The organism is Pseudomonas sp. B329, from assembly GCF_023127835.1.
Lineage (GTDB): Bacteria > Pseudomonadota > Gammaproteobacteria > Pseudomonadales > Pseudomonadaceae > Aquipseudomonas > Aquipseudomonas synxantha_A.
In genome coordinates, this window is sequence record NZ_SPKP01000063.1 from 1 (window position 1) to 57671 (window position 57671).

Genomic DNA, 57671 nt, shown 5'->3' on the forward strand with positions numbered 1-57671 from the left:
ATTCCGGCCAGCGTGGTTTGACGGGGCGCCTAAGATCAAAAGCAGATCAAGAGCGGCTCGCTTCGCATCGTGGTTACCGTAGGGGGGCTGAGAACTGAAGTTGTGTAGATACCTATGCCACGATGAGGGAGTGTCAGTAAATACATTCAGGACTGACCCACCGCTATCGGGAGCAAGCCCCCTCCCACAGTTTGACCCAGATCAACTTCAGGCCTTCGCCGGGCCGTTGCCGATTTGCCACACAAACGGTGGCTCTGTCCCGTTGATCACCCAGTCGCCCACGATCCGCGCCTTGTAGATCACCGGATTGTGCGAAGACACCGTCCGTGCGTTGCGCCAATGCCGGTCCAGCGCCTTGCCTTGGCGCACATCCGAGGCCCCTAAGGCGTTGAACAATTGGCTGGTGGCACGCTGGATCAAATCCGAAACCACCACTTGCGCCGTCGCCGACTCAATCTCAGCCGCCACATTGGCTTCGCGTTCGGCCACGTCATTGCCGCCAAAGCGCGCCAGATAAGCCTGTTGCGCCGGCACTGCGGCCTTCAACGCGCTGGCCTGGGCGGCGTATACCAACGCGGCGACTTCGCCCACCACCTGTTGCACCTGCGCATCCTGGCTGACGTGCGTTGCATTGCCATGGCTGTAGATGCGCTGGCGGTTGCGCACCTGGTGGCCCACGTCGATGAGCGCAGCGCGACCGATACCGGCCAGTGTCGCCAGCAACACCAGTTGGTAGAACGCAGTCTGGTATTTGAAGCGGGTGGCAAAGTCGATCAGGTTTTCAGTTTCCACCACCGCGTCGGTAAACCGCGAGGTGCCGCTGCCGGTGGTGCGCTGGCCAAAGCCGTCCCAGTCATCGCTCTGCACTACGCCTGGCTGATGGGTGCGGGTGGCGGCGATCACGGCGCCGCCGGTGTCGCTGCGTTGAGCGTAAACATCGATCCAGTCCGAGAACAGGCTGCCGGTGCTGTAGAACTTTTCGCCGTTGAGTTTCCAGCGGTCGCCGTCAGGGCTAACCTGGGTCACCACCTCACCGATGGCCACCGTGCCGATTTCGGTCCAGGCGCAGCCGACGATATCGCCATCGACAAAACGCTTGAACCACAGATCACGGCTTGCGCCGGGTGGCGCATTCAGGCGGTCTTCGGCAAATGCGAAGTGCCCGCGCAGGGCCTGGGGCACGTTGGAGTCGGCCGCTGCCAGTTCGATCAACAGTTCAAACAACTGCGGCAGTGACGCGCCATCACCGCCGTATTCCACCGGCACCCGCACCGCGCCAAAACCAGCGTCCTTGAGCCATTGAATCGGTTCGTGGGGCAGTGTGCGGCTGTGCTCGCGCTCAACCGCACCCTCGGCGATGCGCTGGAAGATCGGCCGAAAACGTGCGGCCAGCGCAGGGTAATCGGCGCCGGTAGACAGCGGGTTGATGACCTGATGTTCAGTCATGGGTAGGGCTCCTGGCAGTGATCGAATGTGCTGGAGATTGCACAGTCCGTGCCGGGACTTTGCTCCCCTGTTTGCGGTGCGAGAGGGTGATTGGGTGTTGCTCCTGCAACAGCAGATCGACAAACCGCTGCGATCGGTGACATTGCCGGCAGGCTGATCAGATATCCGTTTTTTTAACGCAGCGCCCATGGCGCGGGCATTTGCGGGTGACTGGCACGCTTGCTGCGTAAGCTACATGACATCCATTTGTGCGAGGTACCGTCCGATGAGTCAGCAAGCCGTGAAATTTGCCTATTGGGTGCCCAACGTCAGCGGTGGGCTGGTGGTCAGCAAGATCGAACAGCGCACTCACTGGGGCATCGACTACAACCGCAAACTGGCGCAGTTGGCCGAAGCCGCAGGCTTTGAATACGGCCTGACCCAGATTCGCTTCACCGCCGGTTATGGCGCCGAAAACCAGCATGAGTCCGTGGCGTTCAGCCATGCTTTGCTGGCGGCGACCACCACGCTCAAAGTGATCGCGGCGATCCTGCCAGGTCCCTGGCAACCGGCGTTGGCGGCCAAGCAATTGGCGACCATCGACCAGCTCACCAATGGCCGTATTGCGGTGAATATCGTCAGTGGCTGGTTCAAGGGCGAGTTCCAGGCCATTGGCGAACCCTGGCTGGAGCACGATGAGCGCTACCGTCGTTCAGAAGAATTCATCCGCGCCCTCAAAGGCATCTGGACCCAGGACGATTTCACCTTCAAGGGCGATTTCTATCGTTTCAACAACTACACCCTCAAGCCCAAGCCATTGGGCCAGCCAGAGGTTTTCCAGGGGGGTAGTTCACGGGCGGCACGGGACATGGCGGCGCGGGTCTCGGACTGGTACTTCACTAACGGCAACACCCCCGAAGGCATCAAGGCCCAGGTCGATGATATCCGCGCCAAGGCCGCTGCCAATCACCATTCGGTTAAGGTCGGCGTGAACGCCTTTGTGATCGCCCGCGACACCGAAGAAGAAGCCCGGGCCGTGCTGGCGGAAATCATCGACCAGGCCGACCCGGAAGCGGTCAACGCCTTTGGTGATGCCGCCAAGCAGGCGGGCAAGGCTTCGCCGGAAGGCGAGGGCAACTGGGCCAAGTCCAGCTTCGAAGACCTGGTGCAGTACAACGATGGCTTCAAGACCAACCTGATTGGCACCCCGCGGCAGATCGCCGAACGCATTGTCGCGCTCAAGGCCGTGGGCGTGGACCTGGTGCTCGCGGGCTTTCTGCATTTTCAGGAAGAGGTGGAGTACTTCGGCAAACGTGTTTTGCCGCTGGTGCGTGAGCTGGAAGCCACGGCCGATGCAGGCGCGAGCGGTTTTTCCAGGCACAAGGCAGCTGTGTGATCTTCGTAGTAGTCGTCGACCCAGGCAAAGCGCCGATAGCCATTGCGCTCATACAGGGAGAGTGCGCCGGGGTTGTCGGTGCGCACTTGCAGACGCAGGTACGCGCAATCGTTGGCCAGGGCGCAGGCTTCGATGTGCTCCAGTAACTGATGGCCCAGACCGATGCCTCGAGCGTGCTCGGCAATGGCGATGGAATACAAGCGCGCCAGCCGGGCGCCACGACGAAACAGCACCAGCCCATAGCCGAGCAGTTCACCGTGCTGTTGCACAAGCCACAACTGGCCATTGGCCCGGCTGATCATCCAGCGCAGACTGCGCGAAGACAGCCGATCACTGCTGAAACACTGCTGCTCCAACGCCACTAATGCAGGCACATCGTCGAGGGTTGCAACGCGAAAGAAAAGAGCCATAAGACCACCGTAAAAGTTGCGTAACGAAACGGGACTTCCCTAAAAGATCGTGCTTAATAGAAAAGGTCGAGTTCTCTAAAGCGGATCAATTATTATGTCGGCGGTACAAGGTCATTGGCGTCAAGTATCCGAGCAAACAGTTGCGGCGACAATAACGTCCAACGGTTATTTTTCCGCGCCACCCCGAAGTTCGAGCCAAGTGGTGATTATTGTCGAGCGCAAGGAAGATTGGGCCTCCTATTTTCCCAGCGAGGATATCGTCACCGCCCAGGAGTACCTGGAGCAGACCCGGGAAAACGAAACAGGCAAGCGCGTACAGGTAATCAACCTGTGCCGCAGCTACAAGTACCTGGGGCACGGCTACTACTGCTCGTTGCTGGCCGAGGCGCGTGGGCACAAGGTGATTCCATCGGTGCGCACCATCAGCGAACTGACCAGGAAAGCCCTGTATGGCCTGTCTCTGGATGATCTGGACAAAAGCCTGGAAAAGGCCCTGAGTCATCATCTCTACAGCAATACCGAAGGCTTTACCCTGACACTGTATTTCGGTCGGACCACGATAGAACCTTTGCAGGAGTTAGCGCGCCAGTTGTTTGAAACCTTTCCCTGTCCGATCTTGTTAGTTGAGTTCCGTCAACATAACGGCTGGCATATCGAAGGCGTTAAGTCTGGCGTATTGCACAAGTTACGCGACGATCAGGAAGACCAATTCGCCCACGCCCTCGACAACTTCAGTCGCAAGGTGTGGCGTCAGCCGCGCTCACGTCGGTTGGCCCGTTATGACCTGGCAATTCTTCACGATCCTCAGGAGCAACTGCCTCCGTCCAACCCCCGCGCCCTGGAAAATTTCATACGGGTCGGCAAGGGCCTGGGCATCGATGTGGAGTTGATCGAGCGCAAGGATTACGCGCGCCTGGCCGAGTACGACGCCTTGCTCATCCGTGAGACTACCAGCGTCGATAACCATACCTACCGTTTCGCCAAGAAAGCCGAAAGCGAGGGGCTGGTGGTGATGGATGACCCCGCATCGATCCTGCGCTGCACCAACAAGGTCTACCTCACCGACCTGCTGAACAGCCATCAACTGGGCATGCCGGCCACCGAGATTCTTTACAAGGAGCGGCCGGAAGATTTCGAGCGCGTCGGCGAGCGCCTGGGTTTCCCACTGGTGTTGAAGATCCCCGATGGCTGTTTCTCCCGAGGGGTGATAAAGGTCGAAAGCCAGGCGGCGTTGCTCAAGGCCACGGCCGAGCTGTTCGAGCATTCGGTACTGCTGCTGGCCCAAGAGTTCTTCTACACCGAATACGACTGGCGCATCGGCGTGCTCAACCGTAAACCGATTTTCGCCTGCCAGTACTTCATGTCCAAGGGGCATTGGCAGATCTACAACCACAAGGCCATTGGCCAGGCCGTCAACGGTGAGTGTCGCACCCTGGCGGTCCACGAAGCGCCAAAAGCCGTGGTGGAACTGGCAGTGAAGACTGCCAACCTGATCGGCGACGGCCTCTACGGCGTGGACCTCAAGCAGTCCGGCGACAAAGTGGTGGTGATTGAGGTCAACGACAACCCCAACCTGGATGCGGGCATCGAAGATGCCTACCTGCAGGACGATCTGTATGGCTTGGTGCTGGAGGAGTTTGTGCGCCGCCTGGAGCTTAAACGCCAGGGTCAGGTGTGGTAACAATCAAGCAGACCGCTGAAACTCGCGGTTGCCAGGGCAAGAAGGCGAGCAACCTTTACCTGCCGTCGGACGGTTGATTCGATGCCAGTTAAACCGACATCCGGTTATGTTCAGGTTGTCCGCCGGAGTCTATAAATACCGTTCCCAGATGGGAATATAACGACGTTCATGATTCAGGCTCGCAACGTTGGGCCTGAAGCAGTTCCGTTGATGGAGCAGTTCAGCGTCACATTTGTGAGTGCACGTCTCTTTAATGGATTTAAGGAGACACGACATGACTGACTTAATAACTTTTGCCCTGCCTGAAGCTGTAACTGATAGCAAGGCCGATCGCCAATTGGGCCGAGCGCTCATAGATGCTTGGCGCAAAGACGGTATTTTTCAGATCAGCATCCATGACGAACAGGACCAGAAGGTCAAGCGCGCCATGGCAGCCAGCAAGGCTTTTTTCAAACTGCCCCGGGAAGAGAAGTCGCGCTTAGTCAGCAGTCTTACCTATGCAGGGTATGTTGCTTCTGGCGAAGAGGTCACGGCTGGCGAGCAGGATCAATCGGAAATTTTCACCATTTGCAAAGATCTGCCACTGGAGGATCAGCGCGTCGTAGACGGCTGGCCGTGCCACGGTCCCGTGCCATGGCCCAATGACGAATACCGCGACAGCATGAAAGCCTTCCTGGAGGAATTGGGTGACACGGGCGAAAAGTTGTTGAAGCTGGTGGCACTCGGACTGGGATTGGAAATAAATGCTTTGACGCAGCTTAGCCAGGATGGCTGGCACCATATGCGTGTTCTGCGTTTCCCTGCCGAGTCGGCGCAAACCTGCCGAGGTATTGGGGCCCATACCGACTACGGCATGCTGGTGATCGCTACTCAGGATGAGGTGGGAGGTTTGTATATTCGGCCTCCGGTCGACGGCGAACATCGCAAGCGCAACTGGTTGCCTGACGAAAGCACTGCAGGTTTATTCGAAAACGACGAGCCCTGGACGTTCGTGAAACCGGTACCGCGCGTGTTCACAGTGTTTCCGGGTGATATTTTGCAATTCATGACCGATGGACTTCTGCTCTCGACGCCTCACAAGGTCAAGCTAAACTCACGTGAGCGTTTTGCCATGGCCTACTTTCACGAGCCGAGTTTCAGCGTTTCAGCCAAGCCATTATTCAGTCAGAGCTGTACTGAACGTATTCATTACGGCACACATTTCACCAACATGTTTATGCGTTGCTATCCGCAACGGATAACGACCCAGTGCATTCTCAAGGAGAATCGCTTGAGCCACCTGGAAGGTATTAGTCTGGCCCACGCGCACCCTTGAGTTCGTTACTCTCCCGAGCGGGTAGGCCGCTCGGGAGACTTTTCAATGGCCGATCAGCGCCCATTGCTCAAGGTAGTGATTCCACCGGTTCTGCATCAGTTTGTTTTTGCAACGTGAGCACCTCAAACCCGTCCGCCGTCACTGCCACAGTATGTTCCCACTGCGCCGACAGACTGTTGTCCTTGGTCACCACCGTCCAGCCATCCTTGAGACTGCGCGTCTTGGCGCCGCCCTGGTTGAGCATGGGCTCCACGGTAAACACCATACCTTCGCGCAGAACGAGGCCGGTGCCAGGGCGGCCGAAGTGCAGGATCTGTGGCTCTTCATGCATTTGTTTGCCGATGCCATGGCCGCAGTATTCACGCACCACGCTGTAGCCGTTGGCCTGGGCGTGACTCTGAATCGCATGACCGATATCACCCAGGCGAGCGCCGGGCTTGACCTGGCGGATGCCGGCCCACATCGCCTCGAAGGTCATTTCTACCAGGCGTTTGGCCTTGGGCGCCACGTTACCGATCATGTACATCTTGCTGGAGTCGGCAATGAAACCGCCTTTTTCCAGGGTGATGTCGATGTTGATGATGTCGCCGTCCTTGAGGAACTGCGTGGCGCTGGGCATGCCATGGCACACCACTTCGTTGATCGAGGTGTTGATGCAAAAGGGGTAGTCGTACTGACCCAGGCTGGCGGGGCGGGCCTTGAGTTCGTGGCGGATGAAGGCTTCGACGGCGCTGTCCAGCTCAAGAGTGGAGAGGCCGGCGGCGACATAACCGTCGAGCATGTCGAACACCTGGGCCAGCAGGCGCCCCGACTCTCGCATCACGGCCAGTTGGGCGGCAGTCTTGATCATCAGCTGCGTCCCCGGATCAGGTCGGGCTTGTCCAGCAACAACTTGTTGATCAGCTCGTTGTAGGGCAGGTGCGGGTTGAGCTCGGCGAGCAGGCCGATCTTGATCCAGAACTCGGCCTGGGCGTTGATGGAGCGGTCCATGGCGGCGCTGGCCAGGCGCAGCTGTTCGTGCAGTTGGTCGGTGATTTTGACGATGCCCATGAGGTTCACTGTGTAGGTTTGATATACAAAGCGTATACGTTTCGTATGCTTTGCGTAAACCCCTGGTTCAAATGAGGCGCGCGATAGTTGCGACATGTTGCCGAAAAGAGCGTCGACACAGGTTGCTGTTTGAACTGACATGCAGGGTTAAACGTTTAATCGCAGTGGTTCGACGATTATTTAAAGGCTGCAATCGGCTTCATATTAATCGGCAGGTCGCTTATGAAGAAAAGTTACAACAATGCTGAGATTTGCCGAGTAGGCTGGGTGAGTACAGGCGTCTGCCAGGGTTGGCAAGACGGGGCAGGCTAGCGCCTGCCAGCCCATAAAAACTGATTGGCAGTCTCAAAAAAGGAGAGGTTGGCCATGCTTTCGGAACTGGAACTTCGCAGCATTATTGAAGGAGGTTTTCTGCCTAAACGGTGCGAATGCACCAAAGCCGAGGATGCTTCGTTGACGATCAAGGTGTATGACGACCGCGACCGTGACCGGGTGGACTTGGAAGTCAAAGGTATAAACGCCGACAAACTCGACAGCAGTCGAGCCATTTGCAACCTGATCGCCGGTTTGCGTGAAGACCTCAAGCACACCCAGACCCACACCCTGCGTCGAGCAGGAGGGCGCGGTTATTTCTAGTTAAGCCTTGAATTCAAGTTGACCCAGGGCCTGGCATTCGCCAGGCCCATTGTTATGCGCGTCAGCCCAGCTGATGACGGTACGGCAGGTCGGGGCCGGTCTTGGTACAGGTCAACGCGGCAGCCCGAATCGCAAAGCCGAGCATGTTATCAATCTGCACGCGCGTGAGCTGTTGCAGGCCAGTCACTGAGTCAAGCTGATGCTCGGTCAGCCAGGCAATCAACGCGGCCTGGAAGGTGTCGCCGGCGCCCACAGTGTCAGCCATCACCACCTTGACTGCCGGCGCCGACCAGTTGCCGTGCTGACGGCTGAATACGCTGGCGCCATCGCCGCCGCGGGTGAGGAACACCAGTTGGCAGCGGTGTTGCAGCCAACCGTGCAGCACACTTTCGGGTGACTGGTCGGGGTAGAGCAGGTGCAGGTCTTCGTCGCTGACCTTGATCAGGTCGGCATGTGTGACCAGCTCGGCGACGCGATCACGCCATAGTTGGATGTCCGGCTGCGGGTTAAGGCGCACGTTAGGGTCCAGGCTGATCAGGCGCTTGCCGCTTTCGCGCTTGACCAGCGCCAGCAGGGTGTCGCCAATCGGTTGCACCACCAGTGAGAACGAGCCGATATGCAGCCCGCGCACCTCATCGCCGAGTACCGGCAAATGCGCGACTTCCAGCAACCGATCCGCACAGCCTTCGCCACGGAAGTTGTACTGCGGTGAGCCATTGGCGCCCACAGCGACCATCGACAACGTGGTCGGCGCGGCAAATTCCACCAGGAACTGCTCGCTGACCCCTTCATCTTTCAGCACCTGCAACAAGCGCCGGCCGAGGAAGTCGCTGGACAGGCCGCCGAACAACCCGGCTTCAATCCCCAGGCGGCGCAGGCCCACGGCCACATTGAATGGCGAGCCCCCGGCAATCGCCTTGTAATTGACTTTGGCGGCCTGCCCGCTGGCATCCTCCTCGCTGAAAAAATCAAACAGCGCCTCACCACACACCAGATACATAGTCGTTCGCTCTTAAAGGGATGCCACGTGCTGTTGATAACGCTCATACGCCTGTTGATAGGCGCTGACACTCTCGGTTGCCGGCAAGGTGAGGCTGGCCGGGTCGACGCTCACACATTTGTCGCACAGGCTGGCCAAGGGTTCGCCGCTCTGGCACCAGGCGGCCTGGATTGCCGCGCCCAGGGCGGCGGCTTCGCTCTGTTCGGTGCACACCACTTCGGTGTGCATGATATCGGCGACCATCTGCCGCCACACCGGGCTTTTCGAGCCGCCGCCGATCAGGCGGATGCTCTGGCTTTGCAGGCCGGTCTGGCGCAGCAGGTCAAGGCCATAACGCAGACCGAAGGTGGTGCCCTCAACCACGGCGCGGCACAGGTTGGCGCGGGTCAGGTTGGTCATGGTCAGGCCGTGCAGGCTGCCGGTGGCGTGGGGCAGGGCAGGCACGCGTTCGCCATTGAGAAACGGCAGCATGCTCACCCCGTCGGCGCCAATGGGGGCTTGTTTGACCAGGGCGTTGAACGCCTGCAAGTCGAGTTCGAACAGCTCGCGAATTACCCCGGTGGCGTTGGTCAGGTTCATGGTGCAGATCAGCGGCAGCCAGCCGCCACTGGACGAGCAAAAGGTCGCTACCGACGCCTGCGGGCTGACGTTGGGCTGGTCGGCAAACGCATACACGGTGCCTGATGAGCCCAGGCTCATGGTGATCACGCCGGGAGCGATATTGCCGGTGCCGATGGCGCCCATCATATTGTCGCCGCCGCCGCTGGACACCACGGCGTTGGGGTTGATCCCCAGGCGCTCGGCAATGGCCGGCAGGATCGTGCCCACCGCCTGGTCGGCTTCGATCAACTGCGGGAGCGCTGCCTCCAGGCGGCCGCTGGGGTCGATGTGCCTGAGCAGCGCCACATCCCAGGTGCGGCTGCGCACGTCAAAGTAACCGGTGCCCGAGGCGTCGCCGTACTCGGCGCAGACGCGACCGGTGAGCCAGTAGTTGAGGTAGTCGTGGGGCAGCAGGATATGGGCGATGCGGGCAAATACGTCCGGGTGCTGTTCACGGGTCCAGAGCAGTTTGGAGACGGTGTAGCCCGGCGCGATGGCTACGCCCAGGCGTTCCAGGGAGCCGCTTTCGCCGCCCAGATGTGCCAGCAGGCGCTCGTTCTCCGGCGCGGTTTCGGTGTCGCACCATAACTTGGCCGGGCGCAGCACTTCACCTTGTTCGTCCAGCAGCACCAGGCCGTGCTGCTGGCCGGAAACGCCGATGCCAAGGATGTCCTGGCCGTCCACCCCGGCTTGTTGCAGAGCGCGGTGGGTGGCTTCGGTGAAGGCGTCCAGCCATTCCTGGGTGTGTTGCTCGCGCCGGCCGTTGGCGCCGCTGATCAAGGTATGCGCGGCGGCGCCCAGGCCCAGCACCTTGCCGCTGGAGGCGTCGAGGACGATGGCCTTGGTGCCTTGAGTGCCGCAGTCGATTCCGAGGAACAGGTTTTGCTGGGTCATGATGGAGTGCTCAGCAGTATTATTTTTAGATTGGTAACCCGGTCAAGTGTGGGAGGGGGCTTGCTCCCGATGAGGGAGTGTCAGTCAAATACCTTTCTCTGACCTACCGCTATCGGGAGCAAGCCCCCTCCCACAGTTTTAATCCGGTTTGTTCAGGAGTTGTTGCAGGGTTTGGGTGACGCCTTTGTCGCGCAGGCTTGCATAGCACCGCTCAAACGCTGCCACAAACTCAGCGGACTTGGGAATAGCCGTGCCAAAAATCTCCTCTACCCCCAGCAACCGCTGGCTGATCAGTGTGTCATCACTCACCAGCCCCTGGCAGAACTCGGCCCTCGGATCGGGGATCTTGTAGCTCACGCCATTCTCATCCACCCCTTTCAAATACAAGGCCCAGGCCGCCACTACCAGCGCTGCACGCTCAGTCTCGCGGCCATCGGCAATCAAGCGATTGATGGTCGGCACGGTGAACTTGGGAAACTTCGACGAACCATCGGAACACACCCGTTCCAACTGGTCGGCAATCGCCTGGTTGGAAAAGCGCTCCACCAGCGTCTGCTTGTACGCCGTCAGGTCGATGCCCGGCACCGGCGCCAGGTTCGGCGTAACGTCCAGGTCCATGAACGCACGCATATATGCCACGAACAGCGGGTCGTTCATGGTCTCGTGGACAAACCGATAACCCTTGAGAAAACCCAGGTAGGTGAGGGCCAGGTGGCTGCCGTTGAGCAAGCCGATCTTCATCTCTTCGTAAGGCGTGACGTCATCGGTGAACTGCACGCCGACCTTCTCCCAGGCCGGGCGACCGTTGACGAACTTGTCTTCCAGTACCCACTGCACAAACGGTTCGCACACCACCGGCCAGGCATCGTCGACGCCATGTTCATCATGCAGTTGCAGGCGGTGGGCGGTGCTGGTCATTGGCGTGATGCGGTCGACCATGGCGTTCGGGAAGCTCACGTTGGTTTTGATCCAGTCATGCAGCTCGGCGTTGTGTAGCGCGGCGAAGGCCAGCAGTGCCTTGCGCGTGACGGCGCCGTTGTGCGGCAGGTTATCGCAGGACATGACGGTAAATGCCGCAGTGCCGGCGGCGCGGCGTTGGGTGAGCGCTGCGCAGATAAAACCGAACACGGTTTTGGGTGTCTTGGGGTGCGCCAGGTCATGCTGGATCTGTGGCAGGTGGGCCATGAATTCGCCGTTGCTGTCATCAATGCAGTAGCCGCCCTCGGTGATGGTCAACGAGACGATGCGGATAGCCGGGTCAGCCAGTTTGTCGATCAACGCCTGGGCGCCGTCTTCGGCCAGCAGCATATCGCTGAGGGCGCCGATGACGCGTACTTCGGTGTCGTCGGTGTCACCTAGCTCATACAGGGTAAACAAGTAATCCTGGCCGGCCAGGTCGTCGCGAGCCTTGCGGTCCTCGGCACGCAGGCCCACGCCACAAATGCCCCAGTCCAGGCCCTCGCCGGTATTCATCAAGGCGTCGGTGTAATACGCCTGGTGTGCGCGGTGAAAGCCACCGACGCCGATATGGGCGATGCCCTGGCGGGTGTCGGCAAGCGCATAAGCCGGGATTTTCACTTGCGGCGCTAACTGCGTGAGATTGTGTTTATTCAGTTTCATCTAAAAATACTCGCGGAGTCAGGCGGCTGCGCGCAGTGGGCGGGCCACCGCTACGCCGTCAGTGTCGAACAGATGGCAGTGCGCCGGGTCCAGGTGCAGGTGCAACGTCTCGCCGTACTGGCTGGCCATGTCGCCGCGAATCCGCATGGTCAGCGGTTCGCCATTGGCGGTGATGACGTGGCAGAAGGTGTCGCTGCCCAGGCGCTCGCCAACGTCAGCGGTGACGGTCAGGGTGGTTTGCCCTGGCGCGGCGATTTCCAGATGCTCGGGACGAATGCCCAGGGTCACCGCGCTGCCGACGCTCAAGGTCGCGCCACTCAACGGCAGGCTGATCAGGGTGCCAGCGTCCAATTGCACGTCGCAGCCATGGCCTTCGACACGCGTGACCTTGCCCTTGAGAAAGCCCATCTTCGGCGTGCCGAGAAAGCCGGCCACAAACAGGTTGGCCGGTTGGTGATACAGCTCCAACGGCGAGCCGACCTGCTCGATACGGCCACTGTTGAGCACCACCACCTTGTCGGCCAGGGTCATGGCTTCGACCTGGTCGTGGGTCACGTAGATCATGGTGGCTTGCAGTTCTTTATGTAGGCGCGCCAGTTCCAGGCGCATCTGCACGCGCAGCGCCGCGTCGAGGTTGGACAGCGGCTCGTCGAACAGGAAGATCTTCGGGTTACGCACAATCGCCCGGCCAATCGCCACGCGCTGGCGCTGGCCGCCGGACAGTTGCTTGGGCTTGCGCTCCAGCAGCGGCCCCAGTTCCAGGATGCGCGCCGCTTCGCTGACCTTGCTCTCGACCAGCTTCTTGTCGACACCGGCCAGGTCCAGGGCAAACGACATGTTCTTGCGCACGCTCATGTGCGGGTACAGCGCGTAGGTCTGGAACACCATGGCCAGGTCGCGCTTGGCCGGGGTCACTTCGGTGATGTCGCGGCCGTCCAGTTCGATGGTGCCTTCCGTGACTTCTTCCAGGCCGGCGATCAGGCGTAGCAGGGTGGATTTGCCGCAGCCCGAGGGGCCGACGAACACCACGAATTCCTTGTCGTTCACTTCCAGATCGATGCCCTTGATGATCGAGAAACCTTCGAAGCCTTTTTGCAGATTCTTGATTTTCAGGTTGGCCATGATGGGCCTCCTTTTCGAATTATTATTTGACGGCGCCGAAGGACAAACCGCGCACCAGCTGTTTCTGGCTGATCCAGCCAAAGATCAGGATCGGCGCGCAGGCCAGGGTCGAGACGGCGGACAACTTGGCCCAGAACAAACCTTCGGGGCTGGAGTAGGAGGCGATCAGTGCGGTCAACGGCGCAGCGCTCGACGAGGTCAGGTTCAGCGACCAGAACGCCTCGTTCCAGCACAGGATCAGCGACAGCAACACCGTGGAGGCCAGGCCACCCTTGGCGATCGGCAACAGCACGCGGACCATTTCCTGCCACAGGGTGGCGCCGTCCAGGCGGGCGGCTTCGAGGATGTCCTTGGGGATGTCCTTGAAGTAGGTGTACACCATCCACACCACGATCGGCAGGTTGATCAGGGTGTAGATGATGATCAGCGCGATACGCGTGTCCAACAGGCCAAGGCTCTTGGCCAACAGATAGATCGGCATCAGCACGCCCACCGGTGGCAGCATCTTGGTCGACAGCATCCACAGCAGCGTGCCCTTGGTGCGCTGGGTTTCGTAGAACGCCATGGAGTAGGCGGCCGGCACCGAGATCAGTAGGCACAGGGCAGTGGCGCTGAACGAAATCACCACCGAGTTCCAGGCGTAGGCGAAGTAGTTGCTGCGTTCGTTGATGTGCAGGTAGTTCTCCAGCGTCGGCGTGAAGATGAACTGCGGCGGGGTGGCGAACGCATCGATTTCAGTCTTGAAGCTGGTCAGCACCATCCAGAAGATCGGGAAGAAAATCAGGATCGCGATGGCCCAGGCCAACGTACCGAGCAGCAGGCTTTGCAGGCGGCGGGATTGTTGAAGTGTCATGGCGCGGCCCTCAAGGCTTGTCAGTCAGGTTTTTGCCGATCATCCGCACCAGGATGATCGCCGCGATATTGGCGATGACCACGGCAATCAAGCCACCGGCCGAGGCCATGCCCACGTCGAACTGCACCAGCGCCTGGTTGTAGATCAGGTAGGCGAGGTTGGTCGAGGCGTAGCCCGGGCCACCGTTGGTGGTGGTGAAGATTTCGGCGAACACCGAGAGCAGGAAGATGGTTTCGATCATCACCACCACGGCAATCGGGCGGGCCAGGTGTGGCAGGGTCAGGTGCCAGAAGATCGCAATGGCACCGGCACCGTCCAGGCGTGCAGCTTCCTTTTGCTCCTGGTCCAGGGACTGCATGGCGGTCATCAGCAGCAGTATCGCGAAGGGCAGCCACTGCCACGACACAATGATGATGATCGACAACAGCGGGTAGTGCGCCAGCCAATCCACCGGCTCGGCGCCGAAGAACTTCCACACGGCGGCGAGGATCCCCGACACCGGGTGGAAAATCAGGTTCTTCCAGATCAGCGCGCCAACGGTGGGCATGATGAAGAATGGCGAAATCAACAGCACCCGCACGATGCCACGGCCCAGGAACTCACTGGCCTCCAGCAGCGCGCTGATCAACACGCCGAACACCACACTGATCAGCAACACGCTGCCCACCAGCAACAGGGTATTGGTGGCGCCGGGCAAGAACCCCGAATCGGTAATGAAGTAGCTGAAGTTCTCCAACCCCACGAATTGGTTTTCACCGGGGTAAAGCAGGTTGTAGCGGATCAGCGAAAAGTACAGGGTCATGCCCAGCGGCACGATCATCCACAGCAGCAACAAGGCCACCGAGGGGCTGACGAGGAACCAGCCGGGGTTGGCCAGGCGGTTTTTGGCGGGTGTATTCATTAGAATCAAGACCAGTCAGATACGAATCGGAGCGCGGTCAGTGTGGGAGGGGGCTTGCTCCCGATAGCGGTGTATCAGTCACACAATCATCAACTGGTAGATTGCTATCGGGAGCAAGCCCCCTCCCACATTTGACTGTGGTGAGGGCAGGGGTTACTTGGGGTAACCAGCCCGCTTCATTTCACGCTCGGTGGTGGTCTGCGCGGCGGTCAAGGCGGCATCCACCGTTTGCTGACCGGTCAACGCACCCGAGAAGAACTTGCCGACCTGGGTACCAATCGCCTGGAACTCAGGAATGGTCACCAACTGGATACCGATATACGGCACCGGCTTCTCGGTCGGCTTGGTCGGGTCGGCCACTTTCAGTGATTCCAGGGTCACCTTGGCGAACGGCGCGGCCTTCATGTACTCGTCGCTGTAGGTGGATTGGCGCGTACCTGGCGGCACATTGGCGATGCCATCGGTCTTGGCCACAAGCTGGCCGTATTCCTTGGACGTGGCCCAACTGGTGAACACCTTGGCGGCGTCCTTGGCCTTGGAACTGGTAGGGATCGCCAGGCTCCAGGAGTACAGCCACGAGGTGCCCTTGTCGGTCTTCTCGTGGGGCGCAAAAGTGAAACCGACATGCTCGGCGACCTTGCTCTGGCTCTTGTCGGTGACAAACGAACCGGCGACGCTGGCGTCTACCCAGATCGCGCATTTGCCGCTGTTGAACAGCGCCAGGTTCTCGTTGAAACCGTTGCTGGACGCACCCGGCGGGCCGGATTTCTTCATGTTGTCGACGTAGAAGTTCAGCGCGTCCTTCCACTCGGGGCCATTGAATTGCGGTTGCCACTTCTCATCGAACCAGCGCGCACCGAAGCCGTTGGCCAGGGTGGTGATCAGCGCCATGTTCTCACCCCAACCGGCTTTGCCGCGCAGGCACAGGCCGTATTGCTCTTTGGACTTATCAGTAAGTTTGGCCGCGTATTCGCCGATCTGGCTCCAGGTCGGGTGCTCGGGCATGGTCAGCCCGGCGTCCTTGAACAGGTCGGTGCGGTAATAGGTGATCGAGCTTTCGGCGTAGAACGGCAGGGCGTACAGCGAACCCTTGACGGACAAGCCATCACGTACCGAAGGGAACACATCATCAAGGTCGTAGGAGGCCGGCAGGTCCTTCATCGGCTCCAGCCAACCCTTGGCGCCCCACAGTGCGGCTTCGTACATGCCGATGGTCAGCACGTCGAACTGCCCGCCCTGGGTGGCGATGTCGGTGGTGAGGCGTTGGCGCAGCACGTTTTCTTCGAGCACCACCCAGTTCAACTTGATCTCCGGGTGCTCGGCCTCGAAGGTTTTCGAGAGCTTCTGCATACGGATCATGTCGCTGTTGTTGACGGTGGCAATGGTCAGGGTTTGCGCGCCAAGGCTGACGGCGCTGAGGGTCATGCATGCAGTCATGCAGGAACAGGCAAGCAGAGCTTTTGCTGTGAACTTCATCGCGCACTCCATTTCCGCGCCCAGGGGGCTACAGAAGGACGGTTATTGTTGTTGTGTCTTCCTACAGGTAGCCAGGAAGAGTGTGCGTCGATTACAGCCTTGAAATGGGGTTGTGACAAATCCTTGGGCGCACGCGCACTGATACTTTTTTGCACTCGATGATCGTCCCCGTGGTGCGTGGGGACGATCGATGCCGTATTTAACGCTCGATATCAGCCAGTACCCGCTCAGCCAGCAAGCGAGACACCTCGATCAACTGGGCAATACCCAGGGCACCTTCGCGCCGCGAGCCGTCGAGATCAAAGGCGAAATCGCAGGTGAGGGCGTGGGCAGAAGCGAGTGACTCGCTGAGGTTGACCAGTAGGTCATGCGTGGAGATGCCGTCTTTTACGGTGAACAGCACGCTGGGTGCTGGATCGATTGGGGGATTTGGGGTGGGTTTGATCATGGTGGAACTCCTGATTCAAGTGGAGCTACCACTGATCGCCGCGACGCGATCGGGTGGTAGCTGTACGCAGGTTCGCGGACCGGAATCAGGAAACCGGCATACCCGAAGGTATCCCGCGCACAGCCACCATAAGGGCGCACAGTAGACGATAAAAAGACGTCAACTGAAAGCGGAAATGGCACTTTGCGTCTGATTAAACCGGGCCGCGACGCCCGACCGCTGAGTGTGCAGCGGTGTACAGAGACTAGAGATTGAGTGTCCTAGGGACAACCTCAAAACCTTGTAAGACGTTTCTGCTTCCTGACGCCTGCCGAACGATCAACCTCAAGCCAAATTCTGCTCAGTCAACCGCTGCACCGCCAATCGCCGGTAGTGGGACGGCGTCATCCCCTTAAGCTGCTGAAACCGCCGGTTGAAGTTGGAAATATTATTGAACCCCGACTCAAAGCACACATCCGTCACCGCCTTGTCGCCATCGGCCAGCAACTCGCAGGACTTGCTGATGCGCAGTCGATTGACGAATTCAATAAAAGTCCGCCCGGTGGCCTGCTTGAATACTCGAGAAAAATACGTCGGTTTCATCCCCAGGTACTCTGCGACTTCTTCCAGCGGCAGCTCGCGGGCGTAGTGGGCAAAGATGTAGTCCACCGCACGGTTGGTGCGGTCGATGCTGTGTTCGTCGGCTTGCTGCGGGGTGGTCACGCCGGACAGCAGCTGGTAGTCCTCACAGGCGCTCAATACCTCCAGCAGGATAAAGAAATGCCCCAGGCGCGCCATGCCGTGGGCGTCTTCAATGTGCTGCATGAGGGTCATGGCGTGGGCAATGGTCTTTTTGCAGCGGAATTCGATGCCGTACTGCGCGCGTTCGAGCAGCGGCGCCAGGCGTTTGAGTTCGGTGAAGATGTGGCTGCCGTGTTCGAACAACTCGTCGGTGAAGTTCACCAGCATGTCGCGCTTGGGGACCACTTCGCCTTCTTCCACCTGGCTGATCCAGTTGTGGGGCAGGTTGGGGCCGGTGAGGAACAGGCTTTGCGGGTAGAAGTTGCCGATGTAGTCACCGATAAACACCTTGCCGGAGCTGGCGACGATCAGGTGCAGCTCGTATTCCTTGTGGAAGTGCCAGCGCACCAGCGGGCAGGGGAAGCCGTGCTGGCGATAGATGATGGACAGACCGTTGTGATCGTCCATCAGCTCGTAGGAGGGATCGGTGATGCGCGTTGCTCGGGTCATGCTGCCGTCGCTTTATTGTGGTCGCTGCGTAGGATAATGCCCCGTCGCGCACGACCTCGCCAGCAGCAGTGTTTACAGGTTGCGGTTTTTTGCCTCGATCCACTGGGACATGTACTGGGTACTCTTGTGCGCGTGATGGCGCAGCATACTGCCGGTGAAGTTGTCCCGGCGATGGGCGGCGAGGTTGCGGCGGCATTGCTCCAGGCAGTCCACCAAGGCTGGCCCGTGCAGAGTCTGGTCATAGCGCCGGGCCAGCAGTTGGCGCCCGTGTTCCTGGGCCTGGGTCCAGCGCTCGTGGTCCTGGTAGAGGGCCACAGCAGCGGCGGCCAGGGCCGGGGCGTCGTGTTCGATCACGCCGGGCCAGGGTTGATCATCGCCCATGGCCTCGGCGCCGATCGGGGTGGTGACATTGGGGGTGCCGCAGAGCATGGCGTCGATCAACTTGCCCTTGATGCCCGCGCCAAAGCGCAACGGTGCCAGGCAGATGCGTGCGGCGGTCATGACTTGCAGCGCGTCTTCGGCCCAGTTCATCACATGAAAACCCTGTGCCGGGTTGTGCAGGGCGGTGGCCTTGGGTGGGGTGTAGGCGCCATAGATATGCAGCTGCGCGCCCGGCAACTGTTGGCGAATCAGCGGCCACAGGCTTTGCTTCATCCACAGCACCGCATCCCAGTTGGGCGCGTGGCGGAAGTTGCCGATGCTGAGAAAGTGCGCACGGTCTTCAAACGGCGCAAACGCGGCGGTGGGCGGTTGCAACATCAACGGGCACCAATGGAGCAGAGCGGCGGGCACCTTGAACTGCTCGGTGAGCAGGCGGATTTCCACGTCGGAGATCATCAAGCTGATGTCACAGCGGTAAATCGCGGCGATTTCGCGCTTGGCCAGGTCGGTATCGGCCATGCGCTGGAACTCGTCTTGAAGCGCAGGCGCGAACAGGGCGCTGAAGTCGTCGCTGTCGGGGTTGGCTTTCACCTGCTCCTTGAAACGCTGGTGGCGGGCATCGCGCAGGCTTTGCAGGTCGGAGGTTTCCAGCACGCGCAGGGCGTTGGGGCAGCATTGCTCCACGCGCCAGCCGAATTGCTCCTCCATCATGAAACGGTCGAACAGTACGATATCCGGGGCCAGTTCGCGGATAAAGTCATCGAAACTGCTGTTATTCAGTTCGATGGCGCATTCGGCGATGCCAAGTGCCGGCAAGTCGGCCTTGTGTTCGCCGATGGTCGCAGGGCTGCTGAAGGTAATGTCCCAACCTTGCGTAAGAAAACTCTCAAGGATCTGCATCATATGCCCCCCCGCAGCCGAGGAGCGGGGCTCTGGCCAGACGTAACCAATGACCAGAACTTTGGTGGCAGGCTGATTCATCGACGACGGTTTCCTTGAAGGGCAGGCGAAAAGCGCGCAATTAAACCACAACCTGGCGACATGACAATTTGTGTCTGGCGGTAGGTAGCATCGGCACTTTGTGGTTAACTTCGGCCTCTCGAATTCGTTTAACCAAAAACCAGCATAAGGATTCCGTTCATGGCTCAAGTCACCCTCAAAGGCAACACGGTCCAGGTTGAAGGCGAACTGCCGAAAGTCGGCGCCAAAGCCGCAGATTTCACCCTGACCGCCGGCGACCTGTCCGACGCCACCCTGGCCACCTTTGCCGGCAAGCGCAAAGTGCTGAACATCTTCCCAAGCGTTGATACCCCAACCTGCGCCACTTCCGTGCGCAAGTTCAATGCCCAGGCCAACGATGTGGCCAACACCGTGGTGCTGTGCATCTCCACCGACCTGCCATTCGCCCAAGCGCGCTTCTGTGGTTCCGAAGGCCTGGAAAACGTTAAGAACCTGTCGGATTTCCGCAACGCCGACTTCGCCGTTGACTATGGTGTTTCCATCGCCGACGGCCCGCTCAAAGGCCTGACCGCTCGCGCTGTCGTGGTACTGGACGAAAACGACAATGTGCTGCACAGCGAGTTGGTCAAGGAAATCGCTGAAGAGCCAAACTACGATGCGGCCCTGGCTGTATTGAAGTAACTGTTTCTGCGCGTAACTGTCGTTTGGCAGTAACACGTATGATGCATGATTGCGGCCTGGCCTAGTCCAGGCCGTTTTTATTTGAGTGTCAGCGGTTTAGCGAAATAGCTGGCGGACTAAGATCAGACGTTAAAAGTTGTAAGCCCAAGGTAAATAGCCGGTAAAGGTGCTTTTCTAAACGCCCCCCAGTGCTTATCTTTCAGCCTCCCGAAGAAGAAGCTCTCATCCCCAATGGTTGATCACTCCATGCAATCCTCCTCCCGCAACTCCCGCCGCTGGCTGTTTGGCCTGCTTGTGCTGCTGGTTATCGCCGGCCTGTGCTGGAAATTCTGGCCCGGCGGCGCGGCTCACAAGGACGCTCCTGCGGGGCACACCGGCAAGACCGGCATGGCGCGCCCGGGCTTCGGCGGTTCCACCGGCCCGGTGCCGGTGCGCGTGGCGCCGGTGGTGCAGGGGGAGTTTGCGGTGTACTACAAGGCGCTGGGCACGGTCACCGCGCTCAACACCATTAATGTGCGCAGCCGGGTGGGCGGTGAGCTGGTGAAGATCGCCTTTGAAGAAGGCCAGATGGTCAAGGCCGGCGACCTGCTGGCAGAAATCGACCCGCGCAGCTACCAGAACGCCTTGCTCCAGGCCCAGGGCACATTGCTGCAGAACCAGGCGCAGTTGAAAAACGCCCAGGTCGATGTGGAGCGTTATCGCGGCCTGTACGCCCAGGACAGTATCGCCAAGCAGACCCTGGACACCGCCGAAGCGCTGGTCCTGCAATACCAGGGCACGGTCAAGACCAACCAGGGCGCGGTCGACGATGCCAAGCTCAACCTTGAATTCACCAGGATCCGTGCGCCGATCAGCGGCCGCGTTGGCCTGCGCCAGCTCGATGTCGGCAACCTGGTCGCAGCCAATGACACCACCGCCCTGGCGGTCATCACCCAGACCCAGCCGATCAGCGTGGCGTTCACCCTGCCGGAAAATACCCTGGAAACCGTACTCGCCCGTTACCACGCCGGCAACAAACTGCCCGTGGAAGCCTGGGACCGTAGCGACGTGAAAAAACAGGCGGTCGGCGTGTTGCAGAGCCTGGACAACCAGATCGACGTCACCACCGGTACTTTGAAGTTCAAGGCGCGCTTTGATAACAAGGACCAGGCGCTGTTCCCCAACCAGTTCGTCAATGTGCACTTGCTTGCCGACACCTTGCATAACGTGGTGTTGGCGCCGTCGGCGGCGGTCCAGTTCGGCAACACCGGCACCTTTGTCTACAAGCTTGACGGTGACAACAAGGTCAAGGTCCAGCCCCTGGTGCTGGGTGACACCGACGGTGAGAACACTGTGGTCAAGGAGGGCCTGGTCGCAGGCGATCGCGTGGTGCTGGAAGGCACTGACCGTCTCAAGGACGGCAGCGAAATCGAAGTGGTCAACGAAAGCAAGGAAGTGCCGACCACGCCGACCGAACACCTGCAAGGCAAGCCCGCGGCAAAAGGGGAGACCGGCGCTGACGCCGGCAAGGCGCAAAAGGTCGGTTCATGAACCTGTCACGCCTGTTTATCCTGCGCCCGGTCGCCACCACGCTGAGTATGCTGGCGATTGTATTGGCCGGGATCATTTCGTACCGCTTGTTGCCGGTATCGGCCTTGCCCCAGGTGGACTACCCGACGATCCGGGTGATGACCCTGTACCCCGGCGCCAGCCCAGACGTGATGACCAGTGCGGTCACTGCGCCGCTGGAGCGTCAGTTCGGGCAGATGCCCGGGCTGACCCAGATGGCGTCCACCAGCTCGGGCGGTGCGTCGGTGCTGACCCTGCGTTTCAACCTCGACGTCAATATGGATGTCGCCGAGCAACAGGTGCAGGCCGCAATCAACGCCGCCACCAACCTGTTGCCCAAGGATTTGCCGGCGCCGCCGGTGTACAACAAGGTCAACCCGGCCGACACCCCGGTGCTGACCCTGGCGATTACTTCCAAGACCATGCTGCTGCCCAAGCTCAATGACCTGGTCGATACGCGCATGGCGCAGAAAATCGCCCAGATCAGCGGCGTCGGCATGGTCAGCATCGCCGGTGGCCAGCGCCAGGCCGTGCGCATCAAGGTCAACCCGCAAGCCCTGGCGGCCAATGGTTTGAACCTGTCGGACGTGCGTGCGCTGATCGCCGCCTCCAACGTCAACCAGCCCAAGGGCAACTTCGACGGCCCCACCCGCGTGTCGATGCTCGATGCCAACGACCAGTTGGTCTCACCCCAGCAATATGCCGAGCTGATCCTGGCCTACAACAATGGCGCACCGTTGCGCCTCAAGGATGTAGCGCAAATCGTCGACGGCGCCGAAAACGAGCGCCTCGCGGCCTGGGCCAACGAGAACCAGGCGGTACTGCTCAACATCCAGCGCCAGCCGGGCGCCAACGTGATCGAGGTAGTCGACCGTATCAAGGCGCTGCTGCCGAGCATCACCGACAACCTGCCGGCCGGCCTGGACGTGACGGTGCTTACCGACCGTACCCAGACCATCCGCGCCTCGGTGAAAGACGTACAACACGAGCTTCTGATTGCCATCGCCCTGGTGGTGATGGTGACGTTCCTGTTCCTGCGTCGGGTCAGCGCCACGATCATTCCGTCCATCGCCGTGCCGCTGTCTCTGGTGGGTACCTTTGGCGTGATGTACCTGGCGGGGTTCTCCATCAATAACCTGACGCTGATGGCCCTGACCATCGCCACGGGGTTCGTGGTGGATGACGCCATCGTTATGCTGGAGAACATTTCTCGCTATATCGAGGAGGGCGAGACGCCGATGGCGGCGGCGCTCAAGGGCGCCAAGCAGATCGGCTTCACCCTGATTTCCCTGACCTTGTCGCTGATTGCGGTACTGATCCCACTGCTGTTCATGGCTGACGTGGTCGGGCGGCTGTTCCGCGAGTTCGCCATCACCCTGGCGGTGGCGATCCTGATTTCGCTGGTTGTGTCCCTGACCCTTACGCCGATGATGTGCGCGCGCTTGCTCAAGCGCGAACCGAAGGAAGAAGAGCAGGGACGTTTCTACAAGGCCAGCGGCGCCTGGATCGATTGGCTGATCCAGGCCTATGGCCGCAAGTTGCAGTGGGTGCTCAAGCACCAGCCGCTGACCCTGCTGGTGGCCATCGCTACCCTGGGGCTTACGGTGGTGCTGTACCTGGTGGTGCCCAAGGGCTTTTTTCCGGTGCAGGACACCGGGGTGATCCAGGGTATTTCCGAAGCGCCGCAGTCGATTTCCTTTGCGGCGATGAGCCAGCGTCAGCAGGAGCTGGCGAAGATCATCCTTGCTGATCCCGCGGTCCAGAGCCTGTCGTCCTACATCGGTGTGGACGGCGATAACGCCACCCTCAATAGTGGCCGCTTGCTGATCAACCTCAAGGCCCACGGCCAGCGCGACTTGAGCGCAGCCGAGGTGATCACCCGCTTGCAACCGCAAATCGACAAGCTGGTGGGCATCCGCCTGTTCATGCAGCCGGTGCAGGACCTCACCATCGAGGACCGCGTCAGCCGTACCCAGTACCAGTTCAGCATGTCGTCGCCGGACGCCGAGTTGCTGGCACTGTGGAGTGGCAAGCTGGTGCACGCCCTCAGTCAACAGTCGGAACTCACCGACGTTGCCAGCGACTTGCAGGACAAAGGCTTGCAGGTGTACCTGGTGATCGACCGCGACGCGGCCTCGCGCCTGGGTGTGAGTGTCTCGACCATTACCGACGCGTTGTATGACGCCTTTGGCCAACGGCAGATCTCTACCATCTATACCCAGGCCAGCCAATATCGCGTGGTGCTGCAGGCTCAGTCCGGCGAAACCCTCGGCCCGGCCGCGCTCAACCAGATCCATGTGAAGACCACCGACGGCGGCCAGGTGCGGCTGTCGAGCCTGGCCCATGTCGAGCAGCGCCAGGCGCAGTTGGCGATTGCCCATATCGGCCAGTTCCCGGCGGTGATGATGTCGTTCAACCTGGCCCCCGGCGTCGCCCTGGGCAAGGGTGTGGAGCTGATCAACCAGACCCAGAAGGACATTGGCATGCCGGTGGGCGTGCAAACCCAGTTCCAGGGTGCCGCCCAGGCGTTCGAGGCGTCCCTGTCGAGCACCTTGCTGCTGATCCTGGCCGCGGTGGTCACCATGTACATCGTGCTGGGCGTGCTTTACGAGAGCTATATCCACCCGATCACTATCCTTTCAACCTTGCCGTCGGCGGCGGTGGGGGCCTTGCTGGCCCTGCTGCTCAGTGGCAATGACCTGGGCATGATCGCGATCATCGGCATCATCCTGCTGATCGGTATCGTGAAGAAGAACGCGATCATGATGATCGATTTCGCCCTCGACGCCGAGCGTAATCAGGGCCTGGACCCACAGACGGCGATTTACCAGGCGGCGCTGTTGCGTTTCCGGCCGATCCTGATGACTACCCTGGCCGCGTTGTTCGGTGCGGTACCGCTGATGCTTGCCAGCGGTTCCGGCGCGGAGTTGCGCCAACCGCTGGGTTTGGTGATGGTCGGTGGCTTGCTGGTGAGCCAGGTGTTGACGCTGTTCACCACGCCGGTGATCTACCTGTACTTTGATCGCCTTGGCCGGCGCTGGCGCAAAGAGCCGCAACGCCTGGAGCCGGTTGAGCCATGAACCTGTCCGGACCTTTCATTCGCCGGCCGGTAGCGACCATGCTGCTGAGCCTGGCGATCATGCTGCTCGGTGGCGTCAGCTTCAACCTGTTGCCGGTGTCGCCGCTGCCGCAGATCGACTTTCCGGTGATCGTGGTGTCGGCCAGCCTGCCCGGCGCGAGCCCCGAGGTGATGGCGTCCAGCGTGGCGACGCCATTGGAGCGTTCATTCGGTTCGATTGCCGGTATCACCACCATGAGCAGTTCGTCGAGCCAGGGCTCGACTCGGGTGATCCTGGCCTTTGATTCCGACCGCGATATCAACGGTGCGGCGCGGGAAGTGCAGGCGGCGATCAATGCCTCGCGCAACCTGTTGCCCAGCGGTATGCGCAGCATGCCCACCTACAAGAAGATCAACCCGTCCCAGGCACCGATCATGGTGTTGTCGCTGACCTCCGACGTGCTGCAGAAGGGCCAGCTGTATGACCTGGCGTCGACCATCCTGTCCCAGAGCCTGTCCCAGGTGCCAGGCGTGGGTGAAGTGCAGATCGGCGGCAGCTCCCTGCCGGCAGTGCGCATCGAGTTGGAACCCAAGGCCCTCGACCAGTACGGCGTGGCCCTGGACGATGTGCGCAATACCATCGCCAATGCCAACCAGCGCCGGCCCAAGGGCTCCCTGGAAGACGCTGAGCGCAATTGGCAGATCCAGGCCAACGACCAGCTGGAAAAAGCCAAGGACTACGCGCCGCTATTGATCCGCTACCAGGACGGTGCGGCCCTGCGCCTGGGGGATGTGGCGAAGATCACCGATGGTGTGGAAGACCGCTACAACAGTGGCTTCTTCAATAATGATTCGGCGGTGCTGCTGGTGATCAACCGCCAGTCCGGCGCCAACATCATTGAAACGGTCAGGCAGATCAAGGCCCAGTTGCCGGCATTGCAGGCGGTGCTGCCGTCCAGCGTCAAGCTCAGCCTGGCCATGGACCGCTCGCCAGTGATCACTGCCACCCTGCATGAAGCGGAAATGACCCTGCTGATTGCCGTGGGCCTGGTGATCCTGGTGGTGTACCTGTTCCTGGGTAACTTCCGTGCTTCGCTGATCCCGACCCTGGCGGTGCCGGTGTCGCTGGTGGGCACCTTCGCGGTGATGTACCTGTACGGGTTTTCGCTGAACAACTTTTCGTTGATGGCGCTGATCCTGGCCACCGGGCTGGTGGTGGACGATGCCATCGTGGTGCTGGAGAACATTTCCCGGCACATCGACGAGGGTGTGCCGCCGATGAAGGCGGCGTACCTGGGGGCCGAAGAGGTCGGCTTTACCTTGTTGTCGATGAACGTGTCGCTGGTGGCGGTGTTCCTGTCGATCCTGTTCATGGGCGGGATTGTCACCAACCTGTTTCGCGAGTTTTCCATCACCTTGTCGGCGGCGATCATCGTCTCGCTGATTGTCTCGCTGACCTTGACGCCGATGCTCTGCGCCCGCTGGCTCAAGCCTCATGACAAGACCCGGCAGACCGGTTTGCAGCGCTGGAGCCAGAAGGTCAACGACCGCATGGTCGCCGGCTACGCCACCAGCCTGGACTGGGTGTTGCGCCACCGGCGCCTGACCCTGCTCAGCCTGTTGATTACCGTGGGGGTGAATGTCGCGCTGTATGTGGTGGTGCCAAAAACCTTCATGCCTCAGCAGGACACCGGCCAATTGATCGGGTTTGTGCGCGGTGACGATGGCCTGTCGTTCAGCGTGATGCAGCCGAAGATGGAAGTCTTCCGCCAAGCGGTGCTCAAGGACCCGGCGGTGCTCAGCGTGGCCGGCTTTATCGGTGGCAACCAAGGCACTAACAACGCAGTGATGCTGGTGCGCCTCAAACCCATCAGTGAACGCAAGATCTCTGCCCAGGCGGTGATCGAGCGTCTGCGCAAAGAGGTGCCGTTGGTACCGGGCGGGCGCCTGTTCCTGATGGCCGACCAGGACCTGCAGTTCGGCGGCGGCCGCGACCAGACCAGCGCGCAATATTCCTACATCCTGCAAAGCGGCGACCTGGCCGCGTTGCGCCTGTGGTACCCGAAAGTGGTCGCGGCGATGCGTGAGTTGCCCGAGCTGACTGCCATCGACGCTCGCGAAGGCCGGGGCGCGGCGCAGGTCACGCTGATCGTCGATCGGGACCAGGCCAAGCGTCTGGGCATAGACATGGACATGGTCACGTCGGTACTCAACAACGCCTACAGCCAGCGGCAGATTTCCACCATCTACGACAGCCTCAACCAGTATCAGGTGGTGATGGAGGTCAACCCCAAGTATGCCCAGGACCCGATCACCCTGAACCAGGTCCAGGTGATTACTGCCGATGGTGCGCGGGTGCCGTTGTCGACCATTGCCCATTACGAGAACAGCCTGGCCGACGATCGCGTCAGCCATGAAGGCCAGTTCGCTTCCGAAAACATCGCCTTCGATATGGCGCCCGGGGTGACGGTAGAGCAGGGCACCGCGGCCATCGAGCGAGCGATTGCCAAGGTTGGCCTGCCCGAAGATGTGATCGCCAAGATGGCCGGCACCGCCGACGCCTTTGCGGCCACGCAGAAGGGCCAGCCGTTCATGATTCTCGGTGCGCTGGTGGCGGTGTACCTGGTGCTGGGCATTCTGTATGAAAGCTATATCCATCCGCTGACCATTCTGTCGACCCTGCCGTCGGCGGGTGTTGGCGCGTTGCTGGCGATCTACCTGCTGGGCGGCGAGTTCAGTCTGATTTCGTTGCTGGGCTTGTTCCTGCTGATCGGTGTGGTGAAGAAAAACGCGATCCTGATGATCGACCTGGCGCTGCAACTGGAGCGCAACGACGGCATGAGCCCGCTGGAATCGATCCGCAGCGCCTGTCTGCTGCGCCTGCGACCCATTTTGATGACCACCCTGGCCGCCATCCTCGGCGCCTTGCCGTTGCTGCTCGGCACCGGCGATGGCGCGGAAATGCGCCATCCGTTGGGCCTGACCATTATTGGTGGCCTGGTCTTCAGCCAGATCCTGACCCTTTACACCACCCCGGTGGTCTACCTCTATCTCGACCGCGCGCGCCACCGCTTCAATGCCTGGCGCGGCGTGCGTACCGATGCTGCCCTGGACACTGCGCTATGACCGATTCAACCAAATTATTGTGGCGAGGGAGCAAGCACCCTCGCCACAACAACACAATGAAGTTATTGGCCGTGATGATGTGTGGGGTGTTGCTCAGCGCCTGCGCCATTGGCCCTGACTACAAGCGCCCGGAGGTCATCGAACCGGTGCAGTTCAAAGAAGCCCAGGGCTGGCGCCAGGCCAACCCCAGCGATTCCCTGGCCCGTGGCGCCTGGTGGGAGCTGTATGGCGACCGCCAACTCAATGAGCTGGTAGAGCGCCTCAACACGTCCAACCAGACCGTTGCCCAGGCCGAAGCGCGCTTTCGCCAGGCCAAGGCGCTGGTGCGCAGTTCCCGCGGGGCGTTTTACCCCAGCGTCGACCTGAGCGTGGGTAAAACCCGCGCCAGCCAGGGTACCGGCAGCAGCAGCGCCAGCCTCAGCAGTTCCAGCAGTGGTATCCGCGACACCCTCAATGCGCAGTTGGGCGTGAGTTGGGAAGCCGATATCTGGGGCAAGTTGCGCCGTGGACTGGAGGCCAATGAAGCCAGCGCCGAGGCCAGCTCGGCAGACCTGGCCGCGATGCGCCTGAGCCAACAGTCCGAACTGGTGCAGAGCTACCTGCAACTGCGGGTCATGGACGAACAGACGCGCCTGTTGCAAGCCACCCTGGACACCTACCAGCGTTCATTGAAAATGACCGAAAACCAGTACCGTGCCGGGGTGGCCGGCAAGGATGCCATCGCCCAGGCGCAAACTCAGCTCAAGACCACCCAGGCCAGCCTGATCGACCTGATCTGGCAGCGGGCCCAGCTGGAAAACGCCATTGCCGTGCTGATCGGCGAAGCCCCGGCCAACTTCAACCTGGCGGTGAGCAAAGACATTCCGGCGCTGCCGCAAATACCGGTGAGCCTGCCGTCCCAGTTGCTGGAACGTCGCCCCGATATTGCCTCGGCCGAACGCGCGGTGATCGCCGCCAACGCCAACATCGGCGTGGCCAAGGCGGCCTATTACCCGGATCTCAGCCTGAGCTTGCAGGGCGGCTACTCCAGCAGCACCTATGAAGATTGGATCAGCCTGCCGAACCGCTTCTGGTCGGTGGGGCCGAAACTGGCGATGACCCTGTTCGATGGCGGCCAGCGCTCGGCGGAAGTCGACCGCACCGTGGCCAGCTATGACGAGACCGTGGCCAAGTACCGCCAGACCGTACTGGATGGGTTCCGTGAAGTGGAAAACTACATGGTGCAACTCAAGGTGCTGGCGGACGAGGCTGTGGTCAGCAATGAAGCGCTGGAATCGGCGCGTGAGTCGTTGCGCTTGACCGAGAACCAGTACAAGGCGGGTTTGATCGCTTACCTGGATGTGGTGACTGTGCAGGCGACGGCCCTGAGCAACGAGCGCACCGTGTTGACCTTGTTGCAGTCGCGGCTGGTAGCGAGCGTGCAGTTGATTGCGGCGTTGGGTGGTGGCTGGGACGGCCAGACGTCTCTGGCCGAGAAGGAGTGAGCGAATACCTGGGCATCCTGTAGGAGCGAGCTTGCTCGCGAAGAACACACAGACACCGCGTTTCCCCCGGTTTCGCACGTCATCGTTGACGATCTTCGCGAGCAAGCTCGCTCCTACAGTGGGGAGGCCCCTTTCCATAGGTATTGAAAAATACCCGCATTAAGCCAGCAGATTGACGCCAAAAAATGACTAATGGCTATCTGCTTAATTAATCACCTGCCCCAGAATCATTCTCGCTACAATCGCCCGCTTTGCCACCCGGCATGGGCTTTTACGCCCTGTTGCCTGCGAGAAGCCCCATGTTGATCGGTAGCTATTCAACCTCCCTGGTCGTGATTTCCCTGTGCGTTGCAATGCTGGCGTCCTACACCGCGTTGGACCTGGCCGGGCGTATCGCTACGACGAAGGGGCGTGCCGTTTACTTATGGATTACCGGCGGCGCAGCAGCCATGGGCGTGGGCATCTGGTCCATGCACTTTATCGGCATGTTGGCCCTGCGCCTGCCGTTTGCCCTCGGGTTTGACCTGGGCATCACTGCGCTGTCGCTGTTGATCGCTGTGTTATCCAGTGGCTTCGCCTTATGGCTGGTCAGCCAGCCACGTCTGCCGGCCTGGCAACTGGCGTTCGGTGCGCTGGTGATGGGTGCCGGTATCGCCAGCATGCACTACACCGGCATGGCAGCGATGCGCATGACCCCGGGTATCGACTACGACCCTACCTTGTTCGGCGCTTCGTTGTTGATCGCGGTAATGGCTTCCGGCGCCGCGCTGTGGATCGCCTTCAACCTGCGTCGCAATACGCCTTACGTGCGCCTGGCGCGGGGTGCGGCGGCGGTGGTGATGGGCGTGGCCATTGTCGGCATGCACTACACCGGGATGGCCGCGGCGCAGTTTGCCGATGACAGTTTCTGCGGTGCCGCGCTAACGGGCTTGAGCGGCAAGGGCCTGGATAACCTGGTCTTGGTGACCTCCCTTGCGGTGTTGGTCATAGCGTTGTTGACCTCCTTGCTGGATGCCCGCCTGGAGGCGCGCACCGCTGTACTCGCCGATTCCTTGACCCTGGCCAACCAGGAACTGACCCACCTGGCACTGCACGACATGCTCACCGGCTTGCCCAATCGCACACTGCTGGCGGATCGCATTCAACAAGGCATTCAGGCGGTGTACGAGCAGGGCGGTTGCTTTGCGCTGATGTTTATCGACCTGGACGGCTTCAAGCCGGTCAACGATGCCTTCGGTCATCACATGGGCGATCAACTGCTGCGCGAGGTTGGCCTGCGTCTGCGCGAGGACTTGCGCAGCCAGGACACCCTGGCCCGTATTGGCGGTGACGAGTTCGTGTTGCTGGTGCAATTGACCCAGCCGGACGATGCCATGGGCCTGGCCGAGCGTCAGGTCGGTCTGATCAACCGCGCTTTCACGGTGGCCGAGCATGAGCTGAAAATCTCCGCGAGTATCGGTATCGCCATGTTCCCGGGCAACGGTAATAACCCCCAGGAGCTGTTGATGAACGCCGACGCGGCGATGTATCACGCCAAGGGCATGGGCAAGAACGGCTACAGCTTCTTCGATGCGTCAATGAACACCAATGCGCGCAAGCAACTGCAATTGTTGCAGGACCTGCGCAATGCCCTTGAACTCGGCGAGTTTCGCTTGTATTACCAACCCAAGTTCGATGCGGTGAGCGGTATTGCCGTGGGGGCCGAGGCGTTGTTGCGCTGGGAGCATCCGCAACAGGGCTTGTTGCTGCCGGCAGCTTTTATCGCGCTGGCGGAGAAAACCGGGCTGATCATTGCCATCGGTGAATGGGTACTCGACGAAGCCTGCCGCCAGATGAGCCTGTGGTACGCACAGGGTTATCAGAGCTGGCGCATCGCCGTGAATCTTTCGGCGCTGCAGTTCTGTCATGCCGGGTTGGTCAACAGTGTTGCGGCTGCTCTGGAGCGCCACCAATTACCCGCCAACAGCCTCACGCTGGAGATCACCGAGACCACTGCCATGAGCGATGCCGATGCGAGCATGACGGTATTGCAGCAGCTCTCGGACATGGGTGTGGACCTGTCCATCGATGACTTTGGCACCGGTTACTCCAGCCTGATGTACCTCAAGCGCCTGCCGGCCAACGAGTTGAAGATCGACCGCGGCTTTGTACGCGACCTGGAGCACGACAGCGACGACGCCGCCATCGTCTCGGCCATTGTCGCCCTCGGCCAGGCCCTGGACTTGCGGATCGTTGCCGAAGGCGTGGAAACCGATGCGCAGCAAAATTTCCTTACCCGCCTGGGGTGTGATTCCTTGCAAGGCTATTTGTTGGGGCATCCATTGCCGGCCGACAATTTCATGGCAAACATCCTCGCCGGCGAAGATGCGCCAGCGCCTGACAAAAGCCATCAGTGACGGGTATTCTTGGATCCAACCCTAACCATCAAGGTTGAATCAGGAGACCGTAGCCATGGACAAAGTCGTCATCATCACCGGAGGCAGCCGCGGGATTGGCGCCGAGACGGCCTTGCTGGCTGCTCGCGAAGGTTATCGCATCTGCATTAACTATCAGTCGGACGAGAAGGCTGCCCATGCCGTGCTTGAACAAGTGCGCGGCCTCGGCGCCCAGGCCATTGCGGTGCGCGCTGATGTCAGCATCGAAGATGAAGTGATAGCGCTGTTCAATCGCGTGGATGCCGAATTGGGGCGTGTCACGGCGCTGGTCAACAACGCCGGTACTGTGGGGCAAAAGTCGCGGGTCGACGAGATGTCCGAGTTTCGTATCCTGAAGATCATGAAGACCAACGTGCTGGGCCCGATCCTGTGCGCCAAGCACGCGGTGCTGCGTATGTCGCCTCGGCATGGCGGGCAGGGTGGCAGTATCGTCAACGTGTCGTCGGTAGCGGCGCGGCTGGGGTCGCCAGGTGAGTATGTGGATTACGCTGCGTCCAAGGGCGCTCTGGATACCTTCACCCTCGGTCTGTCCAAAGAAGTCGCAGGTGAAGGCATTCGAGTCAACGCGGTACGCCCTGGTTATATCTTTACCGATTTCCACGCCCTCAGCGGCGACCCGGACCGCGTCAGCAAGTTGGAGTCCGGTATCCCCATGGCGCGTGGCGGGCGTCCGGATGAAGTGGCTGAGGCGATTATCTGGTTGCTGTCGGACAAGGCTTCATACGCCACCGGCACCTTTTTAGACCTAGGGGGCGGACGCTGAAAAGCAGCTTACTGCCCGAGGTTTTGCAGCACGTCGTAGCCGTTTTCCGCGAATGCTACAAGTAGACGGGCTTCTGAGTTCTTTCGGGTGGAATAGCCGGCGTTGTGAAAGCCATTGATCTTGCCGTCGTGTCGTTCGCTGTTACCGACGCGGCGATCATTCACATTGTCGAGGACGTTAATCACCCTCGCCAGGTTATAGGCCGCGTGGGCCCTGGCCTTGGCATCAGGGTTGGCGAATGTCCAGTCCCCAGTCGGCGCTTGAGCAAGTCTGTCACCGGGTAGCTATCGCGGCGCTTGAACAGGTGCTTGAGCGCAGGATTGGCGTTGATGATCTGCCGGGTGGTACGACGGTCACCGACGGGAGGTTCTTCGGGCGCAGTCGGCACAATAAGCCAGTTATTTTCAGGGCGACCTTCGCCAAGCCGATAGGCGGTCGATGCCGCAAGAGGGTTGATGCGCATGACGATCTCGACATGAGGATAGGCATAGCTAGGTGGTTCCTGATGGCACACGGTTCCACGGGCTGTGTTTCGCGCCGTTAAAAAGACCGCACTATCCGCCCCAGCGTCTCCATGGCCTTTTCCGAGGCTTCGCTCCATGGGCTGCCATAGTTCAAGCGTATGCAGTTTCTGAAGCGCTGGGTCGCTGAAAAAATCGGCCCCGGTGCGATGCTGATACCTTGGGCCAGGGCCATCTGGAACAATTTCAGCGAGTCGGTTTGCTCCGGCAATTCCAACCACAGAAAATAACCGCCCGCTGGCTGGCTGACCCGTGTCTGGGCCGGGAAGTAGCGGGCGATGGCCGCCAGCATGGCGCTTTGCTGTTCTTCCAGGGCATAGCGCAATTTGCGCAGATGCCGGTCATAGCCGCCGTGTTGCAGGTAGTCGGCAATCGCCGCCTGGGCCGGCATCGACGGGCACAGCGAGGTCATCAGTTTCAGGCGCTCGACCTTCTGCGCAAAGCGCCCGGCCGCGACCCAGCCGACGCGGTAGCCCGGTGCCAGGCTCTTGGCAAAGGAACCGCAGTGCATCACCAGCCCTTCGGTATCAAACGCCTTGGCCGGTTTTGGCGCGTGTTGCCCGTAGTACAACTCGGCGTAGACATCATCCTCGATCAACGGCACCTGATGGCTGCGCAACAGCTCTACCAGCGCCTGTTTTTTTGCTTCGGGCAGGGTGGCGCCCATGGGGTTCTGGAAGCTGGTCATGGTCCAGCAGGCCTTGATTGGGTAGCGCTCAAGACTTTGTGCCAAGGCGTTCAGGTCAATACCATCGCGCGGGTGCACCGGGATTTCCACGGCCTTGAGTTTCAGGCGCTCCAGCACTTGCAGGCAGGCGTAGAACGCTGGTGCCTCGATGGCAACCAGGTCGCCCGGTTCAGTCACGGCTTGCAGGCACAGGTTCAGCGCTTCGAGGGCACCGTTGGTAATCAGCAGCTCCTCCATGGGCAGCATCAGGCCGCCGACCATGTAGCGCAGGGCAATCTGCCGGCGCAGTTGCGGGTTGCCCGGCGACATGTCGGTGACCACCAGGCGCGGGTCCATTTCGCGGCTGGCGCTGGCCAGGGAGCGGGCCAGGCGCGGCAACGGGAACAGCATCGGGCTGGGGAAGGCCGAGCCGAAGGGCACTGTATTAGGGTCTTTGATGGAGTCGAGTACCGAAAACACCAATTCACTGACGTCCACATGGGTGGACTCATGCACCTGCTCGCTCACCACTGGCTCGGAAAACGGGCTCGGCGCATGGGTGTTGACGAAGTAGCCCGAACGCGGCCGCGCGCGAATCAGGCCACGGCGTTCCAGCAAGTAATACGCTTGGAACACGGTAGACGGGCTGACGCCGTAGGTCTGGCTGGCATAGCGCACCGACGGTACGCGCTGACCTGGGCCAAGGACGCCGGAGCGGATCAGTTCTGCGATGTCATCGGCGAATTTTTCGTAGCGTTTCATGGCAGCCTTAAACAGTTTTCAGTCTGTACGCCGGGTAAGTGTGTGTGGGAGCTTGCCCACGATTAGCATAGGTATCTACACATTTTTGGTACGGCGCTGTACCTGTGGCGAGGGAGCTTGCTCCCGTGACGACCAGTCAGCCAGCGCATATCTATCTGATGCTCCGAGATCCAAATGTGGGAGCGGGCTTGCTCGCGCAGGCGGCCAGGCAGCCGACACAGTTATACCGAGTACATATCCATTGCTGCGGTAACGGCCACTTATGGTTCCGCTCTTACAGCGGGTCACTTTCGAAAAGCCGGAATGCCGGCCCAGAATCCCTGTCGAATTCCGGCCAGCGTGGTTTGACGGGGCGCTTAAGATCAAAAACAGATCAAGATCAAGAGCGGCTCGCTTCGCATCGTAGTTACCGTCGGCTTCTACAACCTAAAAAATTGTGTAGATACCTATGTCCCGATGAGGGGGTGTCAGTAACCAAAACTGTTCTGACCCACCGCTATCGGGAGCAAGCCCCCTCCCACATTGGCGGATTGTCAGCGGTTCAACGGCGCGACGAAGCGACTGTCTGCGGCGCTGTAGATCCAGGGCTCATCCACATCTGTCACCTTGAAGCGCAGGCTCTGCGAGCTGCTCGCCGGCTTCTCGGCCAGCAGTGCCACTGACACCGGCATATCGACGATTTCTCCGGGCGCCAGGCTGATCCGGGTCTTGCCTTGCAACTGGAACCCGTCGGCATCCACCAGTTCCACCCGGTAGTCCTGGCGTTGCTGGGTCTTGTTGATGACCTTGAGGCTGTAGATGTTCTCGATCAAACCCTGGCTGTTTTCGCGAAACATGCCGCGGTCCTTGGTGACATCCAGCGACACCATCGGCCGTTCAATCAAGGCCACCACCAACGCGGCAATCATTACCAGCAGTACGGCACTGTAGCCGATCAGGCGTGGCCTGAGCAGATGAGTCTTGCCACCCTGCAGTTGGTGTTCACTTGTGTAGCTGACCAAACCCCGGGCATAGCCCATTTTGTCCATGATCGAGTCGCAGGCATCAATGCAGGCCGCACAGCCGATACATTCCATTTGCAGGCCGTCGCGGATATCGATGCCGGTAGGGCAAACCTGCACGCACAGCTGGCAATCAATGCAATCACCAAGCCCTGCATCGGCTGGCTGCACTTCGCGTTTGCGCGGGCCACGGCGTTCGCCGCGGGCGGTATCGTAGGAAATGGTCAGGGTGTCTTTATCAAACATTACGCTTTGGAATCGCGCATACGGGCACATATGCATGCACACCGCTTCGCGTAACCAGCCGGCATTGATGTAGGTAGCGCCCGTGAAAAACAGCACCCAGAACAAGCTCACCCCGCCGATTTGCCAGGTCAGCAGTTCGACGGCGAGAGGGCGGATGGGCGTGAAGTAGCCGACAAAGGTCAGCCCGGTCAGCACGCTGATGCCCAGCCACAGCGTATGTTTGGCTGAGCGTCGCGCGAGTTTGTTCAGGCTCCACGGGGCCGCCTGCAGCTTGATACGCTGGTTGCGCTCGCCCTCGGTGATCTTTTCACACCACATGAACAGCCACGTGAACGAGCTTTGCGGGCAGGTATAACCGCACCAGACGCGGCCGGCAAACACCGTGATCGCAAACAGGCCGAAGGCACAGATGATCAGCAGCGCCGAGAGCAGGATAAAGTCCTGCGGCCAGAAGGTGGCGCCGAAAATGTGGAACTTGCTGTGCGCCAGGTCCCACAGCACGGCCTGGCGCCCACCCCAGTTCAGCCATACGGTGCCGAAAAAGGCCAGGAACAGCAAAGCCGCTCCACTGACACGCAAGGTGCGGAACAGGCCGGTAAAGCTGCGGGTATGGATCAGGTTATCGCTGGATTTGGCCTTCACCTTCTTTGGGTGTATGGGCTCAAAGGTTTCCACGGTTGGGATTCGTTCGCTCATGGTCGTTCGCTCATCAGCCTCCATCAGGCCAATGCACTATGGGCGACAGGCTGTTTGCATAACAGACTCAGGTATGGCGATATAAAGCGGATCAGATGGGCTGGATGTACCCATCTGCGTCAATGTGCTGCACCCCAGCGTCAATAAGGTGCAGCGATCGATCGAAGGGGCTGACGCAGATCAATTAAATCACCGAACCCGGTTCGTCGGCCTTCACATGCTGACGGCCATCGGTGGCGCCTTCAACCGTCAGGGCGTCCGCCTCGGCTTCGGTGATGTAGATGCGAGAACCCGCCAATTCCAGATAAGACATGGCTTTGTCGTGATCGGTAAGGATGGTCACCCGGGTGGCGGGCAGGCTTTGTTCCTGGCCGTTTTCGTCGAGCGTGAAGTAGCACAGATGATTTTCGATGCGTACGGTCATGACGATCTCCGTTTTGTGAACTGTGCAGCGTTAGGCGACTGCCATGCGCACGGGTTCCGGGCAACTGACTGGCGGTCTGTGCGGTCTATTCTTTACTCATAATAAAAGGAGCGCATCCATGGACGTCTGGTGGCAACAAGTGTGGCAAACCCTGCAAGCCGAGTTCGCCGACATCGCCGATGCCCGGCAACTCACTCAAGTGACTGTGCGCCTGCTGATCGCTGCGATCCTGGGTGGCATCCTGGGTTTTGAGCGTGAACACAAGGGCAAGGCGGCGGGCGTGCGCACTCATATGCTGGTGGCGCTTGGCGCGGCGCTGTTCGTGCTGGTGCCGCAGATGTCCGGCAACCAGGCAGACGCCATGAGCCGGGTGGTTCAAGGGGTGATTGCGGGCATCGGCTTCCTTGGCGCCGGCACTATCCTCAAGGGCAAGGAAGATGAAGAGGGCCAGCATGTGAAGGGCCTGACCACGGCTGCCGGGTTGTGGATGACCGCCGCCATCGGGGTGGCGGCGGGCATGGGGCGTGAATCGACGGCGGTACTCAGTACGTTGCTGGCCCTGGCGGTGTTCAGCATCATGCCGAGAATCGTCAAGTTAGTGGAAAAGTGATACCCAGCCATCAGGTCTCGATGTTGCTTTGGCGCACCTCACCAAACACCTTCAGTACAAAGGGTGGCTTGCCTGGAGCATCAGCAATGACTACCACGCTGACATTGTTATTGGGCGAATATTGAATCTGTATCTCCCCGATCGACTCTGGGGTGCGCTCAACCCATCGCAGCGGGGTGTTCAACTGTTTCTGAATGCCGGTCAGGTTCAGTTTGTCTTGGGATTTGAAATTCCGGATCTCTTGAGGAGATTCGAGTGTGGATTCACTGGCAGAGCGGAAGCTGTAGGTTGCAGAGCTGTCGTGGCCAGTGTCGGAGGCCGATGGCGGTGGCGTGGCATCTGCTTGTGACGCGTCGAGCTTTTCCTTGGCCAGCGAATCGCAGGTATTGCTTAAGGTTTTATAGGTCGAGTCCATCCTGGAATAGTGTTGTTTGATTTTGGCTAACTCTGCGAGTGAGTTATCGAGACGGCCAAAAGAGCTCGAGGCGTCGCCGTCAAATGCCCCGAGCAGGGTCTCGATATTTTTAAAGGCGAATTTATTCATTACCTCTTCTGTTGTTTTGTGCTTGGCTGAGTTCAGGTTCCTGGCACCGGCATTGAGCACGACGCTCATCTCTTCAAATTTTTTGCGGTTCGCTTTGGCGTCGGGCCCACGTAACGCTGCGCGCCTGTTTTCTGGCTGAAAAATCCATTCGAGTTCGGACTTGATTGCACGAGATTGGGCAGAGTCCGGATTGCCCTGTAGCGCGTTGATTCTTTCCGGGGTCAATAGTGTATGAGTATCGCTCACGCGTTTCGTCGCGTCTGCGTGTTGCTCAGGAGAGGTCTGATTGGAACGCGTGTCAGGCGATTGCTGTGCACGGTCCGGTGCCTTGGGCGTAACGGACCAGTTCGGGCCAGCGTTGAGCAACGCATCCACCTGCTGCTGTGTTGGCCGGCCCTGAGCGTGGGCGCCGCTGGAGTGTCCAGGTGGCGATGGCTGCGTGCGGGAAAAGTGCTGAGGGTTGATAGTCGACATGGTGTCCTCGCGATAGGATCAGAACTTCCCATCGGAAGATGGGTTGAGTGCGAGGTAAATATATAAACCTGCAGTCACGCGAGCATTCAGGCTTGTTCCCAGTGTCTGTAGGAGAGTTCGATTTTTTTGCGGCTCGCTCGAGCTGAAGAACAGCCTGACCCCTCCCGAGCGAACCTCCATCATTGTGACTCAGACGATGACCGGCGGCGTGGTCGTGGGCGGTTCTTGCGCTGCGGGTGGCTCATCTTCAGGGGGTTCCTGCTTTGGCGCCGGCGTTGGCTCCGAAGGCGGCAAGGGCGGGGCATCGATATTCGGATCTTCGGGCTCAGGGGGTATTGGGATATTCATCAGTGTGGCCTCCTTTGTGCTTGGCTCTATGGGTGGACCATTGCCTTGGGGAATTGATTCCCCGCCCGGCGGCCACATATCCACCTGAACTTTTGCCGCGCGCCCAGGCTCGGACTTTAAACGGCTCTGCTCAGGGAGAGCGTCGCCGTACTTGAATTCGGATCAAGCAAAGAGCGTCCACGGGGCGTAAGGGGAAGATGCTCGATGACTGCTGAAACACTGGCTCCAGAGGGCTGCGCACTGCCGTTGTCGCAAGCGCTGTTGTTACCCAGGATCGCTATCGAAAGCACCATGCCGGTGATCGACAAGGGGGAATTTGCCGTCAAGGCCGTGGTCGGCCAGCGCGTCAATGTCACCAGTAAAGTGTTCGCCGATGGCCACGACAAACTGGCGGTGCTGATCCGCTGGCACGCGCTGGAGGATGAAAGCTGGCACAGCGTCGTCATGACCGATGTCGGTAACAATGGCTGGGAGGGCGCGTTCACCGTCGCCCACCTCGGCCCGCATGAATACTGCATCGAGGCATGGATCGATACCTTCGCCAGCTTCTGCTATGAACTGCGCAAGAAACACGAGGCCGGGGTGCCGGTCAGCCTTGAATTGCAGGAGGGTCGTAGCCTGCTGTTGCAGGCCGCCGAGCGCAGTGACAACGAATTGCGCGACCGCTTGATGTTGCTGCACCACGAATTGTCGGGCCTGCTGGAAACCGAGCAGGTGGCGTTGTTCCTGCACGAAGACAGTGCACACCTGATGACCCAGGCCGATCATCGCGCTTATCTGAGCATCAGCCCCGCCTACCCGATTGACGTAGAGCGTGAGGCGGCGCAGTTCGCCAGTTGGTATGAGCTGTTTCCCCGCTCGATCACCGACGATCCGGCCCGCCACGGCACATTCAATGACGTGCACTCGCGCTTGTCGATGATCCACGACATGGGCTTTGACGTGCTGTATTTCCCGCCGATCCATCCCATCGGCCGCAGCCATCGCAAGGGTAAGAACAACTCACTCACCGCCGGCCCCGATGATCCGGGCAGCCCCTATGCCATCGGCAGCGAGGAGGGCGGGCACGAGGCGATTCACCCGCAACTGGGCAGTCGTGAGGATTTCCGTCGCCTGGTCAAAGCCGCTGCCGACCACGGCCTGGAAATTGCGCTGGACTTTGCCATCCAATGCTCCCAGGACCATCCGTGGCTTGAACAGCACCCTGGCTGGTTCAACTGGCGCCCCGATGGCACGATTAAATACGCAGAGAACCCGCCGAAAAAGTACCAGGACATCGTTAACGTCGATTTTTATGCGGCGGATGCGATTCCGGGCTTATGGACAGAGCTGCGCGATATTGTGGTGGGTTGGGTGGACGAGGGCGTGAAGACCTTTCGCGTCGATAATCCCCACACCAAGCCGCTGCCATTCTGGCAATGGCTGATCAGTGATGTCAGGTCCAGATACCCTGAGGTGATCTTCCTCGCCGAGGCCTTTACGACTCCGGCGATGATGGCGCGCCTGGGCAAGGTCGGCTATTCCCAGAGCTACACCTACTTCACCTGGCGCAATACCAAGGCCGAGTTGAGCGAGTACCTGACGCAATTGAACCAGTCGCCGTGGCGCGAATGCTACCGGCCGAACTTCTTCGTCAATACACCGGATATCAACCCAGGCTTTTTGCACCAGTCCGGGCGCGCCGGCTTCTTGATTCGTGCCGCGCTGGCGGCCATGGGCTCGGGCCTGTGGGGCATGTATTCAGGCTTTGAACTGTGCGAAGCCGCGCCAGTGCCGGGCAAGGAGGAATACCTGGATTCGGAGAAGTACGAAATCCGCCCGCGGGACTTCACCGCCCCCGGCAACATCATTGCCGAGATCGCCCAACTCAACCGTATCCGTCGGCAGAACCCGGCCCTGCACACACACCTGGGGCTCAAGCTCTACAACGCCTGGAACGACAACATCCTGTATTTCGGCAAGCGCAGCGAAGATGGCAGCAACTTCATTCTGGTGGCAGTCAACCTCGATCCCTTTAACGCTCAGGAAGCCCATTTTGAACTACCGCTGTGGGAGCTGGGCCTGCCGGATGACGCCCAGACCCAGGGTGAAGACTTGATGAACGGCCACCGTTGGACCTGGTACGGCAAGACCCAATGGACACGGCTTGAACCGCAGATGCCCTTTGGAATCTGGCGCATCACCGCTTCCTGAGCCTTGCGCAGGGCCAGTGTGGGAGGGGGCTTGCTCCCGATAGCGCTCTATCGGGCAATAAGCTTATTGACTGTCACGCCGCTATCGGGAGCAAGCCCCCTCCCACAGGGAAAGCATGTCGTCTAAAAAATTTGCTTCAGGAGTTTCCAATGGCGAAGAAACCCAAGACAGCCACCTTCATCAAAGACCCGCTCTGGTACAAGGATGCGGTGATTTACCAGGTTCACGTCAAATCCTACTTTGACTCCAACAATGATGGCATCGGTGACTTCCCCGGGCTGATTGCCAAGCTCGACTATATTGCCGACCTTGGCGTGAACACCATCTGGCTATTGCCGTTCTACCCCTCGCCACGTCGCGATGACGGCTACGATATTGCCGAATACCGTGGCGTGCACAGCGACTACGGGACCATGGCCGATGCCAAACGCTTCATCGCCGAGGCGCATAAACGCGGGCTGCGGGTAATTACCGAGCTGGTGATCAACCACACCTCCGACCAGCACCCCTGGTTCCAGCGTGCGCGCAAGGCCAAGCCGGGTTCGGCCGCGCGGGACTTCTACGTGTGGTCGGACGATGACCAGAAGTACGACGGCACGCGCATCATTTTTCTCGATACCGAAAAATCCAACTGGACCTGGGACCCGGTCGCCGGCCAGTACTTCTGGCACCGCTTCTACTCCCACCAGCCCGACCTCAACTTCGATAACCCGCAAGTCATGAAGGCCGTACTGTCGGTGATGCGCTATTGGCTGGACCTGGGCATTGACGGCCTGCGTCTGGACGCCATTCCCTACCTGATCGAACGCGACGGCACCAACAACGAAAACCTGGCTGAAACCCACGACGTCCTCAAGCAGATTCGCGCCGAAATAGATGCCCATTATCCCGACCGAATGCTGCTGGCTGAAGCTAACCAATGGCCCGAAGACACGCAGCTGTATTTCGGTGAGCGCAAAGGCGATGACGGCGATGAATGCCATATGGCCTTCCACTTCCCGCTGATGCCGCGCATGTATATGGCGCTGGCCCAGGAAGACCGCTTTCCCATCACCGATATTCTGCGCCAGACCCCGGAGATTCCCGCCAATTGCCAATGGGCGATCTTCCTGCGCAACCATGATGAGCTGACCCTGGAGATGGTCACCGACAAAGAACGTGACTACCTGTGGAACTACTACGCCGCAGACCGCCGCGCCCGAATCAACCTGGGTATTCGTCGACGCCTGGCGCCGCTGATGGAGCGTGATCGTCGCCGTGTCGAGTTGCTCAACAGCCTGTTGTTGTCGATGCCGGGCACACCGACTTTGTATTACGGCGATGAGATCGGCATGGGTGACAACATCTACTTGGGCGACCGCGACGGTGTGCGTACGCCGATGCAGTGGTCTATCGACCGCAATGGCGGCTTCTCCCGTGCCAACCCGGCCAGCCTTGTATTGCCGCCGATCATGGACCCGCAATACGGTTATCAATCGGTCAACGTCGAGACCCAGGCCCAGGACCCGCATTCGTTGCTGAACTGGACCCGGCGCATGCTCGCGGTGCGCAAGCAGTCCAAGGCCTTTGGCCGTGGCAGCCTGAAAATGCTCTCGCCGACCAATCGGCGCATCCTGGCTTACACCCGTGAATACACGGGGGAAGACGGCCACACCGAAATCATCCTGTGCGTGGCCAATGTGTCGCGCAGCGCCCAGGCGGCGGAGCTGGACTTGTCTGCCTTCGCCGGCATGGTGCCGGTGGAGATGCTCGGCGGTAATGCCTTTCCACCGATTGGCCAGCTGAATTTCCTGCTGACTCTGGCGCCCTATGGCTTTTATTGGTTTGTGCTGGCGACGGAAAACCAGATGCCAAGCTGGCATGTGGAACCGGCGCAGAGCATGCCCGACTTCACCACTCTGGTACTGAAAAAACGCATGGAAGAATTACTCGAAGAGCCTTGCCGCACCAGCCTGGAACAAACCTCATTGCCAGCCTGGTTGCCCAAACGTCGCTGGTTTGCCGGCAAAGACACGGCGATCGACAGCGTGCGCATCGCTTACGGCGTACGTTTTGGCGACCCACAGCACCCGGTATTGCTCAGTGAAGTCGAGGTCAGCAGCGGCGGTCAGGTCAGCCGTTATCAACTGCCGTTGGGCTTTCTCGGCGAAGATCAGGTGAGCAGCGCCTTGCCCCAGCAATTGGCCCTGGCCCGGGTGCGACGTACTCGCCAGGTAGGGTTGGTGACCGATGCCTTCAGCCTTGAGCCTTTCATCCGTGAAGTCATCCAGGCCATGCAGGCAGGGACCGTGCTCAACTCCAGTGAGGGCGATCTGCGGTTTGAGGCGACCGGACACCTGGCCGGGCTGCAACTGACTCACGAATCGCCAGTGCGTTACTTGTCTGCCGAGCAGTCCAACAGTTCGGTGGTGGTGGGCGAAAGCCTGGTGCTCAAGCTGATTCGCAAAGTCAGCGCCGGGGTACACCCGGAGCTGGAAATGAGCGCCTACCTGACCGCCGCCGGCTACCCGAATATCTCGCCTTTGCTGGGCTTTATGAGCCGCCGCGACGCGCAGGGGCAGGACAACCTGCTGATGATTGCCCAGGGCTACCTGAGCAACCAGGGCGATGCCTGGAGCTGGACCCAGAACAACCTGGAACGGGCGATCCGCGACGAGTTGGCCGAGGCCATTTCTGAACAGGAGCAGCACTACAACGCCCTTGGCGAACTGGCGGATTTCGCCGCCGCGCTTGGCCAGCGCCTGGGGGAAATGCATGGTGTGCTGGGTGCGCCAACGGATGACAAGGACTTCAAACCGCAAATCACTACCGCCAAGGATACTCAGGCCTGGGCCAAGGATGTCGGCGCGCAGATCGAGCGTGCGCTGCAATTGCTCAAGCTTCATCAAAGCCAGTTGAACCCCGCTGACCAGGCGTTGGTCAGTGAGTTACTGGTACACAAAAAAACCATCGCCGGGCATGTCCAGGCGTTGGCGAAGGCCACGGTCGGCGGGCTGCGGATTCGTGTCCACGGTGACTTGCACCTGGGCCAGGTGCTGGTGGTCAAGGGCGACGCGTACCTGATCGACTTTGAAGGGGAACCTGCGCGGCCGTTGCATGAGCGGCGCGGCAAGCACAGCCCCTATAAAGATGTGAGCGGAGTGCTGCGCTCCTTTGACTACGCGGCGGCCATGGCCCTGAATGTGCAAGCAGTGGATCAGACACCGCAAGCCAACACTGCGCGCAAGCGCGTCACCGATCGCTATCTGAGTGAAGCCCGCGAGGCATTTACTCAGGCTTATCAGACGGCGACGTCTACACTGGCGCATGATTGGCAGGATGCCAACGGCCAGGACGCAGCGCTGACGTTGTTCAGCCTGGAAAAGGCCGCGTACGAAGTGGCCTACGAAGCGGAAAATCGCCCGACCTGGTTGCCGGTGCCCTTGCAAGGGCTGCATGGCTTGCTGAGCGGGCTTACACCTAAATCGAAACCTGTACGCGGTGGGGAGACGTCATGAGTTTTACACATAAAGAACCGCTGCAGCCCAAGTTGACTGCATTGCCGGCGTCCAAGGACGTCGAAGCGCTGGTACGCGCCGAACACCCGGATCCGTTCTCGATCCTGGGCCCGCATGACGACGAGCAGGGCGGGCAGTTTATTCGCGCCTTTCTGCCTGAGGCGCTCAGCGTTCAGGTACTCAGCCGGGATGGCGGTGAAGTGCTGGGCAGCCTCGAGGCAACCCAGGTGCCTGGCTTGTTTGTCGGGCAGTTCAGCACGCGCCAGCCGTACCTGCTGAAAATCCAGTGGGCGGGCGGTGAACAGATTACCGAAGACCCCTACAGCTTCAGTCAATTGCTGTTGGGGGAAATGGACCTTTACCTGTTTGCCGAAGGCAATCACCGCGACCTGGGCAGTTGCCTGGGGGCCCAGGTGACCAGTGTCGATGGCGTGCAAGGTGTGCGCTTTGCGGTGTGGGCACCGAATGCGCGGCGGGTTTCGGTAGTTGGCGATTTCAATATCTGGGACGGTCGCCGCCATCCGATGCGCCTGCGTCACCCCTCCGGTGTGTGGGAGATTTTTATCCCGCGTTTGCAGCCGGGCGCTGCCTACAAATACGAAATCCTCGGGGCCCATGGGATCCTGCCGCTCAAGGCCGACCCGGTGGCGCTGGCCACCCAACTGCCGCCCGACACGGCCTCCAAGGTCGCCGCACCGTTGCAGGTGGACTGGCAAGACCATGAGTGGATGCAAGCCCGGGGTGACAAGCAGAAATCCACGGCGCCGTTGTCGATCTACGAGCTGCACGTGGGCTCCTGGCAGTGCGAGCTGGACGAGACCGGCGAGGTCGCCCGTCAATACGGCTGGCGTGAACTGGCGGAGCGCTTGATCACCTACGTGCAGCAACTGGGCTTCACCCATATCGAGCTGATGCCGATCATGGAGCACCCCTTTGGTGGTTCCTGGGGCTATCAGGCTTTGTCGCAATTCGCCCCGAGTGCACGCTTTGGATCGCCCGAGGATTTCGCCTGGTTCGTCAATGCCTGTCACCAGGCGGATATCGGCGTGATTCTCGATTGGGTGCCGGCGCATTTCCCCACCGATACCCACGGCCTGGCGCAGTTCGACGGCACAGCGCTGTACGAGTATGCCAACCCGCTGGAGGGCTTTCACCAGGACTGGGACACGCTGATCTACAACCTGGGCCGTACGGAAGTGCACGGCTTCATGCTGGCCTCGGCCCTGCACTGGCTCAAGCATTTTCATGTGGATGGGCTACGGGTGGATGCGGTGGCTTCGATGTTGTACCGCGATTATTCGCGCAAGGCCGGCGAGTGGGTGCCCAACCGCCATGGCGGGCGCGAGAACCTGGAAGCCATCGATTTTCTGCGGCATTTGAACGACGTGGTCGCCCTTGAAGCGCCCGGCGCGCTGGTGATCGCCGAGGAATCGACGGCATGGCCGGGGGTCAGCCAGCCTACCCAGCAAGGTGGCCTGGGGTTCAATTACAAGTGGAACATGGGTTGGATGCATGACTCGCTGCATTACATCCAGCAAGACCCGGTCTACCGTGCCCATCATCACAACGAGCTGAGCTTCGGCCTGGTATATGCCTGGTCCGAGCGGTTTATCTTGCCGATCTCACACGATGAAGTGGTGCACGGCAAGCACTCGCTGATCGACAAGATGCCGGGAGATCGCTGGCAGAAGTTTGCCAACCTGCGCGCCTATCTGAGTTTCATGTGGATGCACCCGGGCAAGAAGCTGTTGTTCATGGGCTGCGAATTTGGCCAGTGGCGCGAATGGAACCACGACCAGCAACTGGACTGGTATCTGCTGCAATACCCTGAGCACCGTGGTGTGCAAAAGCTGGTGGGCGATTTGAACCGCCTGTACCGCGAGGAGCCGGCGCTGCATGAACAGGATGATGCGCCCCAAGGCTTCCAGTGGCTGATTGGCGATGATGCGATCAACAGTGTTTACGCCTGGCTGCGCTGGAGCAAGGATGGCCGGCCGGTGCTGGTGGTTGCTAACTTCACCCCGGTGCCGCGTGAAGGCTATGCGGTTGGGGTGCCGTTCGGCGGGCGTTGGAGTGAGGTAATCAACAGTGATGCGGACACTTACGCCGGTTCCAACTTTGGCAATGGGGGAGAGGTGTTCACCCAGGATGAGCCGCGTCATGGGCAACCGGTGTCGCTGTCGTTGAACCTGCCGCCGCTGGGCGTGTTGATTCTGCGTCCGCAGGAGCTGTAAGGGCGCTGGATTGGCGGATGCAGTTGTTTCCGATACTGGCAGGGTGCCACAATGGCGCCTTTGCCGTCGCAATCGACACAGGCGCATTGCATGAACAGCCTTGGGCATGGGCAAGATCAGGACCCCATCATCGAGCAGCAAGTGCGAACCGACCGGTTGCACCAACTGTTTCGCCAGTCGTTCTCGGCCGTCTTCGGTAGTTATCTGGGGGCCGCCATGCTCTGCTGGCTGTGCTGGGATCGCTTCGATCATCGAATCATTCTGGTATGGCTGGTGCTGCTGGGTTGCTCGTCACTGCTGCGCCTGCACATGTTCGTGCAGTGGTTTCGCTGCCCTGACAGCGAGCGCACCCCAAAGCGTTGGGAGCGGCGTTACTGGATCACGCTGATGTTGTCGGCTGGCATCTGGGGAGGTGGAGCGCTGGCGGTGATGCCGGTCGATGACCGTGTGTCTCAGGTACTGGTGATGCTCTTTACCGTAGGAATGTCAGTCAGTGCGGTGTCCTGCTACTCGGCCTTTCGCTACATGACCTTGAGTTCGATGGCGTTGGTGCTGTTGCCCTGTACGCTGTGGCTGTTGTTCCAGCCGGCGCCGATGCAAGTGGGTGTGGCCCTGGCGGTGCTGGTGTTTTCATCTTTTGTGGTGACGGCCACCTGCAAACTGTCCGATGCGCTGGAAAAAGCCTTCCGCCTGACTCGGCAAATGGAGCGTACACACCGTCTTTCAACCCGCGCGGCCCAAACCGATGAGCGCGACGGGTTTGAAGACCTGCACCGCTAAGGCTCAAGGTCTTGATCAGGTGGCCGTAGCGGTCTGATCCTTGGACATCGCCCTCACCAACGCCCTGGCGACCTGTTCGGCGGAGTAGGGTTTGGCGAGGAACTCAAACCCCTCATAACCGCTGTCCGCCAGCTCTTCGCTGTAGCCTGAGACAAGTACCACCGGCAGGTCCAGACGCCGCTCACGCAGCAGTCTGGCCATCGCAACGCCGGTCATCCCCGGCATGACCACATCCGAAAAAATCGCGTCGAAGGCTCGGGCGTCGTTGCCAGCGAGGGCCAGTGCCTGCTCGGCATTGGTCGCCCAAGTGGTCTTGTAGCCCAGGTCCTTGAGGATCTGGCTGGCGAAACGTCCCACTTCCAGGTTGTCTTCTACGATCAGAACATGCCGTTGGGCAGCCTCCTGCGGCGGTACAAGTTGCTCCTGCTCGTCCTGCTGCGGGGCGGGTTCGCCTTCCACTTGGGGCAAATACAAGGTGAACACAGTGCCCTGGCCGAGGGTACTTGCCACATCGATGTTGCCGCCCGACTGTTTGGCAAAGCCGAAGACTTGCGACAGGCCCAGCCCGGTGCCTTTGCCAACGGCCTTGGTGGTGAAGAACGGCTCGAAGATACGGTCGATGGTGTCGCCGGCAATACCGGTGCCGGTGTCGGTCAGAGAGATGCTGATGTACGGCAGGCGCGACTCGGCGTCACCGCGGATGCGCGGCAGCGCTTGCTGTGTGGCGACCTTGAGGGTCAGGGTGCCCTGGCCGTCCATTGCGTCGCGAGCATTGAGTGCGATGTTGAGCAGCGCGGTTTCGAGCTGGCTGGGGTCAATGCGTGCGTAGCACGGCTGATCGGGCAACTGCACCTGTACATGAATGCGGGCGCCGGTGACACTTTCAAGCATCTCGCCGATGTTGCGTACCCGCTGGCTGACATCCAATACCTGCGGGTTCAACGGCTGGCGACGGGCGAAGGCAAGCAATTGGCTGGTGAGTTTACTGGCCCGCTCCACGGTGTCGGAGACGACGCTCATGTAGCGCTGGCGACGCTCTTGCGACAAGTTCGGTTGGCGCAGGAAGTCCACTGACGAGCGAATGATGGTCAGCAGGTTGTTGAAGTCATGGGCGACGCCGCCGGTCAGTTGGCCGATGGCTTCAAGCTTCTGTGACTGGCGCAGCGCGGCCTCGGCCTGGGCCAGCGCGAGGGTGCGTTCTTCCACGCGCTGCTCCAGTGTGGCGTTGAGTTCGGTGTAGGCCGCCAAACCCTCGCGTACGGCGGCATCGGCGCGCACGCGCTCGATGTGCGCCCAGGACCGTTCGGTCACTTCACCCAACAACGCCAGATCGTAGGGCGACCAGTAGCGGGGCTGTTTGTCATGCACGGCCATCAGCGCCGTGAGACGTCCATCCTTGATCAGCGGCACGCAGATGGTAGCCGTGACGCCCAGCGCCTGGAAGGTTGCCGACTCATCGGCGGGCAGTTCGATCAGGTTATCGCGGATCACCAGGGGCTGACCGGCACGCAGAGCACTCACCGCGCGTTCGCCGAACGCCGCCAGGCTGTAGTGGCCGATGATGCTGGGTGAGCCCTGTGCCGCCCAGTCGCCACGGATAGTGAAGCCATCTTCATCCTCATCCATATCGGCATAGGCGCAAATCGACACTTGCAGGTGTTGCGCCAGCAGTTGGGTGGTCGATGTCATGATGGCTTCGGCGTCGGTGGCGCTGGCCACGGCGTTGCCGATGGCATCCAGCACCGCCAGGCGACGGGCGAGGAATACGGTGGAGGTGGTCTCGGTCACCGTATCGAGCATGCCCACTACGTTGCCTCGGGAGTCGCGGATAGGGCTGTAGCAAAAAGTGAAATACGCCTGTTCCGGCGCACCATTGCGCTTGAGCATCAGCGGGAAGTTTTCAATATAGGTGGCATGGCCGTCGAACGCGGCGCTGGCGATGGGGCTTATCTCGCTCCAGGCCTCGTGCCACACCTCGCTGAAAGGGCGGCCCAATGCCTCCGGCTTGTTGCCCAGGATCGGCCGGAATGCATCGTTGTAGAGCGTAATCAACTCAGGCCCCCAAACAATGGCCTGGGGAAACCTGGAAGCGAAGCACAGCGCGACGGTGGTCTTCAATACATCGGACCACTGCTCCAGCGGGCCGAGGGGCGTACTGGCCCAATCATGCTGGCGGACCCGCTCGGCCATGTCGCTGCTGCCTTGCAGCCAATTCATCATGGGGTCAACACCTTATCTACCGCGGTTCGACTATTGCCTGAAACCTCAGGTTGCCAAGCAACAGACCTGAATGACTGCTACCAGTTCAGCGCGAATATCCAGGTTATTGAGCGGCGAATACACCTGTCCAATAGATGCCCGCATCGCTTTTTGGGTCCATCGCGTAGGCCGCGCCCAATTCGCGAAATTGCGGGTTCATCAGGTTGGCGCAATGGCCGGGGCTGGCGAGCCAACCGTCCACGACTTTGCGTGGGGTATCGAGGCCGGCAGCGATGTTTTCGCCGATGTTCTTCGCGATATACCCGGCCAGTTCGGCGCGGTCACCGGGAGTACGACCGTCGTGGTCCAGGTGGTCGAAGAAGTTGCCGTTGGCCATGTTGCGCGTGTGGCTGTTGGCCGCGCTGGCCAGGGTGTCGTTCCACGACAGCGGCGTGGTCGCGCTGAACGCCTGGGTGCCGCATTGATGTGGTTCGGCGCGCGCAGCGTTGACCAGGTTCAGCAGTTGCTTGCCTTCGGTCTGCCAGTCGCCCAGGCCACTGGTCAGCAGCGGGCGGGCCAGCACGATGCGCCAATCCTGGCCGCTGTTGCTGACGCCGATGTCGACATATTGCGGGTCCAGTACGACCCGGCAGAAGCTTTCGCGCACTGCTTTCATGGCGGCGTCGGCATCCTTGGGCCCGGACAGGCTGATGGCCTGCACGTTGACCATAGGGTACGCAGCCCGCGCCAGCGACTGCTGCAAATCGCCGACATTGGAGGCCGGCAGTACCAGCCGTGTGTCGCTGGTCAGCGGTGGCAGTTCCTGGGAACCCTGGTCACCGCAGCGTTGCACCTGGCTGCGGTATTGGTTGATCTGTTGGACTAACTGACTTTCTTCATTCGCCATCGCGCTGGCGCAGAACACCGTAGTGGCGGCCAGCGTCGTAAGACCCATCATCAATGACAGAACGCGCATGGACGTTACCCTTGAGCTTGAAAGTGCCCATGATGCGCGATCCAGGTGCATCCATGCACCCGTTGGTCCGAACTTTTTTCTTCAGTTCTTGAATGTCGAGTGTTTTGCACCCTGATCGCAGAGGGCGAACACCACCACCAGCAGGGCGGAAATCGCGAGGATAACCACCACGCCATCGGTGGAGTGAGTGGCCGAGGCCGCCACCATCGACAGCGCGCCCAGCGGTGCCAGGCCACCGGCAATCGCGGTGCCGATTTCGCGCCCGGTGCCGAAACCCGATGAGCGCGTCTGGGTCGGGAATTGCCGGCTCAGGAACGAGCCCTGGGGCGCAAACATCATCGGCGCAAGGATACCGGTGCCCACGCCGATGGCCAGATAGATCATCAGGCTTTCACCACTGTTGAGCAGGGCCAGGAACGGGTAGGCGAACAGCAGCGAGCACAGACCGCCGAGCATCAACACGGTCTTGCTACTCCACTTGTCGCACAGCCAGCCAAAGCAAGGCACGGCCACGATGGCCACCAGGCTGGCGATGGTCACCGACAGGGAGGTGACGTGTACATCCACACCTTTGAATTGGGTCAGGTAAGCCAGGGAGAAGGTCTTGAAGATATAGCTCAGGGCGTTGTAGCCAATCGCGACAAAGAACACCACGGCGAGGCCCTTGAGGTCGTTCTTGAACAACGCTTTAAGGGGCGACGGCTTGGCCTTGGCTTTTTCCTTGCTCAGTTCCTCGAACTGCGGGGTTTCCGGAATGCTGTTACGCACCCACAGACCCACGCCCACCAGCAGGATGCTGCAGATAAACGGGATGCGCCAACCGCCGGCCAGCAAGAACTCGTTACCGTTGATGGTCAGCAGGTAAATGGTCAGTGAGGACAGCAACAGGCCCAGGTTCAGCCCCAGTGCCGGCCAGGCACCTTGGCTGCCGCGCTTGCCATGGGAGGCGTGTTCGTAGGAAGTTACCGCGGCGCCCGACAGTTCAGCACCCGCGCCCAGCCCCTGGATGATGCGGATGAACACCAGCAGGATCGGCGCCCAGATACCGATGGAGGCATAGCTGGGGATCAGGCCGATCAGCGTGGTGCACACGCCCATCAGGCAGAAGGTCAGCACCAGCACCTGCTTGCGTCCGAACTTGTCACCCAGGTAGCCGAACAGAATACCGCCGAAAGGGCGGGCGATAAAGCCGATGGCAAAGGTGGAAAAGGCCATCAGCGTGGCCGTTTTCGGGTCGCTGTTATCGAAGAAGATCTTCGAAAACACAATGGCCGCCATGGTGGCGTACAGGTAAAAGTCGTACCACTCCAGCATCGAGCCAAAGATGGTGGCGGCGGCCACTTTGCGCAGGCGCTTGCGGGTTTGTTCGGGCGTTTCGGTGCCGGGGATGGAGGCGGATGCCGACATGCTGGATTTCCTTCTGGTCTTTGTAGTTATTTTTGGGTGAACGGGCAGTACGGGTATTACTGAGGCTGGAACAGACGGTCGGCGATCATCGCGCCGATGGGCATGGCCGAGGTGGCGGCCGGTGAAGGTGCGTTGCACACGTGGAGCATTCGCGGGGTTTGGGCGAATAGGAAATCGTGTACCAGGCTGCCGTCGCGCATGACTGCCTGGGCACGGATACCGGCCTCGTAGGGCAGCAAGTCGTCGAGGGTCAGAGAAGGGCAGTACTTGCGGCACTGCTCCAGGTAGCCGGACTTGAACAAAGAGTTTTTCATCTCGGTGGTGCCGGAGCCGAGGTTCTGCCAGAGGGTTTTCCAGAAACCCGGGAAGCTGGCGTATTGCGCCACATCGCGCCAGTTCACCGAGAACTTGCGGTAGTTCTCGCGGCCCAGGCCCAGCACGGCATTCGGGCCGACGGTGACACTGCCGTCGATCATGCGTGTCAGGTGCACGCCGAGAAACGGCAACTGCGGGTCGGGGATCGGGTAGATCAGGTGGTTGACGATGTTGTTCTTTGCCGCCGGCAAGCGGAAGTATTCGCCACGAAACGGGATGATCTGATGGTCGATACTGATCCCTGCCAGGCGCGCCAGGCGGTCCGATTGCAAACCGGCGCACACCACCAGGTGCCGCGCCTGCCAGGTTTCGCCCTGGGTATGGACCGTGACTTTATCGGTGTCTTCGTGGATCGCAGTGACCGTGCGTTCCAGGCAGATCTGCCCGTCGTTGCGGCGAATCACCTGGGCCATGGTCTCGCACACCTGGCGGTAATCGACAATGCCGGTGGCATCGAGAAACAAGCCGCCCAGGCCGACGATGTTTGGTTCACGCTCGCGCAGTTGCTCGGCATCCAGGCGCTCGACCTGCATACCGTTGAGCTGGGCGCGGGCGTGCAGGGCTTCCATGCGTTGCATTTCCAGGGGGCTGGAGGCCACCAGCAGCTTGCCGCACACCTCGAACTTGATCCCGTGTTCGCGGCAGAACTGCTTGGTGGCTTCGGCACCGCGCCTGCACAGGTCGGCCTTGAGGCTGCCGGGGGCGTAGTAAATGCCGGCGTGGATCACGCCGCTGTTGTGGCCGGTCTGGTGCTTGGCCAGCACCGGCTCCTTTTCCAGGATCACCAGTGATGCGCCGGGTTGGCGCTTGAGCAGTTCCATGGCAGTGGCGAGGCCGACGATGCCGCCGCCGATAATGCAAAAGTCGTGAATCATTGCTGGGAGTACCTAAGGTTAGACATTTTGGTCTGCTTATCAGGTTGTCAGACTAATGTTTTTGTTAAAAAAATGGCGTGTCCGGGGACACGCTTTAAAAAGTCGATCAGTTGATGGGAGGCAGTTCCAGTTGCAAGCGCCGTGCGGATGCACGCAGATGGGCCTCTGCACTGGCAGCGGCGCGTTGGGCATCACCGTCGGCGATGGCCTGATAGAGCTGCTGGTGTTCCTGGGTCGCATCGGCCGAGCCGGTGGCGAAGCGCGAGGCAGAGTTTTCCCAGGCGGTCTTGCGTGCGCTCGCCAGCTGGCTTCTGAGGAAGTCATGGAAGGCCACGAAGTAGTCATTCTTGCTGGCGTCGGCAATGGCGCGGTGGAATTCCACATCGGCCAGGGCTGCGGCTTCAAAGTCGTCGCGATGGTCCTGCATGGCCTGCAAGGCGCTTTCCATGCGTTGCAGGTTGGCGGCGTCACGGCGCTGGGCGGCAATCGAGGCGGCTTGGGTTTCGATCCACAGGCGCACTTCGAACATCTGCGCCAGGTCAGGCCGTCGCCCATTTTGCTGCGGGAAACGGAACACCGTGCCGGCCGGGGTCTGCGAAATGAACGACCCCAACCCCCGGCGGGCGGTGAGAACACCGTCGGCCTTGAGCTGGGCAATGGCCTCGCGCACCACAGAGCGGCTGACGTTGAGCTGTTCAGCCAATTGCTGTTCGGTAGGCAGGCGCGACTCCGGAGCCAGTTGGCCGGATTCGATTTCTGCGCGAATGGCGCTGACAACCCGTACGACAAGCGAGTCGGGGCGCTGGAGCTCAAGCATGATGAAACCTTGGTAGTCAGGTTGTCAGACAATAGTCGTTACGAATTTAGCTTGTCAATATGTGTCCAACACGATCAGTGCAGCAAGATAGGCGGCAAGGCCCGTTACCTGCGTTCACTGTGCGGGCCATGAGCGGCCTGCAACAGGTACAATCGCCGCTGCCTTGACGCGAAACTCCAGGAATTTGCATGTTCAGCCTTACCCGTTACACCACGCCGTGCCCCGAATCGGTCAATAGCCAGATCCTGCAGATGGTGGTGGACAACCTCACCGACATCAGCAGTGTCGCGCTGGCGCCAAGTAACTTGCTCTACAACATCTACCAGTACGCCATCGGGTTTGAGGTGCACTTGTACCTTGAGGCGTTGAATGGCGAGAAGGGCATCGCCGTCGAGCTGGTCGTGGCGATGCAGGACGAAACCGTTGTCGGTTTTTGCCTGTATCTGCCGGTCAAGAACGACCCTCAAGCCTGCGGCATTGCCTTTATGGCGGTGCAGGCCGGCTTTCGTCGCCAGGGCGTGGCGAAGCAAATGCTAGGCGATGTGCTGGCGCGCTATCCCCACGCCGAACTGGCCTGTGCGGTGGAGAAGGTGCCGGCGTTCGAGGCCATGGGTTTTCAAGTGCGCGGCGCACGTGGCACCCAAGTGCTGATGAACACCCGGGACTACGGCACCGATGGCTTGATGGGGGTGTTGGATGTGGCAGCGATCTATCGTTCGCTGGAAGTGCGCCAGATTCATACCTACCTGCTGCAAAAGCACGGCAAGCGCGCCATGGTCGACGCTGAAAAACAGCGTGACCGGCATCTGGATCAGTTGACGCGCAAGGTGCAGCTGTACATCCAGCAGCGTTTTCCTACGATTTGACCCGCTGGACCATCCCCAGGATGGTCGCCAGCAATTCCTGCTGGGCCTCCTCACGGCTGATCTCGCCATTGGCTGCCGCATGAGACAGGGCTTCCGCCGCACCGAGCATAGCGCACAAGCCGGCCTTGGAAACACCGCCGCCCGAGGCGAACGGTGACAGTGCGTTGGAGCACTTTTCCAGGAAGATCGCCTCATATTCGCGCTTGAGTACCGCCAGCTCCGGCGAGCCGCTCAGCGCGGCAATCACTCCGGGGATTTCCCGGCCCTGCAACAGCACGCAATCGACATACGCCGACGCGATCACCCATGCCCGGTCCTCTAGCGTCGCCTTACTGGTGTCGATGGCCTCGGTAAAGACCTGGTCCTGGCGCGCATCGAAATCGGCATACAAAGCAGCCAGCAATCCCGCACGCGTGGTGAAGTGGTCGTAGACCACCGGCTTGGTCACACCTGCCAGCTCCGCCAGGCGGCCCAGGGTCAGGGCGTCGGTGCCTTCCTCGCGCACCAATTGCCACGCCACATCGAGTAATTGGCGCTGGCGATCTTCACGGGACAAGCGCCGACGTGGGGCAGGGGATTCACTGCTTGACATGCTTATATACCAAAAGTAACTTAAGGGGCGTAACTTACTAAACGTAGCTTAATCCTGTCAGGAGTTAAAGTCATGCACGCCTTGATCGTAGTTGCTCATCACGACCGGAAATCGCTCACCCATAGCGTAGCGGCTCAGGTAGGCGCCGGTTTGACCGCCGCCGGCCACACCTTCGAAATCGCCGACCTTGCCGCCGAAGGGTTCGATCCACGCTACACCGCCGCCGACCATCAGGTGCACCGCGCTCATGCAACTCCGCCGGCCGATGTGCTGGCCGAACAGGCGCGTATCGAGCGCGCCGACGCGCTGGTGGTGGCTTTCCCGATCTACTGGTGGTCGATGCCGGCGTTGCTCAAAGGCTGGGTCGACCGCGTGTTCGTCAACGGCTGGGCGATTGATTATGGCCCCGACACACCCGTCGTGAAAAAACTGCGCCACTTGCAGGTGCACCTGCTGGCCCTCGGGGGCGCGGATGACAGCGCTTTCGATCGGCACGGCTATGCCAAGGCCATGCACACCCAGATCGATTACGGCATCTTTGATTACTGCGGGGCGCAGGTGCTGACGTCCAAGCTGCTGCTGGATTCGGAGAGCGGGGGCGCCCAGGCGCATTTGCACACGGCCAAAGCTGTGGGGCAGGGGATGTTCCAGCGCGAGACAGTCGCGGGGTGATTCAGGTGTCGCGAAACAGGTCGTGGGCATCGAGCAAGCGGTAGGCAATCTCGGGGCGTTTTTCCAGGCCGCGGCGGATCGACGCCGGGATCGATTGACGAGTCTTGCGGCACATGCCCGGCAACTCGTCGATAACGATCTGGATCCCGCGCATACTCTTGACCTCGGTATGCCCAGGCGCAATGTGCACGCGGATGCCCAGTTGCTCGTACATCCGCTGCTGCATGTGTTCAAGGTCTTGCAGACTCTTGAGGTTTTCAAGGCGTTCGAGCAGGATTTTTTCCTGCTGTCGCGTCAACTGGAGGATGCGCAGGTCCGCGCCGGGCGCCTCCAGCAGTTGTTCACGCTCGCACACACAGGCGCCGGGAGGGCAGGGTTGGCGAATGGTCATTGACGCTCCCGGCGAAGTTTCACGATCGGCGTGTCAGTAGGTCAATTGAACGCCCAGGCTGCCCAAGGCTTTCCAGTACTCAGGGTAGGTCTTGGCCACGCAGTCCGGGTCCTGGATGCGAATCCCCGAAACTTTCAGCCCGGCCAGGGCAAAGCACATAGCGATGCGGTGGTCGGCGTGGGTGTCGATCAGCGCCGTGCAAGCGGTGCCGGCCAGGGCTGGGTCGCTCGCCACCAGCAGGTCGTCGCCCTCAATGCTCGCCAGGCCTGGGCGGATCTCATTGAGGCCGTCGTGCAGTGCCTGTACACGGTCACATTCCTTGACGCGCAGGTTCGCCAGTTCAGTAAAACGCACCGGGGTGTTGTTGAAAGCGGCGAGCACGGCCAGGGTCGGGATTGCGTCCTGCATTTGCGAACCGACCACCGTGGCTTGCATGTTCGGGAACTGGGCGATCACGGCCTGGGCCTGGGCGTCCGGCTGGGTGAAATCCTGGGCCGCGACACCGATGTCGATACGGCCAGCGGTCAGCACTTCGGCGGCCCACAGGTAGGTAGCGGCCGAGGCGTCGGGTTCGATCAGGTAATCCTGGGCGGTGTAGCCGGTCGGGGCGACGCGCCAGGTGGTATCGTCCACGGCTTCAACCTGGGCGCCAAAGGCGCGCATGCAATCCAGGGTCAGGTCCACGTAGCCACGGGCGCCGATGTCTTTGCCGGTCAACGCCACTTCAATCGGCGCCTCACCACAGGCCGCGAGCATCAGCAGGGCCGATACATACTGGCTGGACAAGCCGCCATCGATCTCAAAGCGCCTGGCTTGTACCTTGCCTGTGCCATGCACGGTCACGGGCGGGCAGCCAGTGGGGCTGTCGACCTGAATTCCGTTTTGGCCGAGGGCGGTCAGCAGCGGGCCAATCGGGCGCTTTTGCATGTATTCATCGCCGTCCAGCACCACGCTGCCTTGCACGGTGGCCACGGCGGCGGTGAGAAAGCGCATGGCAGTCCCGGCGTTACC

Annotated in this window: 44 protein-coding genes and 2 pseudogenes (1 of these 46 running past the window's edge); 18 read left to right on the plus strand and 28 right to left on the minus strand. The window is 60.4% G+C overall.

Going from position 1 to position 57671, the window contains the following annotated elements; genetic code table 11:
• Positions 1 to 207: 207 nt before the first annotated feature.
• Positions 208 to 1446, minus strand: coding sequence for an acyl-CoA dehydrogenase family protein (locus tag E4P00_RS27160; RefSeq protein ID WP_248133366.1), 1239 nt, complete (start codon positions 1444 to 1446; stop codon positions 208 to 210).
• A gap of 265 nt (positions 1447 to 1711) precedes the next feature.
• Here E4P00_RS27160 and sfnG point away from each other — a divergent pair, with 265 nt between their 5' ends.
• Positions 1712 to 2821, plus strand: a complete 1110-nt coding sequence (sfnG, locus tag E4P00_RS27165) for a dimethylsulfone monooxygenase SfnG (RefSeq protein WP_032875795.1) — start codon at positions 1712 to 1714, stop codon at positions 2819 to 2821.
• Here the strand turns inward: sfnG and E4P00_RS27170 are convergent.
• A pseudogene (locus E4P00_RS27170) lies at positions 2794 to 3231 on the minus strand (GNAT family N-acetyltransferase); the annotation flags it as partial. The gene sfnG and the pseudogene E4P00_RS27170 sit on opposite strands and share 28 nt — an antisense overlap.
• Positions 3232 to 3325: 94 nt before the next feature.
• Between E4P00_RS27170 and E4P00_RS27175 the strand changes: the two are divergent.
• Together E4P00_RS27175 and E4P00_RS27180 are read left to right on the plus strand one after the other, a co-directional pair.
• Positions 3326 to 4912, plus strand: coding sequence for a RimK family protein (locus E4P00_RS27175; protein ID WP_078821472.1), 1587 nt, complete (start codon positions 3326 to 3328; stop codon positions 4910 to 4912).
• A gap of 274 nt (positions 4913 to 5186) precedes the next feature.
• On the plus strand, positions 5187 to 6227 hold the full coding sequence (locus E4P00_RS27180) for a 2-oxoglutarate and iron-dependent oxygenase domain-containing protein (protein WP_032875787.1): 1041 nt from the start codon (positions 5187 to 5189) through the stop codon (positions 6225 to 6227).
• Positions 6228 to 6294: 67 nt separating this feature from the next.
• Here the strand turns inward: E4P00_RS27180 and map are convergent, their stop codons facing one another.
• Positions 6295 to 7077, minus strand: coding sequence for a type I methionyl aminopeptidase (gene map / locus E4P00_RS27185; protein ID WP_032875785.1), 783 nt, complete (start codon positions 7075 to 7077; stop codon positions 6295 to 6297).
• Complete coding sequence (locus tag E4P00_RS27190; protein WP_003190946.1) at positions 7077 to 7277, minus strand: ParD-like family protein; 201 nt, start codon at positions 7275 to 7277, stop codon at positions 7077 to 7079. The genes map and E4P00_RS27190 overlap by 1 nt, the downstream gene beginning before the upstream one ends.
• A 366-nt stretch (positions 7278 to 7643) precedes the next feature.
• On the opposite strand from E4P00_RS27190, the gene E4P00_RS27195 reads away from it, so the two are divergent.
• Entirely contained in the window at positions 7644 to 7913 is a 270-nt protein-coding gene (locus E4P00_RS27195) for a DUF1652 domain-containing protein (RefSeq protein WP_248133367.1), read from the plus strand.
• Positions 7914 to 7974: 61 nt separating this feature from the next.
• Here the strand turns inward: E4P00_RS27195 and E4P00_RS27200 are convergent, their stop codons facing one another.
• The 10 genes from E4P00_RS27200 to E4P00_RS27245 all read right to left on the minus strand — a co-directional run bounded on the left by E4P00_RS27200 (position 7975) and on the right by E4P00_RS27245 (position 19419).
• On the minus strand, positions 7975 to 8913 hold the full coding sequence (locus E4P00_RS27200) for a carbohydrate kinase (RefSeq protein WP_248128878.1): 939 nt from the start codon (positions 8911 to 8913) through the stop codon (positions 7975 to 7977).
• 12 nt (positions 8914 to 8925) lie between these two features.
• Positions 8926 to 10407 (minus strand): xylulokinase, encoded by a 1482-nt coding sequence (gene xylB, locus E4P00_RS27205; RefSeq protein WP_248133368.1) that lies wholly within the window; start codon positions 10405 to 10407, stop codon positions 8926 to 8928.
• Positions 10408 to 10545: 138 nt separating this feature from the next.
• A complete protein-coding gene (locus tag E4P00_RS27210; RefSeq protein ID WP_078821468.1) occupies positions 10546 to 12027 on the minus strand; it encodes a mannitol dehydrogenase family protein in 1482 nt (493 codons plus the stop codon).
• An 18-nt stretch (positions 12028 to 12045) separates the two neighbouring features.
• The gene (ugpC, locus tag E4P00_RS27215; RefSeq protein WP_032875775.1) at positions 12046 to 13149 is read right to left on the minus strand and encodes a sn-glycerol-3-phosphate ABC transporter ATP-binding protein UgpC; all 1104 of its coding nucleotides are present in this window, start codon (positions 13147 to 13149) and stop codon (positions 12046 to 12048) included.
• 22 nt (positions 13150 to 13171) lie between these two features.
• Positions 13172 to 14002: a carbohydrate ABC transporter permease gene (locus tag E4P00_RS27220; protein WP_032875774.1), complete on the minus strand. Its 831-nt coding sequence runs from the start codon at positions 14000 to 14002 to the stop codon at positions 13172 to 13174.
• A gap of 10 nt (positions 14003 to 14012) precedes the next feature.
• The gene (locus tag E4P00_RS27225; RefSeq protein ID WP_005788581.1) at positions 14013 to 14903 is read right to left on the minus strand and encodes a sugar ABC transporter permease; all 891 of its coding nucleotides are present in this window, start codon (positions 14901 to 14903) and stop codon (positions 14013 to 14015) included.
• Between the two features lie 153 nt (positions 14904 to 15056).
• Positions 15057 to 16379 (minus strand): sugar ABC transporter substrate-binding protein, encoded by a 1323-nt coding sequence (locus E4P00_RS27230; RefSeq protein ID WP_005788580.1) that lies wholly within the window; start codon positions 16377 to 16379, stop codon positions 15057 to 15059.
• Positions 16380 to 16578: 199 nt separating this feature from the next.
• Positions 16579 to 16827: a DUF6124 family protein gene (locus tag E4P00_RS27235; protein WP_078821467.1), complete on the minus strand. Its 249-nt coding sequence runs from the start codon at positions 16825 to 16827 to the stop codon at positions 16579 to 16581.
• Positions 16828 to 17151: 324 nt separating this feature from the next.
• Entirely contained in the window at positions 17152 to 18057 is a 906-nt protein-coding gene (locus E4P00_RS27240) for an AraC family transcriptional regulator (protein ID WP_032875768.1), read from the minus strand.
• A gap of 72 nt (positions 18058 to 18129) precedes the next feature.
• Positions 18130 to 19419: a glycosyltransferase gene (locus tag E4P00_RS27245; protein ID WP_032875765.1), complete on the minus strand. Its 1290-nt coding sequence runs from the start codon at positions 19417 to 19419 to the stop codon at positions 18130 to 18132.
• 159 nt (positions 19420 to 19578) lie between these two features.
• Here E4P00_RS27245 and tpx point away from each other — a divergent pair, with 159 nt between their 5' ends.
• From tpx to E4P00_RS27280, 7 genes are all read left to right on the plus strand, one after another.
• Positions 19579 to 20079 (plus strand): thiol peroxidase, encoded by a 501-nt coding sequence (gene tpx / locus E4P00_RS27250; RefSeq protein ID WP_078821465.1) that lies wholly within the window; start codon positions 19579 to 19581, stop codon positions 20077 to 20079.
• 231 nt (positions 20080 to 20310) lie between these two features.
• Positions 20311 to 21609 (plus strand): MdtA/MuxA family multidrug efflux RND transporter periplasmic adaptor subunit, encoded by a 1299-nt coding sequence (locus tag E4P00_RS27255; RefSeq protein ID WP_078821464.1) that lies wholly within the window; start codon positions 20311 to 20313, stop codon positions 21607 to 21609.
• Positions 21606 to 24707, plus strand: a complete 3102-nt coding sequence (locus E4P00_RS27260; protein WP_248133369.1) for an MdtB/MuxB family multidrug efflux RND transporter permease subunit — start codon at positions 21606 to 21608, stop codon at positions 24705 to 24707. Before E4P00_RS27255 ends, E4P00_RS27260 begins: the two co-directional genes overlap by 4 nt.
• Positions 24704 to 27811 carry an efflux RND transporter permease subunit gene (locus tag E4P00_RS27265; protein WP_078821462.1) on the plus strand — a complete coding sequence of 1036 codons (3108 nt, stop codon included), beginning with the start codon at positions 24704 to 24706 and terminating at the stop codon, positions 27809 to 27811. Before E4P00_RS27260 ends, E4P00_RS27265 begins: the two co-directional genes overlap by 4 nt.
• Before the next feature lie 56 nt (positions 27812 to 27867).
• Positions 27868 to 29295 (plus strand): efflux transporter outer membrane subunit, encoded by a 1428-nt coding sequence (locus tag E4P00_RS27270; RefSeq protein ID WP_248133370.1) that lies wholly within the window; start codon positions 27868 to 27870, stop codon positions 29293 to 29295.
• A 299-nt stretch (positions 29296 to 29594) separates the two neighbouring features.
• Positions 29595 to 31691, plus strand: coding sequence for an EAL domain-containing protein (locus tag E4P00_RS27275; protein ID WP_032875746.1), 2097 nt, complete (start codon positions 29595 to 29597; stop codon positions 31689 to 31691).
• A gap of 55 nt (positions 31692 to 31746) precedes the next feature.
• Positions 31747 to 32493 (plus strand): SDR family oxidoreductase, encoded by a 747-nt coding sequence (locus E4P00_RS27280; protein WP_032875743.1) that lies wholly within the window; start codon positions 31747 to 31749, stop codon positions 32491 to 32493.
• A 181-nt stretch (positions 32494 to 32674) separates the two neighbouring features.
• Here the strand turns inward: E4P00_RS27280 and E4P00_RS27285 are convergent, their stop codons facing one another.
• The 4 genes from E4P00_RS27285 to E4P00_RS27300 all read right to left on the minus strand — a co-directional run bounded on the left by E4P00_RS27285 (position 32675) and on the right by E4P00_RS27300 (position 36810).
• Entirely contained in the window at positions 32675 to 32956 is a 282-nt protein-coding gene (locus E4P00_RS27285; protein WP_248133371.1) for a hypothetical protein, read from the minus strand.
• A gap of 77 nt (positions 32957 to 33033) precedes the next feature.
• Positions 33034 to 34443, minus strand: coding sequence for a GntR family transcriptional regulator MpaR (gene mapR / locus E4P00_RS27290; RefSeq protein ID WP_216091509.1), 1410 nt, complete (start codon positions 34441 to 34443; stop codon positions 33034 to 33036).
• Between the two features lie 533 nt (positions 34444 to 34976).
• A complete protein-coding gene (gene ccoG, locus E4P00_RS27295) occupies positions 34977 to 36386 on the minus strand; it encodes a cytochrome c oxidase accessory protein CcoG (protein WP_032875737.1) in 1410 nt (469 codons plus the stop codon).
• Positions 36387 to 36570: 184 nt separating this feature from the next.
• Positions 36571 to 36810, minus strand: a complete 240-nt coding sequence (locus tag E4P00_RS27300; protein ID WP_005788559.1) for a DUF3203 family protein — start codon at positions 36808 to 36810, stop codon at positions 36571 to 36573.
• 118 nt (positions 36811 to 36928) lie between these two features.
• On the opposite strand from E4P00_RS27300, the gene E4P00_RS27305 reads away from it, so the two are divergent.
• The gene (locus tag E4P00_RS27305) at positions 36929 to 37420 is read left to right on the plus strand and encodes an MgtC/SapB family protein (RefSeq protein ID WP_005788557.1); all 492 of its coding nucleotides are present in this window, start codon (positions 36929 to 36931) and stop codon (positions 37418 to 37420) included.
• A 10-nt stretch (positions 37421 to 37430) separates the two neighbouring features.
• Here E4P00_RS27305 and E4P00_RS27310 read toward each other — a convergent pair whose 3' ends face one another.
• Both E4P00_RS27310 and E4P00_RS27315 read right to left on the minus strand, forming a co-directional pair.
• Entirely contained in the window at positions 37431 to 38438 is a 1008-nt protein-coding gene (locus tag E4P00_RS27310; protein WP_248133372.1) for a M10 family metallopeptidase C-terminal domain-containing protein, read from the minus strand.
• 189 nt (positions 38439 to 38627) lie between these two features.
• Positions 38628 to 38786: a hypothetical protein gene (locus E4P00_RS27315; protein WP_164699486.1), complete on the minus strand. Its 159-nt coding sequence runs from the start codon at positions 38784 to 38786 to the stop codon at positions 38628 to 38630.
• A gap of 204 nt (positions 38787 to 38990) precedes the next feature.
• Between E4P00_RS27315 and E4P00_RS27320 the strand changes: the two genes are divergently transcribed.
• From E4P00_RS27320 to E4P00_RS27335, 4 genes and pseudogenes are all read left to right on the plus strand, one after another.
• Positions 38991 to 40979 carry an alpha-1,4-glucan--maltose-1-phosphate maltosyltransferase gene (locus E4P00_RS27320; RefSeq protein WP_248133373.1) on the plus strand — a complete coding sequence of 663 codons (1989 nt, stop codon included), beginning with the start codon at positions 38991 to 38993 and terminating at the stop codon, positions 40977 to 40979.
• Positions 40980 to 41128: 149 nt separating this feature from the next.
• A complete protein-coding gene (gene treS, locus E4P00_RS27325) occupies positions 41129 to 44476 on the plus strand; it encodes a maltose alpha-D-glucosyltransferase (RefSeq protein ID WP_032875730.1) in 3348 nt (1115 codons plus the stop codon).
• Positions 44473 to 46710 (plus strand): 1,4-alpha-glucan branching protein GlgB, encoded by a 2238-nt coding sequence (gene glgB, locus E4P00_RS27330; RefSeq protein ID WP_248133374.1) that lies wholly within the window; start codon positions 44473 to 44475, stop codon positions 46708 to 46710. Before treS ends, glgB begins: the two co-directional genes overlap by 4 nt.
• Before the next feature lie 51 nt (positions 46711 to 46761).
• Positions 46762 to 47460 (plus strand): annotated as a pseudogene (locus E4P00_RS27335) (GGDEF domain-containing protein); the annotation flags it as partial.
• Between the two features lie 45 nt (positions 47461 to 47505).
• Here the strand turns inward: E4P00_RS27335 and E4P00_RS27340 are convergent.
• From E4P00_RS27340 to E4P00_RS27360, 5 genes are all read right to left on the minus strand, one after another.
• Positions 47506 to 49710 carry a GAF domain-containing protein gene (locus E4P00_RS27340; RefSeq protein WP_248133375.1) on the minus strand — a complete coding sequence of 735 codons (2205 nt, stop codon included), beginning with the start codon at positions 49708 to 49710 and terminating at the stop codon, positions 47506 to 47508.
• 103 nt (positions 49711 to 49813) lie between these two features.
• Complete coding sequence (locus tag E4P00_RS27345) at positions 49814 to 50665, minus strand: CAP domain-containing protein (RefSeq protein ID WP_005788547.1); 852 nt, start codon at positions 50663 to 50665, stop codon at positions 49814 to 49816.
• 81 nt (positions 50666 to 50746) lie between these two features.
• Positions 50747 to 52072, minus strand: coding sequence for an MFS transporter (locus E4P00_RS27350; protein ID WP_248133376.1), 1326 nt, complete (start codon positions 52070 to 52072; stop codon positions 50747 to 50749).
• 56 nt (positions 52073 to 52128) lie between these two features.
• Positions 52129 to 53322, minus strand: a complete 1194-nt coding sequence (gene lhgO, locus E4P00_RS27355) for an L-2-hydroxyglutarate oxidase (RefSeq protein ID WP_216091296.1) — start codon at positions 53320 to 53322, stop codon at positions 52129 to 52131.
• A 106-nt stretch (positions 53323 to 53428) separates the two neighbouring features.
• A complete protein-coding gene (locus tag E4P00_RS27360) occupies positions 53429 to 54139 on the minus strand; it encodes a FadR/GntR family transcriptional regulator (RefSeq protein ID WP_248133377.1) in 711 nt (236 codons plus the stop codon).
• Between the two features lie 188 nt (positions 54140 to 54327).
• Here E4P00_RS27360 and E4P00_RS27365 point away from each other — a divergent pair, with 188 nt between their 5' ends.
• Positions 54328 to 55005: a GNAT family N-acetyltransferase gene (locus E4P00_RS27365; RefSeq protein ID WP_248092360.1), complete on the plus strand. Its 678-nt coding sequence runs from the start codon at positions 54328 to 54330 to the stop codon at positions 55003 to 55005.
• Here E4P00_RS27365 and E4P00_RS27370 read toward each other — a convergent pair.
• A complete protein-coding gene (locus E4P00_RS27370; RefSeq protein WP_248133378.1) occupies positions 54995 to 55597 on the minus strand; it encodes a TetR/AcrR family transcriptional regulator in 603 nt (200 codons plus the stop codon). The genes E4P00_RS27365 and E4P00_RS27370 overlap by 11 nt on opposite strands.
• Before the next feature lie 72 nt (positions 55598 to 55669).
• On the opposite strand from E4P00_RS27370, the gene E4P00_RS27375 reads away from it, so the two are divergent.
• Positions 55670 to 56269 carry an NAD(P)H-dependent oxidoreductase gene (locus E4P00_RS27375; RefSeq protein ID WP_005788541.1) on the plus strand — a complete coding sequence of 200 codons (600 nt, stop codon included), beginning with the start codon at positions 55670 to 55672 and terminating at the stop codon, positions 56267 to 56269.
• Position 56270: 1 nt separating this feature from the next.
• Here E4P00_RS27375 and E4P00_RS27380 read toward each other — a convergent pair whose 3' ends face one another.
• The gene (locus E4P00_RS27380) at positions 56271 to 56660 is read right to left on the minus strand and encodes a hypothetical protein (protein WP_005788540.1); all 390 of its coding nucleotides are present in this window, start codon (positions 56658 to 56660) and stop codon (positions 56271 to 56273) included.
• Between the two features lie 33 nt (positions 56661 to 56693).
• Positions 56694 to 57671, minus strand: partial view of a 3-phosphoshikimate 1-carboxyvinyltransferase gene (locus tag E4P00_RS27385; protein ID WP_032875703.1) — the 3' portion only. Its footprint extends 279 nt past the window's final position; 978 of the gene's 1257 nt are visible here — the last part of the coding sequence; its start codon lies beyond the right edge, outside the window — the gene reads right to left on this strand; the stop codon is at positions 56694 to 56696.

Excerpts from the sequence above, each read along its gene's own strand:
- E4P00_RS27220 (WP_032875774.1), bottom strand. The coding sequence starts at position 14,002 with ATGACACTTCAACAATCCCGCCGCCTGCAAAGCCTGCTGCTCGGTACG.
- E4P00_RS27190 (WP_003190946.1), bottom strand. The coding sequence starts at position 7,277 with ATGGGCATCGTCAAAATCACCGACCAACTGCACGAACAGCTGCGCCTG.
- E4P00_RS27270 (WP_248133370.1), top strand. The coding sequence starts at position 27,868 with ATGAAGTTATTGGCCGTGATGATGTGTGGGGTGTTGCTCAGCGCCTGC.
- E4P00_RS27375 (WP_005788541.1), top strand. The coding sequence starts at position 55,670 with ATGCACGCCTTGATCGTAGTTGCTCATCACGACCGGAAATCGCTCACC.
- E4P00_RS27365 (WP_248092360.1), top strand. The coding sequence starts at position 54,328 with ATGTTCAGCCTTACCCGTTACACCACGCCGTGCCCCGAATCGGTCAAT.
- E4P00_RS27240 (WP_032875768.1), bottom strand. The coding sequence starts at position 18,057 with ATGACCCGAGCAACGCGCATCACCGATCCCTCCTACGAGCTGATGGAC.
- E4P00_RS27275 (WP_032875746.1), top strand. The coding sequence starts at position 29,595 with ATGTTGATCGGTAGCTATTCAACCTCCCTGGTCGTGATTTCCCTGTGC.
- E4P00_RS27180 (WP_032875787.1), top strand. The coding sequence starts at position 5,187 with ATGACTGACTTAATAACTTTTGCCCTGCCTGAAGCTGTAACTGATAGC.
- treS (WP_032875730.1), top strand. The coding sequence starts at position 41,129 with ATGGCGAAGAAACCCAAGACAGCCACCTTCATCAAAGACCCGCTCTGG.
- E4P00_RS27305 (WP_005788557.1), top strand. The coding sequence starts at position 36,929 with ATGGACGTCTGGTGGCAACAAGTGTGGCAAACCCTGCAAGCCGAGTTC.
- ugpC (WP_032875775.1), bottom strand. The coding sequence starts at position 13,149 with ATGGCCAACCTGAAAATCAAGAATCTGCAAAAAGGCTTCGAAGGTTTC.
- E4P00_RS27195 (WP_248133367.1), top strand. The coding sequence starts at position 7,644 with ATGCTTTCGGAACTGGAACTTCGCAGCATTATTGAAGGAGGTTTTCTG.
- E4P00_RS27265 (WP_078821462.1), top strand. The coding sequence starts at position 24,704 with ATGAACCTGTCCGGACCTTTCATTCGCCGGCCGGTAGCGACCATGCTG.
- E4P00_RS27340 (WP_248133375.1), bottom strand. The coding sequence starts at position 49,710 with ATGATGAATTGGCTGCAAGGCAGCAGCGACATGGCCGAGCGGGTCCGC.
- E4P00_RS27345 (WP_005788547.1), bottom strand. The coding sequence starts at position 50,665 with ATGCGCGTTCTGTCATTGATGATGGGTCTTACGACGCTGGCCGCCACT.
- sfnG (WP_032875795.1), top strand. The coding sequence starts at position 1,712 with ATGAGTCAGCAAGCCGTGAAATTTGCCTATTGGGTGCCCAACGTCAGC.
- xylB (WP_248133368.1), bottom strand. The coding sequence starts at position 10,407 with ATGACCCAGCAAAACCTGTTCCTCGGAATCGACTGCGGCACTCAAGGC.
- E4P00_RS27160 (WP_248133366.1), bottom strand. The coding sequence starts at position 1,446 with ATGACTGAACATCAGGTCATCAACCCGCTGTCTACCGGCGCCGATTAC.
- E4P00_RS27300 (WP_005788559.1), bottom strand. The coding sequence starts at position 36,810 with ATGACCGTACGCATCGAAAATCATCTGTGCTACTTCACGCTCGACGAA.
- E4P00_RS27315 (WP_164699486.1), bottom strand. The coding sequence starts at position 38,786 with ATGAATATCCCAATACCCCCTGAGCCCGAAGATCCGAATATCGATGCC.
- E4P00_RS27370 (WP_248133378.1), bottom strand. The coding sequence starts at position 55,597 with ATGTCAAGCAGTGAATCCCCTGCCCCACGTCGGCGCTTGTCCCGTGAA.
- E4P00_RS27225 (WP_005788581.1), bottom strand. The coding sequence starts at position 14,903 with ATGAATACACCCGCCAAAAACCGCCTGGCCAACCCCGGCTGGTTCCTC.
- E4P00_RS27245 (WP_032875765.1), bottom strand. The coding sequence starts at position 19,419 with ATGAATCAGCCTGCCACCAAAGTTCTGGTCATTGGTTACGTCTGGCCA.
- E4P00_RS27235 (WP_078821467.1), bottom strand. The coding sequence starts at position 16,827 with ATGATCAAACCCACCCCAAATCCCCCAATCGATCCAGCACCCAGCGTG.
- glgB (WP_248133374.1), top strand. The coding sequence starts at position 44,473 with ATGAGTTTTACACATAAAGAACCGCTGCAGCCCAAGTTGACTGCATTG.
- E4P00_RS27200 (WP_248128878.1), bottom strand. The coding sequence starts at position 8,913 with ATGTATCTGGTGTGTGGTGAGGCGCTGTTTGATTTTTTCAGCGAGGAG.
- E4P00_RS27255 (WP_078821464.1), top strand. The coding sequence starts at position 20,311 with ATGGTTGATCACTCCATGCAATCCTCCTCCCGCAACTCCCGCCGCTGG.
- E4P00_RS27350 (WP_248133376.1), bottom strand. The coding sequence starts at position 52,072 with ATGTCGGCATCCGCCTCCATCCCCGGCACCGAAACGCCCGAACAAACC.
- tpx (WP_078821465.1), top strand. The coding sequence starts at position 19,579 with ATGGCTCAAGTCACCCTCAAAGGCAACACGGTCCAGGTTGAAGGCGAA.
- E4P00_RS27320 (WP_248133373.1), top strand. The coding sequence starts at position 38,991 with ATGACTGCTGAAACACTGGCTCCAGAGGGCTGCGCACTGCCGTTGTCG.
- E4P00_RS27310 (WP_248133372.1), bottom strand. The coding sequence starts at position 38,438 with ATGTCGACTATCAACCCTCAGCACTTTTCCCGCACGCAGCCATCGCCA.
- E4P00_RS27285 (WP_248133371.1), bottom strand. The coding sequence starts at position 32,956 with ATGCGCATCAACCCTCTTGCGGCATCGACCGCCTATCGGCTTGGCGAA.
- E4P00_RS27260 (WP_248133369.1), top strand. The coding sequence starts at position 21,606 with ATGAACCTGTCACGCCTGTTTATCCTGCGCCCGGTCGCCACCACGCTG.
- lhgO (WP_216091296.1), bottom strand. The coding sequence starts at position 53,322 with ATGATTCACGACTTTTGCATTATCGGCGGCGGCATCGTCGGCCTCGCC.
- E4P00_RS27210 (WP_078821468.1), bottom strand. The coding sequence starts at position 12,027 with ATGAAACTGAATAAACACAATCTCACGCAGTTAGCGCCGCAAGTGAAA.
- E4P00_RS27230 (WP_005788580.1), bottom strand. The coding sequence starts at position 16,379 with ATGAAGTTCACAGCAAAAGCTCTGCTTGCCTGTTCCTGCATGACTGCA.
- E4P00_RS27280 (WP_032875743.1), top strand. The coding sequence starts at position 31,747 with ATGGACAAAGTCGTCATCATCACCGGAGGCAGCCGCGGGATTGGCGCC.
- E4P00_RS27360 (WP_248133377.1), bottom strand. The coding sequence starts at position 54,139 with ATGCTTGAGCTCCAGCGCCCCGACTCGCTTGTCGTACGGGTTGTCAGC.
- E4P00_RS27175 (WP_078821472.1), top strand. The coding sequence starts at position 3,326 with ATGTCGGCGGTACAAGGTCATTGGCGTCAAGTATCCGAGCAAACAGTT.
- map (WP_032875785.1), bottom strand. The coding sequence starts at position 7,077 with ATGATCAAGACTGCCGCCCAACTGGCCGTGATGCGAGAGTCGGGGCGC.
- mapR (WP_216091509.1), bottom strand. The coding sequence starts at position 34,443 with ATGAAACGCTACGAAAAATTCGCCGATGACATCGCAGAACTGATCCGC.
- ccoG (WP_032875737.1), bottom strand. The coding sequence starts at position 36,386 with ATGAGCGAACGAATCCCAACCGTGGAAACCTTTGAGCCCATACACCCA.
- E4P00_RS27380 (WP_005788540.1), bottom strand. The coding sequence starts at position 56,660 with ATGACCATTCGCCAACCCTGCCCTCCCGGCGCCTGTGTGTGCGAGCGT.